Below are 56,658 nucleotides of genomic sequence, written 5' to 3' on the forward strand. Positions count from 1 at the left end.
GAACAGGATCGCCGAACGGCCGGGGGCGGCGTGGATCTCGGTCGCGGCCCGTTCGGGGGTGACGACCGGCTTGGTCACACCGCGCTTGCGGACGGTGGTGGCGAACACCTGCGCGCAGTCGGCGGTGGCGGCGGCGACGCTGTCGTAGACCTTCGCGTTTTGCAGCACGATGTCGGCACCGCTGGCGGCGGGACCGGCGGAAGGGTTGGGCCAGCCGTCTCTCGGGGAGACGAGGCGCATCTCGGTCAGGCCGAAGTTGAGCATGGCGCGCGCGGCCTTGCCGATGTTTTCGCCGAGTTGCGGGCGGACGAGGACAATGACGGGGGGCGGGGTCGATGTGCCGACCGTCGCTTCCTCGCCCATACCAGCCTGCTCGCCCTCCCCATCCCGTTCGTCCCGAGTAGAGGTCGAGCTTGTCGAGACCTCGTATCGAGGGATAGGTTCGGAATGCTCAGGCTTCCGCGCCGCCGCCGACACTGCCGCCCAGTCATCGCGGAACAGCGCTTCCTTCTTCTTCCGCGACCAATCCTTCACCTGGAACTCCGCCGCGAGCGCTTCCTGCCGTGAGGGGAATTCCTGGCTCCACATCAGCGTCACCGGGCGTCGCGTCTGCGTGTATCCCGGGATTTCTCCGAGATTGTGCTGGCCGACCCGTCGCTCCAGATCGTCGGTATGTCCGGTATAATAACTGTCGTCGGCGCAGCGCACCACATAAGCCCAGAATGTCATGGGTGGGGCTTATCCCTCGATACGCCGTCTCGACAAGCTCGACGTCTACTCGGGACGAACGGAATGGGGGGTGGCGGGCCTTATTTTATAATGGGGTGTGAGGGCACGAATGCGCCGATGAGGATGGGGCCTCACGCCGATCCACTGTCGCTCATCCACTCCCCTACCCCGTTCGTCCCGAGTAGCGATCGAGCGAAGTCGAGAGCGCGTATCGAAGGACAAATAAGGGAGCGCATCACTCAGCCCGCCCAACCTCCTCCACGCTCCCGGCAAAAGCCTCGAAGTCCTTCGCCTCGCTGAAATCCCGGTACACACTCGCAAACCGGATATACGCCACCGAATCGAGCCCCTTGAGCCCGTCCATCACCATCTCGCCGATCCGCTTAGACGTGACGTCGTTCTCGCCCAGCGTCTCCAGCCGACGCTGGATTCCACTCACCAGCTTCTCGATCCGCCCAGCTTCGATTGCCCGCTTCCTGGTCGCGATCGACAACGACCTGAGCAGCTTCTCGCGATCGAATGGCTCCCTGCGCCCCTCGCTCTTCAACACGAACAGCTCGCGCAGCTGGATTCGCTCGAACGTCGTGAAACGCGCGGCGCACCCCTCGCACTGGCGCCGCCGTCGGATCGCCGCCCCGTCTTCGGTGGGGCGGCTGTCCTTTACCTGGCTGTCTTCATGTCCGCAGAAGGGGCAGCGCATTCAGACCTTCTTCTTGCCCTTGTAGTACGCGTAGCCCGCGCCTGCGAGTGCACCGAAGATCGGGCCGATCACCGGTACCGGGATCGCGACGACCGCGCCGAGCGCGCTCCACTTGGCCATGCTCTTGCCGAGGCCGGGGGTCGCCTTGATGTCGTTCTGGACGTCGTCGAACTTCGACATGCTACTTATCCTTGATAGATCGGGAAGCGCGCGCAGAGTGCACGAACACGCGTCCGAACGTCCGCCTCGACTTCGGGGTCCCCATGCTCGCCCTTTTTCGCGAGGCCGTCCAGCACGTCGGCGACCATGTTACCGATCTCGCGGAACTCGGCCGGGCCGAAGCCACGCGTCGTACCCGCGGGTGAGCCGACGCGGATGCCGCTCGTCTTCACCGGCGGCAGCGGATCGTTGGGAATGCCGTTCTTGTTGCAGGTGATCCCCGCACGTTCCAGCGCCTCGTCCGCATCACGGCCGGTGATCCCCAGCGGCGTGAGATCGATCAGCGCGAGATGCGTGTCGGTGCCGCCCGAGACCACGTCCGAGCCGCGTTCCTTGAGCGTCGCCGCCAGAACCTTCGCGTTCTCGACGACCGCAGCGATGTAGCTCTTGAAATCGGGCTGCAGCGCCTCGCCGAACGCGACCGCCTTCGCCGCGATCACATGCATGAGCGGCCCGCCCTGAAGCCCCGGGAACACCGCCGAGTTGATCTTCTTCGCGATCGCCTCGTCATTGGTCATGATCATGCCACCGCGGGGACCCCGCAGCGTCTTGTGCGTGGTGGTCGTCACGACATGCGCATGGCCGAACGGCGTCGGGTGCAGGCCCGCTGCGACGATGCCGGCGAAATGCGCCATGTCGACCATGAAATACGCGCCGACCTTGTCCGCGATCGCGCGGAACTTGGCGAAGTCGATCGTCCGCGGATACGCCGAGCCGCCCGCGATGATCAGTTTCGGCTGATGCTCGACCGCCAGCGCCTCGACCTGGTCGTAGTCGATCAGGTGCGTGGTCGCGTCGACGCCGTACTGGACCGCGTTGAACCACTTGCCCGACATCGCCGGCTTCGCGCCATGCGTCAGGTGACCGCCCGCATCGAGGCTCATGCCGAGGATCGTGTCGCCCGGCTTGACCAGCGCGAGCATCACCGCGCCGTTCGCCTGCGCGCCCGAATGCGGCTGAACGTTGACGAACCCGCAGCCGAAGATCTGCTTGGCGCGCTCTATCGCGAGCGTCTCGACCGTGTCGGACGGCGCACAGCCCTGGTAATAGCGCTTGCCCGGATAGCCTTCCGCGTACTTGTTCGTGAACACCGAGCCCTGCGCCTCGAGCACAGCCTTCGAGACGATGTTCTCCGACGCGATCAGTTCGATCTGCGTCTGCTCGCGTTCCAGTTCGGCAGCGACGCCGGCGAATACGGCAGCGTCCGCATCGGCGAGGCCGCGCGTGAAAAAGCCGTCGGGCTGGACGTCGTGGAGTTCGCGGGGCTGAGTGCTCATGCGGGGACCTTTAACTTGTCGACACGGAGTTGATGACGGCCGCCGGCGAAATCGGCGGTCAGGAAAGCTTCGACGCACGCCTTCGCCATTTCCTCGCCGATCAGGCGTGCGCCCATCGCGATGGCGTTGGCGTCGTTATGGATGCGCGCAAGGCTCGCCGACAGCGGTTCGGAGACGAGTGCGCAGCGGCAGGCGGGATTGCGGTTGGCGGCAATCGAAATGCCGATCCCGGAGCCGCACAGCGCGATGCCGCGCTCGGCGCTACCATCGGCGATCGCTGACGCAAGCTTGAACCCATAGTCAGGATAATCGACGCTGGCGGTACCCTCAGGCCCGAGATCGAGCACGTCATGCCCCGCCTCGCGCAGCCACGTGGCGAGCACCGCTTTCAACGAAACGGCGGCGTGATCGGACGCGATGGCGATGCGCACCTGGCGTATTCCTGTGACGGGAGATCGGGTGCCCAGCCCCCTACCCCCCCGAGCCGGAATTTGCCACACCTGTTCGCGGGCGCTTTCGTCAGGATGGCGCGTTAAGGTCAGGAATGACGTCGAACGAGACCGTAAAGGAGACATTCATGAAGGCCCTCACCCTGCTTGCCGCCGCCGCGCTGACCGCATGTTCCGGCCCGGCCCCCGATACCAGCAGCGACGGCAACATGACGTCCGCCGGATCGGTCGAACGCAAGGTCGCCGCTCCCAAGCCTAAACCGGCGCCCGACTACACCGGTCGTTGGATCGGCGTCGAAGGCATGGTCCTCGACGTAGCCCCGACCGCCACCGCCGGCCACTACGCACTGACCATGCAGTGGGACCTCGACAACAAGGGCAAGTTCGACGGCATCGCGACCGGCGACACGATAGCGTTCGATCGCGGTGGCGTCCGCGAAACGCTGCGCCCGACCAACGGCGACGCGACCGGGCTCAAATATCTGTTCGGCAAAACCGACTGCCTCACCGTCAAGCCCGGCGAAGGCTATTGCCGCGACGGACTTAGCCGCTAGGTTCCGCCCGTGACCCGAGCCTATCCAGACGCCGACGCCGCCCGCGCGCACCTCTCCGAGGTGCTTCTGCGCACCGGCCAGGAGGACCGCGACGCGTTTCGCGAACTCTATACGCTGACCAGCGCGAAGCTTTTCGGGATCACCCACCGTATCTGTGGCAACGCCCAAGCCGCGGAGGATGTGCTGCACGAGGTCTATCTCACGATCTGGAAACGCGCCGGTGCCTGGGAACCCGGTCGCGCGAGCCCGATAACCTGGTTGGCGACGATCGCGCGCAACCGCGCCATCGACTGGCAGCGCGCACAGGGCGTCCGCCGTACGAGTCCGCTAGACGATGCGCCGGACATCGCCGATCCCGGCGAGGGTGCCGAGGCGGGGATGCTCGCGAGCGAGTCATCGCGCGAACTGATCGAGTGCCTGAACGGTCTCGAACCGCAGCAGCGCGACGCGATCCGCACCGCATTCTTCGACGGCATCACCTATGCCGAGCTCGCGATCAAGCGCGCCGTGCCGCTGGGCACGATGAAGAGCTGGGTCCGCCGCGGCCTCGCCCGCCTGAAGGATTGCCTCGATGGTTGATCCGACTACCGATACCGGCGTGCCTGAGGACGTGGCGGCCGCGGAACTCGCGCTTGGCCTGCTCGAAGGCGAGGAGCGCGGAGCAGCACTGCGCCGCGTGCTCGCCGAGCCCGGTTTCGCCGCGCAGGTCGAATGGTGGCGGTCGCGTCTGGCGGTCCTGTTCGACCTCTGGCCCGAGCGTGCAGCGCCGCCGCATCTCGCCGCCCGGATCGAAGCCAGTCTCGACGGAACGCCAGCCTTCGCCCCAACGAGCCGCTTCGCATGGCCGGCGCTCGCCGCCGTCACCAGCGCGATCGCCGCATCGCTATTGCTGTTCGTCATGGTCCGCCCACAACCGACCGTGCCCGTCGCCCAGCCGGTCCCCGTCGCCCACGCGTCGAGCGTGCTCGTCGCGATGCTTGGCGATGCGAAGTCGCCGGTTGCAGCAGTGTACGATCCCGCAAACGGCGCGCTCCGCGTCGCGGCCGGCCCCGGTGTTCCGGACGCGCGCGTCGCGCAACTCTGGGTGATCGGCGGCGACGGCGTGCCGCATTCGCTCGGCTTGCTCTCGGGCCGTCCGACCTCGCTCGCGCCCAAGGGCGTCGACCGCGGTCGCATAACCCCCGGCGCGACGCTGGCGATCTCGGTCGAACCGCTCGGCGGCTCGCCGACCGGCCTGCCGACTGGCCCAGTCGTCGCCACCGGCGTGGTCGCGCGCGTCTGATGCCCGTGCGACCTACCGCGACCGGCGGCATCCCGCCGATCGCGCGGCTGCTCGGGCTGAGCGGCCTCCTCCCACAACTCGCGGCAGTCGCGCTGCTGCTGAGCGGCGATCCGCAAAGCCGATTCTCCGCGCTGGCGATCGCCTACGCCTATGCCGCGATCATCCTGAGCTTCCTCGGCGGTCTCTGGTGGGGTCTCGCCGCACGCACCGACTCGCCGCCGCGCTGGCTCTGGTTCGCGAGCGTCGCTCCATCGCTGATCGCGCTGGCCACCGCATGGCCCTGGATGGTCGGCCTGCGCTGGCCCGGCCCCTCGCTGGTCGTGCTCGGCATCAGCCTGATCGCCGCGCTGCTCGTCGACCGCGCACTGGTCCGCGCCGGCATCGCGCCACCCGGCTGGATGGCCTTGCGCATACCCCTGTCGCTCGGCTTGGGCGTCCTGACGATGCTCGCCGCCGCACTTTAAGGCCACACCGCACGACTCGCGGGCTAGCTCGATTCATGGTACGAATCGGTCATGAATACATCCGCCGCGAGTCTCCGCACCGATCGGCAGGAAAAGGCGCGTTTCACCACCGCCGAGTTCCTGCGCATTGGTGAGTCCGGCGCGTTCGACGACATGAAAGTCGAACTGGTCGAAGGGGAACTCGTCCGGATGAATCCGCCCCAGTTTGCGCATGCCTCGCGCCAGGCCAAGATCACCATTCGCCTGTCGCGTCTATTTGCTGAGTCGAGAATCGTTGGCGAGGCCGGCGTCGATCTGGGTAACGATACGGTACTTGGTTGCGACGTCGCGGTTCTACGTACGTCGGTTGGAGAAAACCGCCTGTTGCTTGCCGCCGACTTCCTACTCGTCATCGAAGTCGCGGAAACGTCGGTCGCGCGCGATACCACGATGAAGCGCTTCGCCTATGCGCGCGGCGGCATTCCGCACTACTGGGTAGTCGATGGCATTCGGCGCATCGTCCATGTCTACGCCAACCCCTTGGAAGGCGATTACACGCGGTTCCATTCGGTAGGTTTCGGCGAAACGCTAGACGTGCCGGGCACCGACGGCACGATCACGATCGACTGACCAGCGCTGCCCCGCAGTGAGCGGGGCCTGCCTCAGGCCGCCTTGCGCAAGTCCAGGCGGCTCCAGATCTCCACCAGCGCATCCGTCAGTTCGCGCATCATCGCTTCGGTATGCGCCGGCCCCGGCGTAAACCGCAGCCGCTCGGTGCCGCGCGGCACGGTCGGATAGTTGATCGGCTGCACGTACACGCCGTATTCGGCAAGCAGCACGTCGCTGATCTTCTTCGCCTTGACCGGATCGCCGACCATCAGCGGCACGATATGCGTATCGCCGAGCATCACCGGCAGCCCGGCGTCCTTCAACATCGCCTTCAGCATCGCCGCGGACGCCTGTTGCCCCTCGCGCTCGACGCTCGAGCTTTTCAGATGCCGCACGCTCGCAAGCACGCCAGCGACCAGTACCGGCGACAGCGACGTCGTGAAGATGAACCCCGGCGCATACGAGCGGATCACGTCGACGATCGTACGATCGGCGGCGATATAGCCCCCCATAACGCCGAATGCCTTGCCCAGCGTCCCCTCGAGGATCGTGATCCGGTGCGCGACCTCGTCCCGCTCCGAGATGCCGCCGCCGCGCGCGCCATACATCCCGACCGCATGGACTTCGTCGCAATAGGTCAGCGCGTTGTACCGGTCGGCGAGGTCGCACACCGCGGAGATCGGCGCGATGTCGCCCTCCATCGAATACACGCTCTCGAACGCAATCAGCTTTGGTGCAGCCGGATCTTCGGCCGCAAGGAGCTCTTCGAGATGCGCGAGATCGTTATGCCGGAATACCCGCTTCTCGCAGCCTGAGTTGCGGATGCCAGCGATCATTGACGCGTGATTCAGCTCGTCGGAAAAGATGATGCAGCCCGGCAAGACCTTGGCCAAGGTCGCCAGCGTAGCCTCGTTCGAGACGTAACCGCTCGTGAACAGCAAAGCCGCTTCCTTGCCGTGCAGGTCGGCGAGTTCGCCTTCCAGGTCGACATGGTAATGCGTGTTGCCGCCGATGTTGCGCGTGCCACCCGAGCCCGCGCCGACGTCGTGCAGCGCCTCTTCCATCGCCGCGATCACCTTGGGGTGCTGGCCCATTGCGAGATAGTCGTTCGAGCACCAGACGGTGATCGGCTTCGGCCCGTTATGCCCGGCGAAACAACGCGCGTTCGGAAACGCGCCCTTGTTGCGGAGAATGTCGATGAACACGCGGTAGCGCCCTTCGGCGTGCAACCGGTCGATCGCCTGCGTGAAAACGCGCGAATAATCGACCCGCGGACCCTTGATCGAATCCGTTGCCGGAATGCCGTCGCTAATCATGGCCTTGGGCACTACGCCTCGCTTTCACTCGTTTCCAGCGCAATACCGCTCTTACGGTGATCGCTTTCCTCATCCTGGCAGCACATTGCCACGATGCGGCTGCGACGCAAGGTGGCACATTGTCCCAGGTTAACGCTTAAAGCTGCTCGATCCTGCCGAGCCCGTGCGCCGCCAACGCCGGTCCGAGCGCGCGCTCCTCGTCGCCCAACCGGGTGAAGACGGCAACGCCCTCCCCCGCTCCCGACCATGATTCGCCCTGCATGAGATGCACGATCCGCCGCGCGATCCCCGGGCCACCGTCGACGAACCGCACACCGGGAGCAGCGGCCGCAAGCTCCGCTTCCACCAGTGGAAAATGCGTGCAGGCGTTGACGATCACGTCGATCGCGTCGCCGCCGGATTGCGAAAACAAGCCGTCTAGCACCGCTGCATAGCGTTCCGGCGCGACGACTCGGCCGTGCAATTTCGCCTCGGCCATCTCGACCAGAGCCGCCGAGCCGTAGCGCAGCACCGTACAATCGCCCGCGAACTTCGCCGCCAGATCATCGACATACGCCTGCCGCACCGTCGCCTCGGTCCCCAGCACGCCGATCGTCCGAGTCTTCGAACGCACCGCGGCGGGCTTGATCGCCGGCACCGTCCCGACCACCGGCAGGTCGAGCGCCGCGCGCACCACCGGCAGCGCGATCGTCGAGGCGGTGTTGCACGCGATCACGATCAACCGCGGCCGATACCGCTCCGCCAGCCGCCCCAGCAGCACAGGCACGCGGGCGGCGATCTCCGCCTCGCTCTTGGTCCCGTACGGAAACCCGGCCGAGTCGGCGGCATAGACGAACGGTGCATCGGGCAGCGCCGCGCGCGCCGGACCGACAATCGACAACCCGCCGACACCGGAATCGAAGAACAGGATGGGGCGCGTGTCCATGCGCGGTCCTTAGGACGAATTAACCGGGTTAAACCAGAGCAACAGATCCCCCTCCCTGGAAGGGAGGGGTTAGGGGTGGGTCGGCTTCCGCATCCGCAAACCTCGCGACACGAGCCGACCTACCCACCCCCAGCCCCTCCCTTCCAGGGAGGGGAGCACGTCGGGCCCGCTTGGCGACCCCCGCTCAAACTCAGGCCATTTGCCGTCGGCGCCGTGTCGTTTATAAGCCCCTCCAGAACGGGGGACATAGTTGCAGACGGAAATTCTCTGGGTCGCGCCCACGCTATCGCTCGTGCTGAGCTATCTGCTCGGCTCGATCCCGTTCGGCGTCATCCTGACTCGGCTCGGCGGGGCGGGCGATCTCCGGACGATCGGCTCGGGCAACATCGGTGCGACCAACGTCCTGCGCACCGGGCGCAAGGGTCTCGCCGCCGCCACGCTACTGCTCGACATGGCCAAGGGTGCGGTCGCCGTGCTGCTGGTCGCACACCTGTTCCCCGGCAACGCACTGCTCGCGGCTGCCGGTGCGTTCATCGGCCATTGCTACCCCGTCTGGCTGAAGTTCAAGGGCGGCAAGGGCGTCGCAACCCTCATGGGCATCGTCGTCGCACTCCATTGGCCGCTCGGGCTGGTCTACGCGGTAGTCTGGCTCGGCCTGCTCGCGGGCCTGCGCATCTCCTCGGTCGCCGGCATGGCCGCAGCCCTCAGCGCGCCATTTGCCGCGGCCCTGTTCGGTCGCTTCGATCTCGTCCTGCTGCTGCTCGCACTCGCGCTTATTGTGCTGTGGAAGCACCGCGAAAACATCGACCGCCTGTTCTCCGGCACTGAGCCGCGCATCGGGTCCAACCGGCCAAAGAGTGGCTGACCCGACGGTCTCAAGACTTCGGCTCATCCGCACGACCGGGATCGGACCGGTCACCTATCGCCAGCTCATCGCCCGCTTCGGCAGCGCCGACGCCGCGATCGAAGCACTCCCGATGCTCGCCCAACGCGGCGGCGGACGCGCGCCCAAGATCGCCGATGCCGCCCTAGCCGAGCGCGAAATGGCCGCCACCGCCAAGTTCGGCGCACGCTACCTCTTCCTCGACGACCCGGACTATCCCCGCCTGCTCGCCGAGATCGAGACCGCCCCCCCGGCCCTGATCCTCCGCGGCGACATCGCGCACGCCAGCCGCCCCTGTATCGCGATGGTCGGTGCTCGCAACGCATCCGCCGCCGCCTGCCGCTTCGCCCGCCAGCTCGCGCTGCAACTCGCCGAAGAAGGCACCACGATCGTCTCCGGCCTCGCCCGCGGCATCGACACCGCCGCGCACATTGGCGCGCTCGGCGGAGGCTCCAGCGGGGCCACGATCGGCGTCATCGCCAGCGGCATCGACATCGCCTACCCGCCCGACAACACCGCCTTGCAGGCACGCATCGCCACCGAAGGCCTGCTGCTCGCCGAACAGCCCCCCGGCACCGAGCCCAAGGCGCGCAACTTCCCCTCGCGCAACCGCATCATTGCCGGCCTCGCGATCGGCACGGTAGTGGTCGAGGCTGTCCCCAAATCCGGCTCGCTCATCACCGCGCGCCTTGCCAACGAGTCCGGCCGCGAAGTCATGGCCGTCCCCGGCAGCCCGCTCGATCCGCGCGCGCAAGGCTGCAACCTGCTTATCCGCGAAGGCGCCACCTTGGTGCAATCCGCGGCCGACATCCTCGAACAGATCCGCCCGTTCGACCCGCGCTCGGTTCGCTCGCCGATCGATGCCTACGCCGCCTCGCTCCGGGAAGACGCGACCGATACCGAGCGCCGCAAGATCACCGACCTGCTCGGCCCCGTACCGGTGACGATCGACGAACTCATCCGCCAGTCGCACCTAAGCCCGGCGGTCGTCCAGACCGTGCTGCTCGAACTCGAACTCGGCGGCCATCTGGAACGTCATGCGGGCGGCCGAGCCAGCCTGCGCTGATCGTCCTGGTTTCAGGACGCCGCGAAGGCCACGCTACCCTCAGCCTGCGATTTCGCCACCCAGGCCGCAGCCCAGTCCTTTGCCTCATGCGTCTTCGCGATAGCCGCAAGCAGCAGGTCCAGTTCGTGCTGGTGCGAGGCGATCAGATTGAGGACATGAGGCTCCGGATCCGACTGGCGAAGGATGACGATGTTTTTGGCAAGGAACGAACACTTCCATTTCGCTATCGCGAGGTCATGTCGGGTCACGCTCTATCCTCCCGGTCCAGTGCAGAACATCGGTTCGCGCCTTCCAGCAACGATCCATCATAATTACGCCGAACTGCAAGTCCTTGGCGAAACGAGGTATCCGGTTGCGGTAGCCAGGAAGCTGGACGAAAATTGTGCGCGCGACCAGATATAGCGGGCGGTGAAAGGGATGACTGAGGACCGTCAATTGTAACGATCTCTGCGCCTGATCTGATCGGACGCAACGAAAGGGACTGGTCTACTGTCATCATACCGACACGGATATTGTGCCAGCAGCGCCGGCATAATCCGGGAAATACCCCGCCCCCAGGAACCCCTCTCGAAAAGCAGCGCCTGCGTCCTCATCTGCGTACTTCGCTCATACCCGCCCCGGGTTGACGGCACCGCCCCTTCGTCCCCACCCTCGTACGCGTACACGTAAGGACCCTGGTTTCCCCATGCAGCTTGTCATCGTCGAATCGCCTGCCAAGGCCAAAACCATCGAGAAGTATCTGGGCAGCGATTACCGCGTCCTGGCCAGCTACGGCCATGTCCGCGACCTGCCGCCCAAGGACGGTTCGGTCGATCCCGACGACGCCTTCGCGATGACGTGGGAGAATTACGCGGACAAGTCGAAGCAGCTGAAGGCGATCACCGATCTCGCCAAGCTCGCCGACCGCCTGATCCTCGCGACCGATCCGGATCGCGAGGGCGAGGCGATCTCGTGGCACGTTCGTGAGGTCCTGCGGGCGCGGAAGGCGCTGCCGAAAGAGGTCGAGCGCGTCACCTTCAACGCCATCACCAAGGCGACCGTCACTGAGGCAATGAAGAACCCGCGCGAGTTGGACGACGACCTGATCGACGCGTACCGCGCCCGCCGCGCTCTGGATTACCTGGTCGGCTTCACGCTCTCGCCGGTGCTGTGGCGCAAGCTGCCCGGCGCCAAGTCCGCCGGTCGCGTCCAGTCGGTGTCGCTCCGGCTGATCGTCCAGCGCGAGCGCGAGATCGACGTCTTCAAGCCGCAGGAATACTGGTCGGTTACGGCCGAGATGGAGCATGACGGCACCGCCTTCACGTCGCGCCTGACGCAGTTCGAGGGTAACAAGCTCGACCGCCTCTCGATCGGCAACGAAGGCGATGCCCTGCGCGCCAAGCAGGCGGTGCTCGACGGCAATTTCTCGGTCCAGTCGGTCGAGACCAAGCCCGCCACGCGCAACCCGCCGCCACCGTTCACGACCTCAACGTTGCAGCAGGAAGCTTCGCGCAAACTCGGTTTCTCGGCTGATCACACGATGCGGATCGCGCAGGGCCTCTATGAGGACGGCGCGATCACCTACATGCGTACCGACGGCGTGCAGATGGATTCGAGCGCGATCAGCGCCGCGCGTCTGGCCGTCGCGAACCGCTTCGACGCGAGCTATGTCCCCGACAAGCCACGCCAATATCAGTCGAAGGCGAAGAACGCACAGGAAGCGCACGAGGCGATCCGCCCGACCGATTTCGGCAAGGACAAGGCCGGCGGCGGCGATCATGCGCGCCTCTACGACCTGATCTTCAAGCGCGCGCTCGCCAGCCAGATGGCGTCGGCGCGGATGGAGCGCACCACGGTCGAGATGGCCGACGGCACCGGCCGCAACATCCTGCGCGCCACCGGCCAGGTCGTGCTCTTCCCCGGCTATCTCGCGCTATACGAGGAAGGGTCGGATGACTCGGCCGACGAGGACGCCCGCCGCCTGCCGCGGATGCGCGAAGGCGATGCGCCCGCGAAGAAGAAGGTCGACGCCGAGCAGCATTTCACCCAGCCGCCGCCGCGCTTTTCCGAAGCCTCGCTGGTCAAGCGGATGGAGGAGCTCGGCATCGGCCGCCCGTCCACCTACGCGTCGATCATCAAGACGCTGAAGGATCGCGCCTACGTCCGGATCGAGAAGAACCGCTTCTTCGCCGAGGAGAGCGGGCGCCTGGTGACGGCGTTCCTAGAGCGCTTCTTCGAGAAATACGTCGGCTACGACTACACCGCCGAACTGGAGGAAGAGCTCGACGACGTCTCCGGCGGCCGCGCGCAGTGGCAGTCGGTGCTCGACGCGTTCTGGCGCGATTTCAAGCCGCGCACCAACGAGGTGATGGAGCAGCAGCCGTCCGCGATCACCGCCGAACTCGACACCTTCCTCGCGCCGTACCTGTTCCCGGCCAAGGCTGACGGCGGCGATCCGCGTCTCTGCCCGAACTGCGGAGAGGGCCAGCTGGCGCTCCGCGGCGGCAAGTTTGGCGCGTTCATCGCGTGCTCGAACTACCCCGAGTGCAAATACACGCGCCGGTTCGCGCAGCCCGGCGGCGACGCCGAGGCGGACGCAGGCCCGTCGACGCTCGGGACGCATCCCGACACCGGCCAGCCGATCGAGCGCAAGTCGGGACGCTTTGGCCCGTATCTGCAGATCGGCGAAGGCGAAGACCGCAAGATGGCGTCGATCCCGAAGGACATCGGCGAGCTTAATCTGGAATGGGCGGTCAAGCTGCTGTCGCTCCCGCGGACGGTCGGCAACCACCCCGAAACCGGCGAACCGATCATCTCCACGATCGGCAAGTTCGGCCCGTATCTGAAGCATGCGGGCAAATACGCGCGGCTCCAAACAACGGCGGACGTGTTCGAGACGGGCATGAACGCGGCCGTCGTGAAGCTGGCCGAAGCGGCAGCCGGCGGCGGACGCACCGCACGCGGGGCTCAGGCGCCGCTGAAGATCCTCGGTAACCATCCGCGCACCGAAGCCGAGATCAAGCTGATGGAAGGCCGTTACGGGGCCTATGTCACCGACGGCACGACCAACGCCACACTGCCCAAGTCGATCGAGAAGGACCAGCTGACGCTTGAGGAAGCCGCGTCCTTGATCGACGCACGCGCCGCCGCGGCGCCGGCAACGAAGAAGAAGAAAGCGCCCGCCAAGAAGCCGGCGGCAAAGAAGGCACCTGCGAAGGATGCGGCTGAGGCAAAAGCTCCAGCCAAGAAGGCTCCGGCCAAAAAGGCCCCCGCCAAGAAAGCCGCCCCAAAGAAGAAAGCGGAAGCCTAATTCCCCTCCCGCTTGCGGGAGGGGCTAGGGGAGGGACCGAAATACCCCACGAACGCAACGTTCGCGGTGATTCCCTCCCCCAACCCCTCCCGCAAGCCGGAAGGGAGCCCTAGGATTAAGCCGCCCGGCGTTGCGTCAACTGCATCCAATCCCGCGCGGCGCGCTGCGCCACCGAAATCTCCCGCGCGGTCATATCCTCGGCGATTTCAGCCCGACATTCCTGCGCCGCGATGTTCCCCGACACCGCCGCCAAGTTGAACCACTTATGCGCCTCGATCAGGTCGAGGACGACACCCGAAGTCCCCGTCGAATACACCATCCCCAGTTCGTAGCACGCCCGGTCGTCGCCGCGCGCGGCATCCGCCAGACGGCGTTCGATTCCGATATTCGCGTTCTTAAGACTGCTGCCCATGGTCTTGCCCCCAATGTTCTTGAAGGCATCCTGCGGTGATCCGGGCTTCCAAATGGTTAATGGGTTAACGTCTGCTTTTTACAACTCGCCCGGACGGTCGATCGCGATGTTATCGATCAGCCGCGTCGCGCCCATCCGCGCCGCCGCCAGCAACCGCCGCGGACGGTCCGCCGCAGGGTTCTCGGCCAGCGTCTCGGCATCCGCCAGCGCGACGTAATCGATCGTGAACCCCGCCCCGACCAAGGTCGTCCGCGCATCGTCGAGCACTGACTCGACGTCCTCACCCTTCGCGATCGCCCGCGCGGCGACACCCAGTGCACGCGGCAGGGCCACCGCCTGCTTGCGCTGCTCGTCGTCGAGATAGATGTTGCGCGAGGACATCGCCAGGCCGTCGTCGTCGCGCTGCGTCGGCACCCCGACTATATCGATCGCGAAATCGAGATCGGCGACGAACCGCCGGACGACGGCGAGCTGCTGGTAATCCTTCTCGCCGAAATACGCCGCATCGGGCCCGACCTGGTTGAACAGTTTCGACACGACCGTCGCGACGCCATCGAAATGACCGGGCCGCGAGGCGCCGTCGAACCCGTCGCTGACCCCCGAGACGCGCACCGTCGTCGCGAACCCGTCGGGATACATCGTCTCGACCGACGGCAGCCAGAGCAGGTCGCACCCGGCTTCGTTCAGCATACGGATATCGGCCATCTCGCGCCGCGGATAGCGCGACAGGTCCTCGTTCGGCCCGAACTGCGTCGGGTTGACGAAGATCGACGCCACCACCTTGGTCCCCGGCCGCTTCGCAGCCTCGATCAGCGCGACATGGCCCGCGTGGAGCGCGCCCATCGTCGGGACGAGCGCGACGCGCTGCCCCGCCGCACGGAAGGCGGCGACGCTTTCGCGCAACGCATTAAGGTCCCGGACGGTGTCCACGTGAAACTCCTACTCGATAAGTGCGGTCGCGGCTTCTATGAAGGGTGACTGTTACGATCAATAAGGAAACGCGCGTTGGCCACGGGCCCGGATACACCCCAAGCTTCGACGCACGTAATCGTGTTCGCCAACGAGAAGGGCGGCACCGGCAAGTCGACGACCGCGGTGCACGTCGCGATCGCGCTGGCCGCCAAGGGTGCGCGCGTCGCCTGTCTCGATCTGGATCATCGCCAGCGCACCGTCGGCCGCTATCTCGACAACCGCGCCGAGACGATGAAGCGCAACGGCTCGATCCTGCCGATGCCGCGCCACGCCACCTTGTCGGACCAGAGCGAGGACCAGTTCGAGGACCTGTGGCACTCGCTCAGCGAAGGCTCGGACTTCCTCGTCGTCGACACCCCCGGCCGCGACGATCCGTTCGCGCGCACCGCCGCCGCGCTGGCGAACACACTGGTGACGCCGATGAACGACAGCTTCGTCGACTTCGACCTGATCGGCCAGGTCGATCCCGAGACGTATCAGGTTACCCGCCCGAGCTTCTATTCCGAACTGATCTGGGACGCGCGGAAGCAGCGCGCACGCGCCGACGGCACGACGATCGACTGGGTCGTGCTGCGCAACCGCCTCCAGCATATCGAGGCGCGCAACATGCGCCGCGTGTCGGACGCGCTCGCGCAACTCGCCAAGCGCGTGGGCTTCCGGATCATCCCGGGGCTCGGCGAGCGCGTGATCTACCGCGAGATGTTCCCCGCCGGGCTGACGATGATCGATTCGAAGGCGTTCGGCAGCATGGGCCTCGCGCATGTCGCCGCGCGCCAGGAACTGCGCGAGATGATGGCCGCGTTGCAGCTGCCCGAAGTTGTTGAGCAAGCGCCGGACGTCGCTGCGTGAAGTGGATCGTCGCCGCAGTCTTCATCTGGCTGGCCTGGCATTACCTTCGCCCCAAGCCGAAACAACGCGTGGTGACGGATGACGCGGAAGCCCGCTCGATCCTCGGCATCGACAGCAACGCAGATGCCGACGCGATCCGCAGCGCGCACCGCCGCCTGATCGCCTCGGTCCACCCCGACCGCGGCGGCTCGACCGACCTGACCCGGCGAGTGAATGCGGCGCGCGACCTGCTGCTGAAGCGAACCCGGTAAGCCGTTCTCCTGCGGACGCAGGAGCACAGGGTTACGAACGCTATCGCTCTTGGCTCCTGGGCGCCCGCTTTCGCGGGGGAACCGCAGTGAGATATAATCGTCGAGAGGCCCATGACCCACCAGTTCGACCCAACCTCGCTCCGCGAATACGACATCCGTGGGATCGTCGGCAAAGCGCTCGGCCCCGCCGATGCCACCGCGATCGGCCGAGGCTTCGCCACCCGCATCCGCGCCGCCGGCGGCACCCGCGTGGCGGTCGGCTATGACGGCCGCAACTCCTCCCCCGAACTCGAAGCCGCGCTCGTCTCGGGCCTCGTCGCGGGCGGCGTCGACGTCGTCCGCATCGGCCTCAGTACATCGCCGATGCTCTACTACGCCGAGGCCACGCTAGAAGTGGACGGCGGCATCCAGGTAACCGGCAGCCACAATCCCCCCGAGTATAACGGCTTCAAGATGGTGCACGCGCACGCGCCATTTTTCGGCGACGACATTCGGGACCTCGCCGCGCTCGCCGCATCGGGCGCCTGGAGCGAAGGCGCGGGCGAAGTCACGGAAGCCGACGTCCTTGACGCCTATACGAGCCGACTGATGGCGGGCTATGCAGGCGGCGCGTACCGGATCGGCTGGGACACGGGGAACGGCGCCGCCGGCCCGGTGATCGAGAAACTCGTGAAGCTCCTGCCGGGTGAGCATCATATGATCTTCGCCGAAGTCGACGGCAATTTTCCCAACCATCATCCCGATCCTACCGAGGAGGCGAACCTCGCCGATCTGAAACGCCTGGTCGCGGAAAAGAACCTCGATTTCGGACTGGCGTTCGACGGCGACGGCGATCGGATCGGTGCGGTCGACGGTTCGGGACGCGTGATCTGGGGCGATCAGATTCTGTCCATTCTGGTCGAACCTGCGCTGCGCGAACACCCCGGCGCGCCGATCGTCGCCGACGTGAAGTCGTCGCAGGCGCTGTTCGACCGAATCACGGCGTTGGGCGGCAAGCCGGTGATGGCCGCCACAGGCCACAGCCTGATGAAGACCGCGATGACCTGCACCGGCGCGCCGATCGGCGGTGAGTTGAGCGGTCATCTGTTCTTCGCGGGCGAATATTACGGGTTCGACGATGCGCACTACGCGGCAGTGCGGCTGATCCGCGCGGTGCATCTGTCGGGGCGTTCGCTGACCGAGTTGCGCGATGCGATGCCGGCGCTGGTGGCGACGCCCGACCTGCGGTTTCCAGTCGAGGACGGACGGAAGTTCGCGGTGGTGGACGAGGTGATCGCGCGGTTGAAGTCGGAGGGCGCGGAGATGAACCTGACCGATGGGGCGAGGGTGACGACCGCCGACGGGTGGTGGCTGCTGCGAGCCTCGAACACGCAGGCGATGCTGACGGTACGTGCCGAGGCGACGGACCAAGCAGCGCTCGATGCGCTGCTGGCCGAGGTAGACGCACAACTCGCGGCCAGCGGCGTTGTGAGATCGGTACCGTAACAAGGCCGCCACCCCGGCGGAGGCCGGGGCCCAGTTGGAAAGGTGGATGTAACGAAGTGCCGCGCTCCGTTAGCTACGTCCCCCAACTGGGCCCCGGCCTTCGCCGGGGTGGTACTGGTGGAGGGCGCTCCCAAAATTAGACGAGCACCTCGCGGCGAGCAGTGCAGTACCGCCCCCTCCCCCGTCATTCCCGCGCAGGCGGGAACCCAGACTGGCTGGCCGCGCAACAGAATCGCAACCGTTCGGAGGATATGGATCCCCGCCGTCGCGGGAATGACGACGACGTGGCGAGTGGCGGCAGTAGACGGACCGCAGCCACACATGATTGACACGCCATCCCCCCAGCCTACCGTCCCGCCACCACCCCAAGGAGTCCCCCAGTGGAGCGCCCAGTCGACGAATTCCGCTCCAGCACCCGCCGCTGGCTGCTCGGCAGCTTTGCCGGATGGGGCACCCTCCTCACTTGCCTCGCCGGCGTGGGCTTCGTCATCATCGGCGTCCGCTGGCTGAAAAACCGCAGCGCCAGCTACGAGATCACCGACCAGCGCCTCATCATCAAGCGCGGCATCCTGTTCAAGACGATCGACGAGATCGAGCTCTACCGGATCAAGGACGTCCGCCTCGGCTACTCCCTGCTCAACCAGATGACCGACATCGGCACGATCACTCTGACTTCGAGCGATCGCACGACCAACGGCGGCGAGTTCACCCTCCGCGATATCCCGATGGCACGCGACCGACGGGAGGGTCTCCGGAAACTGGTCGACCGCGCCCGCCAGCGCCGCGGCGTCCGCGAACTCGACGTGGATGACTCATACGCGCTGGATTAAGCGCGCTTTTGTCCCCACATGGCGGGCATGGCGCCCCCCTACCCCAAGCCCAAGCAGCAACCCCAGATGATCCGGGTCGTCGACCTCGAGACCACCGGCTCGGCCCCGCCCGCGCACGGCGTGTGCGAAATCGGCTGGCAGGACGTCGCGCTCGGCGAGGACGGCCGCTGGGAGATCTATGGCGAGGGCGGCAGCCTGCTCGTCAATCCCGGCCGGCTGATCCCGCCGGTGACTCAGGCGATCCACCACATCCTCGACGAGCATGTCGCCGACGCGCCATATTGGCATGACTGTGCGCGACAGGTGCTCGACCCGTGGCCACGCCGGCTCGCACTCGCCGCGCACCGCGCCGATTTCGAGCAGAAGTTCTGCACCCCTGCGCTGACCCGCGATGCCGAATGGATCTGCACCTGGAAATGCGCGCTCAGGCTTTGGCCTGATTCGCCGAGTTTCTCAAATCAGGTGCTGCGCTATTGGCGCAAACCCCACGGCATGGAGCACGAGCGCGGCCTGCCCGCGCATCGCGCCTTTCCCGATGCCTACGTCACCGCGTTCCACTTGCGCGACATGCTGAACGAAGCGAGCCTTGCGCAGCTGCTCGAATGGTCGCGTGATCCGGGGCTGATCCCCCGTGTCCGCTATGGCCCCGATCGCGGCAAGGAGTGGTCCGAACTCGATCATGAGACGCTGATGGCGTTCATGACCGACCGCGATTCCGACATCCGCTTCACCGCCAACCACGAGATGGACCGGCGCAGCGGCGGCGGTCTCGTCGGCAAGGCGAGCGCGCAGGACCTGCTGCTCTAAATCAATATCGTTACGCTGGCGGACCCGGCAGTATCGCTGGCGTAACGACATCCGCCAGCCTACACCGCCCGTCCTATGGTTCGCGTACGCCTGAAACTGCCCTCTTCGGAAGGGCGAGTCGCACGTTGGCTGGTCGCGTTCATGACGCTCGGCTTCATCGCGCTAGCCGCCGCCGCGATCGCAATCGGCTGGATCACCGTCCGCAACCGCACCTATACCGCCGAGATCCTCCACACGCAGGACGTCCGCCAGGCGATCGCCACGCTCCAGATCCAGATGGAGCAATCCGAGACGGCGCGGCGCGGCTATATCCTGGCCGGCAAACCGCTGTTCGCCACCGCCTATGCCCGGAGCGCGGGCAACCTCGTCCCGTCGATCCGCAAGCTGCGCCATCTGACCCGCGACAATCCGCGGCAGGGTGCCCGCCTCGACCTGATCGAGCCGCGCTTCGTCCAGTTGCGCGCGCTCCGGACGCAATCGATGACCTTGGTCGCCTCGGGTCGGATCGCCGAGGCGCAGCGCCGGTTCGCGGTCGACGCCAGCGTCCCCTTGATGCGTGGCATCCGCTACCGCACCCAGGCGATGGCCGCCGACGAAGTCCGCCTGCTCGCGATCCGGACCGAGCGGCAGGAACGCACCAGCGCGCTGTTCCTCTCGGTCGCCGGGCTCGCCGCAGCGCTGCTGCTGGTCGTCGCGATCCTCGCGGTCCTGCTGATCCGCCGCTACACCGCGGACCTCGCCGCCTCGCGCGACAGCCTGCGCACCCTTAACGAGACGCTTGAGGAGCAGGTCACGGAGCGCACCGCCGATCTCAGCCGCGCGAACGAGGAAATCCAGCGCTTCGCCTATATCGTCAGCCACGATCTGCGCTCGCCGCTGGTCAACGTGATGGGCTTCACCGCCGAACTCGCGACCGCCGCGGGGCCGCTCGCCGAACTCGTCGATCGCGCCGAGGCCGAAGCGCCGCACATCCTGACCGAAGACGCACGATTGGCGGCGCGCGAGGACCTGCCCGAGGCGATCGGCTTCATCCGCACCTCGACGCAGAAGATGGACCGGCTGATCAACGCGATCCTCAAGCTCGCGCGCGAAGGGCGGCGGACGATCGCCCCCGAGCATATCGACCCCGCGCAACTGGTCGACACGATCGTCGGCGCGATGCAGCACATCGTCGACGATCGCGGCGCCGTGGTGCGCGTCGAGCGGCCGATACCGGCCATCGTCACCGATCGCCTCGCGCTCGAACAGATCCTGTCGAACCTGATCGAGAACGCGACCAAGTATCTGAAACCAGGCCGCCCCGGCGAGATCGTCGTGAAGGGCCATACCGAACGCGGGCGCGTGATCCTGTCGGTGGTCGACAACGGCCGCGGCATCGATCCGCGCGATCATCAGCGCGTGTTCGACCTGTTCCGCCGCTCGGGCGCGCAGGACCAGCCGGGCGAAGGCATCGGACTCGCGCATGTCCGCGCACTCGCCTATCGTCTGGGCGGCACGATCGACGTGCAGTCGACGCTCGGCGACGGCGCGACCTTCCGGCTCAACCTGCCGACCCACATGACCATCCAGGACGCAGCATGAACGATCACAAGACCGTCGGCATCGTGATGATCGAGGATGACGAGGGCCATGCCCGCCTCATCGAGAAGAACATCCGCCGCGCCGGGATCCTGAACGATATCCGTCACTTCACCGACGGCACCACCGCGCTCGACTTCCTGTTCAATGCCGCCGATGGCCCCGCGAAAAGCGGCCCGGCGATGATCCTGCTCGACTTGAACCTGCCTGATATGAGCGGCACCGACATCCTCGCGCGAATCAAGGCCGAGGGCAGCCCGCTCAAGCGCACGCCGGTCGTCGTGCTCACCACCACCGACGACAAGGTCGAGATCGAGCGCTGCTACGATCTCGGCTGCAACGTCTACATCACCAAGCCGGTGAACTATGAGAGTTTCGCGCAGGCGATCCGCCAGCTCGGGCTGTTCCTGTCGGTGATCCAGGTCCCCGAAGCCGAGTGAGCGAAACGCGCGTCCTCTACATCGACGACGACGCCGGCATCCGGCGGCTGGCAGCGCGTGCCCTGGAACGCCGCGGCTACCGGATGACCGTCGCCGAGACGGGGGCCGAGGGTGTCGTGAAGGCCGCCGCGGAACGCTTCGACCTGATCGCGGTCGACCATTACATGCCCGGCATGGACGGCCTCGAGACCCTCGAAGCGCTCCGCCGCCTGCCCGATCCGCCCCCCGTCGTGTACGTCACCGGCTCCGAGGAAGGCCGCATCGCAGTCGCCGCGCTGAAGGCAGGGGCGGCCGATTACGTCGTGAAGACGGTCGGCGACGATTTCTTCGACCTGCTCGCCGCCTCGTTCGAACAGGTGCGCGCGCGTTCCCTGCTCGAGCAGGAAAAGGCGTCCGCCGAGGCCGATCTCCGCGCCAGCAACGCGCGACTCGAGGCCTTACTCGGCGAGGTCAACCACCGCGTCGCCAACTCGCTGCAACTCGTCTCGGCGATGGTCCGCCTCCAGGCGACCGCGCTGACCGACCCGTCCGCGCGTGAGGCGCTGGAAGATACGCAGCGCCGCATCCAGGCGATCGCGCAGGTCCACCGCCGGCTCTACACTAGCAACGACGTCGAGAGCGTCGACATGCAGGAATATCTCGGCGCGTTGGTCGACGAACTCGCCGAGACCTGGTCAACCGAGGCGCTCCCCCGCGCCTTGAGCCTCGCCGCCGAGCCGATCCGCCTGCCCACCGACCGCGCGGTGTCGCTCGGCGTCATCGTCACCGAACTCGTCACCAACGCGTGCAAATACGCCTACCCCAACAGCGGCGGCGAAGTCCGCGTCGCGCTCCGCCGGATCGACGACGACGTCTTTTTGCTCGCGGTCGAAGACGATGGCTGCGGCATCCCCGAAGACGCCGTCCCGCGCGGCACCGGTCTCGGTACGAAGCTGATCCGCGCGATGGCGCAGAGCCTGCAGTCGATCGTCGAATACGACCCGACCCACACCGGCGTCCGCGCCACCCTCCGCGCGGCGGTACGGTAGGACGCGCCGGCTACAACGACGGAATGATTCGTCTGTCGAGCCCTCCACCGTTCGTCCTGAGTAGCCATCGAGTAGCGGCATAGCCGCGTATCGAGAAGGCGTATCGAAGGACAGGTTGGCGAGCGGAACCGATGCTTCGATACGCGCCCTCGATACGCTTCTGCGAAGCTACTCGGTCGCTACTCAGCACGAACGGGGTTTTCTACGGGATTTCAGATCGCGCGCACCGCCGCCAGGATCATCCGCCCGGTCAACCGCGCCGTCTCATCCTCCGACAGCCGCGGCCGCGACAGGGTACGGTGGCCAAGCCCGAACATGAAGGCGAGGATCAGCTCCTCCGCGCCCTCCAGTTCATTCTCCTGCAAGTCCGGATTGGCGACGCAGGCGAGTTCGCGGATCATCCGGCGGAAATCGCGGCACAGGTCGGCGATCGTGTCCGCAACGTCGGCGTTGCGGTGCGCCTCCGCCATGATTTCGAACGACAGCGCTTCGTCGCCCTTCGACAGGGCACGCCGCGCCAGTTCGACGAACCCTTCCTCGATCGAGAACCGCTCCGATTTGACCGAGTCGTTCATCGTCTGCAGCTCGCCCATCTTGGCCGCCGCATCTTCCATTACGATCGCCTGGATCACCGCGTTCTTGCCGGTGAACAGGCGATAGATCTGGCCGACGGACACGCCCGCCGCCACCGCCAGTTCGGACATCGGGGTTTGATGAAACCCTTGTGTCGCAAACAGATGACGGGCCGACGAGACGATACGCTCCCGACTTCCCATTTCATGCTGCACTGCACTCAAAACCATGTTCCCGACGCGTTTTTAGGTTGACCGGCCGCTCGCACAATCCTAGCGGGCAAGCAAGCGGAATGAACGTTCATTCCGGTGAACCTAATCTGCACGGACGTCGGGATGCTTAACATGCAGCAATTGAACCTCAAGGGATCGGTGGCGCTCTTCGCGCTCTCCCTGCTGTCGGCTTGCGGCAAGGAGCAGGCTCCGCCGCCTCCGCCCACACCGACCGTCGGCGTCGTCAACGTCGGCGAGGAAGCGGTCGTGCTCACCTCCGAGCTTCCCGGTCGTATCGCCGCGGTAGAGACCTCGGAAGTTCGTCCGCAGGTCAGCGGCGTCGTTCGCGACCGCCTGTTCACCGAGGGTGCGATGGTCAGCAAGGGCCAGGTGCTCTACGCGATCGAGGACGCCCCCTATCGCGCGGCGCTCGCCAGCGCACAGGGCCAGCTCGGCGCGGCCCAGTCGCAGATCAACGCGACCCGCCTCCAGGCGCAGCGCTACGGCCAGCTCGTCCAGCTGAACGCAGTCAGCAAGCAGGAAGCGGACAACGCAAACGCATCCGCACAACAGGCTCGCGCCAATGTTGCAGCGCAGCAGGCGGCGGTTCAGTCGGCGCGCGTCAACCTCGGCTTCACGCGCATCAAGGCACCGATCTCGGGCCGCATCGGCCGGTCGCTCGTGACCGTAGGCGCGCTGGTCCAGACCGGCCAGACCGATCCGCTCGCGACGATCCAGCGCACCAACACCGTCTATGTCGACGTCGTCCAGTCGGCGGCGCAGCTGCTCGATCTGAAGCAGGCGATGGCAAGCGGCGGCGTGACCCGCGGCGACGGCAGCGCGCGCGTCCAGCTGATCCTGCCGAACGGCACGACCTATCCGATCGAGGGCCGCCTGCAGTTCGCCGAAGTCACGGTCGACCAGACCACCGGCGCGGTGACGCTGCGTGCAAGCTTCCCGAACCCCAACGGCCTGTTGCTGCCGGGCATGTATGTCCGTGCGAAGCTCGTCGAGGGCACGCGTCGCCAGGCGATCATGGCACCGACCGCTGGGATCACGCGCGATCCGCGCGGCGGTGCGACCGCCCTGGTCGTCAACGCGCAGAACAAGGTCGAGCAGCGTAATGTCACGACGGACCGCGTGATCGGCGACAAGTGGATCGTCACCAGCGGCCTGAAGCCCGGCGACAAGCTGATCGTCGAGGGCCTGCTCAACCTGCGTCCCGGCGCGACCGTCAAGCCCGCCGCCCCGCAGCAGGTCGCCAAGCCCGCCGGCGCGGCACCCGGAGGCGGCGACGCGTCCGGTGCGACCAGCAACAGTTCCGCGCAGGCCGGGAAGTAACCGCCCATGTCACGCTATTTCATCGATCGACCCATCTTCGCATGGGTCATCGCCATCATCCTGATGCTGGCCGGCATCCTCGCGATCCGGTCGCTGCCGATCGCCCAGTTCCCTGAGATCGCCGCCCCCAAGGTGACGGTCGCGACGTCCTATCCGGGCGCCGACGCACAGACGCTTGAGAACACGACGACGCAGATCATTGAGCAGCAGATGAAGGGCATCGACAACCTTCGCTACTTCGCCTCGACCTCGGACGGCTCGGGCAACCTCGCGATCACGCTCACCTTCGAGCAGGGCACCGACCCCGACATCGCGCAGGTCCAGGTGCAGAACAAGCTGCAACAGGCAACGCCGCTCCTGCCGCAGGAAGTGCAGCAGGCCGGCCTTCGCGTGACCAAGGCGACCGCCAACTTCCTGCTCATCATCGCCGCCTATTCGGAAAACGGCGACCACGACCAGGTCGATCTCGGCGACATGATCGCCTCGAAGCTCCAGGATCCGCTCAGCCGCATCAAGGGCGTCGGCGACACGCAGGTGTTCGGCGCGCAATATTCGATGCGGATCTGGGTCGACCCGTTCAAGATGTCGAACCTCGGCGTCACCGTCACCGACATCACCTCCGCACTGACCGCGCAGAACGCCCAGGTCTCGGCCGGCCAGGTCGGCAGTCTGCCTGCCGTGAAGGGCCAGTCGCTCAACGCGACCGTGACCGCACAGTCGCGCCTCCAAACGCCGGAGCAGTTCCGCGCGATCATCGTCCGCTCGGCGACCAGCGGCGCGACCGTGCGCCTGTCGGACGTCGCCCGCGTCGAGATGGGCTCGGAGAACTACAGCTTCCAGGCACGCTATAACGGCAAGCAGGCGGCAGGCTTCGGCGTGAAGCTGGCACCGGGTGCGAACGCGCTCGATACCGTCAAGCTGGTCAAGGCCGAGGTCAACCGGATCGCCAAGCAGTTCCCGCCCGACGTCAAGGTCGCGTTCCCGATCGACAATTCGACGTTCGTGCGGCTGTCGGTCGAGCAGGTCATCCACACGCTGATCGAGGCGATCGTCCTCGTCTTCCTCGTGATGTTCCTGTTCCTCCAGAATTTCCGCGCCACGCTGATCCCGACGATCGCTGTCCCGGTCGTGTTGCTCGGCTCGCTTGCCGTGCTCCAGGTCGCGGGGTTCACGATCAACACGCTGACCTTGTTCGGCATGGTGCTGGCAATCGGCCTGCTCGTCGATGACGCGATCGTCGTCGTCGAGAACGTCGAGCGCCTGATCCAGGAGGAAGGGCTATCCCCGAAGGAAGCCGCCAAGAAGTCGATGGACGAGATCAGCGGTGCGCTGGTCGGCATCGGCCTCGTGCTGTCGGCGGTGTTCCTGCCGATGGCGTTCTTCAGCGGCTCGACCGGCGTGATCTTCCGCCAGTTCTCGATCACCATCGTGTCGTCGATGGCGCTCTCGGTGCTGGTCGCGTTGATCCTCACGCCCGCGCTCTGCGCGACGATCCTGAAGCCTGCCAAGGAAGGGCATGGCGAGAAGAAGGGCTTCTTCGGCTGGTTCAACCGCACCTTCGACAAGGGCGTCGGCAAGTATGGCAACGGCCTGCGCCGCGTCGAGAAGGGCTGGGTCCGCACGATGCTGGTCTATGCCGTGATCGTCGTCGCGATGGCGTTCATCTTCGTCCGCCTGCCCTCGGGCTTCCTCCCCGAGGAAGATCAGGGCGTGATGTTCGCACAGGTCTCGATGCCGTCGGGTACGCCGATGGAGGAGACCACCCGGACGATGGACAAGGTCCGCGATCACTTCATGATCGACGAGAAGGCCAATACCGCGGGTATCTTCACGATCAGCGGCTTCGGCTTCGTCGGCCAAGGCCAGAATGTCGGCATCGCCTTCATCCAGCTCAAGCCCTGGGAAGATCGTAGCGGCAAGGAGAACAGCGTCGCCGCGGTTGCCGCCCGTGCCAACCAGGCGCTCGCCGGGATCCGTGCCGGCATGGTGATCGGCTTCGTGCCGCCCGCCGTGCAGGAACTGGGCAACGCCAACGGCTTCGACTTCATGCTGAAGGACAATGCCGGCGTCGGTCACGAGAAACTGCTCGAGGCGCGCAACATGCTGCTTGGCATGGCCAGCCAGGACAAGCGCCTGATGCAGGTCCGTCCGAACGGCCTGGAGGATGCGCCACAGCTGAAACTGAACGTCGACCAGGCGCAGGCGGGGGCACTCGGCCTCAGCCAGCAGGACATCAACACCACCGTCAGCACCGCATTCGGTGGCGCGTACATCAACGACTTCATCGACCGCGGTCGCGTGAAGAAGGTGTTTGTGCAGGCCGACGCACCGTTCCGCACGACGCCCGCCGATCTCGGCAACTTCTACGTCCGCGGCACGACCAGCAACGCGATGGCGCCGTTCTCTTCCTTCTCGACGACAAGCTGGAACTACGGCCCGTCACGCCTCGAACGCTATAACGGCGTAGCCTCGTTCGAGATCATGGGCTCGCCGGCGCCGGGCGTCAGCAGCGGCACCGCGATCAAGGCGATGGAGGAGATGGCGGCCAAGCTGCCCCCCGGCATCGGCTATGAGTGGACCGGGCTCAGCTATGAGGAAAACCTATCGGGCGGCCAGTCGACCACGGTCTACGCACTCTCGCTGCTGATCGTGTTCCTCTGCCTGGCCGCACTGTACGAGAGCTGGTCGATCCCGATCGCCGTCCTGCTGGTGGTGCCGCTCGGCGTCCTCGGCGCGGTCGGCGCGGCGATGCTCTTCGGGCTGAACAACGACATCTACCTCCAGGTCGGGCTGATCACGACAATCGGCGTGGCGGCGAAGAACGCGATCCTGATCGTGGAGTTCGCCGAGGAGAAGATGGGCGACGGGATGAACGCGGCCGATGCCGCGGTCGAGGCGGCCAAACTCCGCCTTCGCCCGATCCTGATGACGTCGTTCGCGTTCATCTTCGGCGTGTTGCCGCTCGCCTTGTCGAGCGGTGCCGGCGCCGGCGGCCAGAACGCGATCGGCTGGGCGGTGGTTGGCGGCATGCTGTCCGCGACCGTCCTCGCGATCTTCTTCGTGCCGCTGTTCTTCCTGCTCGTGAAGCGCGTCTTCAAGCAGGACAAGGCCGGCTCGGGGCAGGACCGCGACCAGGTGCCCGACCGCGACGGCAACCGTGACGACAACCGTGACGGCGGCACCAAGCCCCCCCACGACCAGCGGCCGCAGGAGGCCTGATCCAGATGTTCTCGACCAAGATCTCCAGCCGCACCGCGCTCACGTTCGCCGCCGGGCTCACGCTCGCCGGATGCAACCTCGCCCCCAAATACGTCCGTCCGGAGCTTCCCGTGGCACCAAGCGGACCGACCGGGCCAGCCTATGCGGCCGGCAACGCCGCGAACGCGATCGTACCGGCGGACACCGCGTGGGAGGCGTTCTTTACCGACGACCGCCTGCGCGGCGTGATCCGCCTCGCGCTCGACAATAACCGCGACGTCCGCATCGCGGTCGCCAACGTCGCACAGGCGCGCGCGCAATACCGCGTCCAGCGCGCGGACCTGTTCCCGACGATCGGCGCAACCGGCAGCGCGACCTACCAGAAGTCGCCGTTCGGTGCGGTTGGCGGCGGCGTAGGCGGTGTCGGCGGCGGCACGGGCGGCGGCACTGGTGGTGGCACGGGCGGCGTCGGTGGCGGTACCGGAACGGGTGGCGGCACCGGTGGTGGTACCGGCGGCGCTGGCACGGCCGTCACGGGCAGCGGGCGCGCCGACATCTATTCGGCCAATGTTGGCATCTCGGCATGGGAAATCGACCTCTTCGGCCGCATCCGCAACCTGACGCAGGCGCAGCAGGAAGCGTATTTCGCGGCGGAAGAAAACCGCAACGCCGCCCAGGTGTCGCTCATCTCGGAGACCGCGACCGCGTGGCTGACGATGGCCGCCGACCAGGACCGCCTCAAGATCGCGCAGGATACCGAGCGCGCGTTCGGCCAGACGCTGAAGCTCACGCAGGACCGCTTCCGGATCGGCATCGCCTCCGAGCTCGAAGTGCGTCAGGCGCGCACCACCTATGACCAGGCGCGCTCGGACATTGCCGACGCGACCACGCTGATCGCGCAGGACCAGAACGCGCTCAACCTGCTCGCCGGGACGACCGTGACGCAGGATCTGCTTCCCGCGCGGATGCCGGACAAGACGCCGACGCTGGAGAATCTGCCCGCCAACCTGTCATCGGAGGTGCTGTTACGCCGCCCGGACGTCGCCGCGGCCGAGCACAACTTGATCGCCGCCAACGCGAATATCGGCGCGGCGCGCGCGGCGTTCTTCCCGAACATTTCGCTGACCGCGGCATTCGGCACGCTCAGCCTTGGCTTGTCCAACCTGTTCGGCAGCGGCAGCCAGCAATGGTCGGTCGCCCCGTCGATCACGCAGCCGATCTTCGATTTCGGTCGCAACAAGGGCAACCTGCAATACGCCAAGGCGACGCGCGACGCGATGCTGGCCACGTATGAACGGAGCATCCAGACCGGCTTCCGCGAGGTCGCCGATGCGCTGGCACGTCGCGGCACGATCAACAGCCAGCTCGAGGCTCAGACGTCGCTGCGTGACAACGCGGCCGGCGCGTATAACCTGTCGCAGCTCCGCTTCCGCGCCGGTATCGACCCGTTCCTCAACACGCTCGATTCGCAGCGCGCGCTCTACACCGCCCAGCAGAGCCTGCTCGCGACACGCCTCGTCCGCGACAGCAACGCGGTCGAACTCTACCGCTCGCTCGGTGGTGGCCTGAAGTAAGGCCTGCTTCCAACAACATGACCTGCCCCCCTCCCTGGAAGGGAGGGGCTGGGGGTGGGTAGGCCCGCTCGTGTCGCGGCGTCTGGACAGATCGAAACCGACCCACCCCCGAACCCCTCCCTTTCAGGGAGGGGCGAGAAGGTTCTAGTTCGCCGGCTCCGACAACGGCGCGAACCGTGCCACCTGCCGCCCGACCAGCCGCAACTGCTCGAGCACCGCAGGATCGCTCGCCCCGCCCTCATCGTCGAACTTCGTCACCTGCGTATTGATCGCGGCGGCAAACGGCGTCGGCCACCCGCGCAACGCATGGACGATCGACCGCAACGCCGCGATCGTGCTCCCCGTCGCCTGCCACCCATACGCCGTCGCGATCAGCCCGACCGGCATGTCCGCCAGATACGGCCGCTCCGGATCGCGCGCGGTTTCCTCCAGCAGGTCGAGCGCGTTCTTCACGACGCCTGAAATGCTGCCGTGATAGCCGGGACTTGCGATGATCACCGCCGACGCCTCGCGCACCGCCGCGACGAACGCCTGTTCGTCGGGCGTCCGCGTCGTCGCCTTCGGATCGTAGAGCGGCAGCCGCGCCATGTCGGCGCCGCCGAACATCTGCGTGCGATAGCCCTGTTTCTCGACCGCATCGAGCGCGATCCGCAGCGCACGCTCGGTCGACGAGACGCCGCCGATCGTGCCGCCGATGCCGACGACCAGCGGCAGGACGGCGGGAGGAGTGTCGGAAGCGGCCACGGTTTTATCCTGTTCGAACGTCATGCGATGCTCTTTCCCGTTTCGTCGCGCGATGACAACAGCGCTTCGGTCGGTTCTCGTCCGGCGAACGTAGTGCCGCTGTCGCTAAGCCCCTGTACACGTTAAGCATGCGCAGGAACGGACGGCGCAAGCACAGACTTGCCCGAGCTGTCATAGAACGATAATACACCTGACGTCCGCCGCTTGGCCGACCCGCTGGAACGACCGATGCGCCCCGATCCCTTCGACCCCAACCGTTCCAGCTCCAGCGGCGACCGCGAGCCCTACGCCTATGAGCGCGAGCGGCTGATCACTGAGCGCGAACGCCTGCGCCAGAAATACGAGGCCGAGCGGGACGGTGAAGATCCCGCCCCGTATGATCGCGACTTCGGCGCGGCCTACGCCACCCCCAGCACGCCACGACGCAAGCGTCCGATCGGTCGCTGGATCCTGCGCGGAGCGGGGATCGGCATCGTCCTGCTGGTGATCGCGATCATCTGGCTGGCGATCACCGCACCGCTGTCGAAGTCGCTCCAGCCACCGACCCCGCCCTCCATCACGCTGACCGCGGACGACGGCACGCCAATCGCGCGACGCGGTGCGATCATCGGCAAGTCGGTCGATGCCTCGAAGCTTCCGGCGCACGTCACGCAGGCGTTCCTAGCAATCGAGGACCGGCGCTTCTATTCGCACTGGGGCGTCGACCCGCGCGGCATCGCGCGCGCAGCCTGGGCGAACATGGGCTCGGGCGGCGTGCGCCAGGGCGGCTCGACGATCACGCAGCAGCTCGCGAAGAACGCGTTCCTCGATTCGGACCGCACCGCGACGCGGAAGATTCGCGAGGCGATGATCGCGTTCTGGCTCGAGGCATGGCTGTCGAAGAACGAAATCCTCTCGCGCTATGTCTCCAACGTCTATTTCGGCGACAACACCTACGGGATCAGCGCGGCCGCCAAGCACTATTTCGGTCGGACCCCCGACAAGCTCAACGTCGGCCAGGCGGCAATGCTCGCCGGCCTCGTCAAGGCACCGTCGCGTCTCGCCCCCACCTCCAACCTCGAAGGCGCGCGCAAGCGAGAGGCCGTCGTGGTCGGCGCGATGGTCGACGCGGGCTTCCTTACCAAGGCGGAGGGCGAGGCGGTCCAACCGCAGCGCGTACTCGGCAGCCGCCCGTCGCAGCTCCCCAACGGCACCTATTTCGCCGATTGGATACTCCCCGAAGCGCGCGACCAGGCCGGTGAGATCAAGACCGAGGCGACCGTCCAGACGACACTAGACCCGCGGCTACAGCGCGCGGCAGAACGCACCATAGCGCGCGCGGGTCTGCGTCAGGCGCAGGTCGCGCTGGTGGCGATGCGACCCGATGGCCGCGTCGTCGCGATGATCGGCGGCAAGAACTACGCGAAAAGCCCGTTCAACCGCGCGACGCAGGCGCGGCGCCAGCCCGGCTCGACCTTCAAGCTGTTCGTCTACCTCGCCGCGATGCGCCAGGGCCTCACCCCCGATTCGACGATCGAGGACCGCCCGGTGACGATAGGCGACTGGACCCCGAAGAACAGCGACGGCCGCTATCAGGGGACGATCACGCTGCGCCAGGCATTCGCACGCTCGTCCAACGTGGCGGCTGCGCGGCTCACACAACAGGTCGGCGTGAAGGCGGTGATCAAGGCGGCGCGCGATCTCGGCATCTCGACGCCTATCCCGAGCGAGGCGACGATCGGCCTCGGCACCTCGACCGTGTCGCTGCTCGAACTGACCGCCGCCTATGCCGCGATCGCGCGCGAGCAATATCCGGTCCAGCCGCGCGGGCTCGCCGACGTCCGCGAGAAGGGCTGGTACCAGTCGCTGACCGGCGGCGCGACCGAGATGCCGAGCAATATCCACGACGAGATGCTCGACCTGCTGGCGGCCTCGATCCGCACCGGCACCGGGCGCGGCGCGAACCTCACGGTCGACGCGTTCGGCAAGACCGGCACGACGTCGGACAACAAGGACGCGCTGTTCGTCGGCTTCGCGCGCGATCTGGTGGTCGGCGTGTGGGTCGGCAACGACGACAATTCGTCGAACCCCGGCCTGTCGGGCGGCGGCATCCCCGCACGGATCTGGCGCGACTTCATGCAGAGCGCGCTGGGGATCGCACCGATCGCGGCGCCTGCGCCCGCGGTGGAAGAGGTCGATCCGGACTCACTGCCAGCGGAAGACCAAGAGAATTCCATTCTGCCGCTAGGCGGGGAGATCGAAGGAATGGGCTTCAACCTGAAGATGGGCGAGGACGGCACTATCTCCGTCGGCCCCTCCCGCCGCGACCGCCAGGAAGGCCCGCCTCCCCGCGACGATCGCCGGCCGCCGGAAGAAGAACCGGGACCCGACGAGGGGCAATAGGGCTCCAGCCGTAGAGCAGCTTGTTTCCCCGCGAAGGCGGGGACCCAGACTGGGCTCCCGCCTTCGCGGGAGAACAAGAAAGCGGTCGCCAACGTCCGAGCGGCGACACTCCCGTTGACGCCAACACCGCATCGCAGCATGTCTCCCCCATGCGCTTCTTCTCCGACAACGCCGCCACGATCCACCCTCAGGTCATGGCCGCGATCGCCGCCGCCGACACGCTCGACACCGCCTATGCCGGCGACGCGTGGAGCCAGCAGCTCGACGGCCGCCTGTCCGCGCTGTTCGAGACCGACGTCGCCGTCCTCTGGGTCCCCACCGGCACCGCCGCCAACTGCCTCGCGCTCGCCGCACTCTGCCCCCCGCACGGCGGCATCGTCTGCCACCGCGACGCGCATATCCAGAACGATGAGGGCGGCGCGCCCGAATTCTACACGCACGGCGCCAAGCTGTTCCTCGCCGACGGCGATGGCGCAAAGCTGACCCCCGACACCATCCGCACCGTCCTCGACGCGATCCCCGACGACGTCCACCGCGTCCAGCCGCACGCGATCTCGATCACCAACGCCACCGAATATGGCCGCGTCTACCAGCCGCATGAAGTCGCTGCGATTGGCGCGCTGGCAAAGGACCGCGGGCTCGGCTTCCACATGGACGGGGCGCGCTTTGCCAACGCGATGGCGCGTGTCGGCTGCTCGCCCGCCGAGATGACGTGGCGCGCGGGCGTCGACGCGCTGAGCTTCGGCTTCGTCAAGAACGGCGCGATGAGCGCGGAAGCCTTGGTCTTCTTCAAGCCCGACCTTGCCGCCGTCACGCAATACCGCCGCAAACGCGCAGGCCTGCTGCTGTCGAAGGGGCGCTATCTCGCCGCGCAGATCCTCGCCATGCTGGACAACGACCTCTGGCTCGCCAATGCGAAAACAGCGAACGACTCCGCCGCCAAGCTCGCCACCGCCGCCGGCGACCGCCTCGTCCACCCGGTCGAGGCGAACGAAGTGTTCCTCCGCGCCACGCCGGAAGAAGCCGCAGCGCTGCGAGCGAAAGGCTTCGACTTCTACGACTGGGCCGCGGGCGAGGTTCGCCTCGTCACCGCCTGGGACAGTCCGGCGGACGCGGTCGGCCTGCTCGCCGATGCGATCCGGGAGTTATGACCCCCGGCCCGACCGACCCACCACAGTCGACCCGCGCGGCCGTACTGATCCCGTTCGGCATCGTCACGCTGATCTGGGGCTCGACCTGGCTCGTCATCCGCGACCAGATCGCGGTGGTGCCGCCGAGCTGGTCGATCAGCTACCGCTTCCTCGTCGCCGGCATCGCAATGGCGATCTACGCAGGCATCAAGCGCGAAAGCTTCAAGTTCGACGCGCGCGGCTATACGTTCGCGGCCGTGATCGGCATCGCGCTGTTCACGTTCAACTTCAACTTCGTCTACCGCGCCGAGCATTACGTGACCTCGGGCCTCGTCGCGGTCGTGTTCGCGCTCCTGCTCGTCCCCAACGCGATCTTCGGCCGAATCTTCCTCAAGCAACGGCTCGGACGGCAGCTGATGGTCGGGTGCGCGGTCGCGATGGCGGGGGTCGCGTTGCTGTTCGTCAACGAGGCGCGGGTCGATCCGCACGGGCCGCGCTCGGCGACGATCGGCATCGTCCTGACGCTGTGCGGCGTGATGGCCGCGTCGGTCGCCAACGTCATCCAGGGCAGCGCGTTCGCCAAACGCTATCCGATGGCACCGACGCTCGCGATGGCAATGCTGATCGGCGCGAGCCTCGACGCGGCGTTCGCCTGGATCACCACCGGGCCGCCGGTGTTCGAGCCGCGCTTCGGCTATGTCGCGGGCATCCTCTATCTCGGCGTGTTCGCCTCCGCGCTCGCTTTCCCGCTCTATTTCAACGTCATCCGCGCGATCGGCCCAGCCAAGGCGGCCTATTCGGGCGTCATCGTGCCGGTGATCGCGATGCTGCTATCTACGATCTTCGAACGCTATCACTGGTCGACGCTGGCCGTCGCCGGCGCGGTGTTGTCGGGAATCGGCCTCGTCATCGCACTCAGCGCACGCAGGCCGGCGCGGTAGTTGGGCCAGGCGGGCGTCCAGCCAAGCACGCGCTTAGCCTTACCGTTCGCCACCCGCCGGTTCTCGTTATAAAATCCGCGCCCCATCGCCGAGAGTTCCTCGAGCGTCACGAACGGCGGCGCGGGCATCCCAAGCAACATCGCCGCGAACGCCACCACGTCGTTCTGCGACGCAGGCACGTCGTCCGCAAGATTATACGCCCCTGCCGGCGCATCGAACCCGGCGATCACACCCGAGACGATATCGTCGACATGCGCGCGACTGAACACCTGGCCGGGTTGCTCGATCCTGTGCGCCTTGCCCTGCCGCACCCTGTCGAGCGGCGAGCGCCCGGGACCATAGATACCCGGCAACCGAAACGTCCGCGCACCAATGGCCAGCCAGTCCGCATCCGCCGCCGCGCGCGCGCTCCGACGACCGCCACCGATCGGTGCCGTCTCGTCCACCCACGCACCCTGCGCATCGCCGTACACCCCCGTCGACGACAGATAGCCGATCCAAGCGCGTGTCCGCAGCAACAACGAACCGTAGCGCCCGAGCACCGGGTCCGCCTCATGCTCGGGCGGCACCGACGACAGGATATGCGTCGCCGCCGCGATCTCCGCCGTCACCGCATCCGTATCGTCAAACCTGAGCGTATCGCCGCGACCGTCGCGCGTGGTGCCGACGACATGCCAGCCATCTGCCGCAAGCCGCTCGGCAAGCCGCGACGCGGTGTAGCCGAGACCGAAGACCAGCAGCCGGCTCATTTGCCCACCGCCGCGCCAGCCATCGGCCCCTTGTACAACGTCCCGAAATAGTCGCCCGAATTCCACACCGGCCGCTGCGCCCCGTCGGCGATCTCGCGCGCGATCCGGTAGTTCGCATCGACGAACCGCACGCCCTGATCCCACAGGATCGGCTGCGTCAGGTCGTCCGACGGCTTGTGATAATTGTTCGCCATGAAATACGCGACCGCGGCCTTGCCCGGCCCCTTCTGGCCCGGCCACAGGAATACCGACGGGATCCCCTTCTGGACGAAGCGGAAATGATCCGAGCGGACGAAGATGCCCTCCTCCGGCATCGGGTCGGGCGACAGGCCGACGCCGATCGCCGCCACCGCCTTCTGGACGATCGGGCCGATCGTCGAGCGCTCGGCGCCGAACACCACCATGTCCTCGAACTTGTAGGTGAGGATCGGCATGTCGAGGTTCACGTCCGCGACGATCGAGGTCAGCGGCACGGTCGGGTGATTGGTGAAGTAATCGCTGCCGACCAGCCCCTTCTCCTCGCCGGTGACGGCCAGGAACATGATCGTCCGCTTTGGCGCCTGGCCGCTGGCGGTGAAGCGCTTGGCCTCCTCGATCAGGCTGGCGATGCCGATCGCATTGTCGAGCGCGCCGTTGTTGAGCGCATCGCCCTTCACTGGCTTGGTGATGCCGATATGATCGAGATGGGCGGAGAGCACGACGACCTCCTTGCCGACCACAGGATCGTTGCCGGGGATAATGCCGACGACGTTGCTGCTGGCAGCGGGCACAAAGTTCGTCTTGGTCGCGACGGTGACCATGCCGACCAGCGGCACCGCCTTGAACTTCGCGTTGTCGCTGTTCGCCTGCTTGACGACCTTGCTCCAAGGCGTCTTCGCACCCGCGAACAGCTTGGCCGCACCGACCATGCTGACCGTGCCGAGCGACGGCGCGCCGGGCGCATCGACCTTGCCGGTGCCGTCGGGATTCGCCCACGTCATCCGCGGCGTCGCATAAAACTCCGCCATCTTGCCGAACGTCCGCACCTTGGCCGAGCGCGGGCTTTCCAGCGTGATCACGCCGACCGCGCCCTTGGCCTGTGCGATCGCAGCCTTGGTGCCGCCCGAGCCGAAGAACGCACGCTCCTCGCCACCGAACCGCGCGGGCGAGCCGCCGAAATACGCGACGATCTTGCCGCGCACGTCGACGCCCTTGTAATCGTCCTGGCCATATTGCGGCGCGTCGATCCCGTAACCGACGAACACGACGGGCGCCGACACGCTGGTCTCCGCCTTCGCGCCGTTCGCGGCGGGCACGTAATCCTCACCGAACACGAACGGCTGCGCAGGCCCGCGACCGGTCCAGATGAAATCGCCCTTGCTCGCCGCCTTGTACGACACGAGCGGCACGGTCTGGAGATACCCGCCCTGATCGCCACCCGGCCGCAGACCCGCCGCATAAAATTGCGCGGCGACATATTGCGCGGCGATATCGAACTCGGGGCTGCCAGCCTCGCGACCCTTCATCGCGTCCGACGCGAGAAACAGCACGTGCGCCTTCATCGCCGCCTGATCCGCCGGCAGCGGTGCGGCGAGCTTCGCGTTCAGCTCGACCGTATTTGGCGCGGTCACCGGAGCCGGCGCGGGAGCAGCTTGGGGCGCAGTCTGAGCAAGGGCAGAGGTAGAAAGCGCGAGCACCGCGAGCGCGCCGATAGGACGATACATCCGAAAATCCTTGCAAAGGGAACGTGTTGCAGCGGCGTAGCATCCACCGTCACCCGCGCAAGCTTTGGGGCATGGAGCAAAGACCTTCTCCGCAGAGAAGTACCACCCCGGCGGAGGCCGGGGTCCAGTTGGGAAACGGTGCTGACGCAGGCTGCGCTCCGTTACTGCAACCTCTCCAACTGGACCCCGGCCTCCGCCGGGGAGGTGCAAGTAATCGAACCGCACGCCCCCAAGCTTTGGCTGGCGGTAGGACGCCACAGCCCTATATTCGCAAACATATGCTCGATATCCAGAACAGTCTCGCCCACCCGCTCGTCATTCGCCGCGAGGACTATACCCCGCCCGAGTGGCTGGTCCCCGAGACGAAACTGGAGTTCGACCTCGATCCCTCCACCACCCGCGTAACGGCAACATTGTCGGTCATGCGCAACGGCGATCACGCCGCACCGCTGCGGCTCGACGGCGCGGGCCAGAAGCCGCTCTCGGTCACGGTCGATGGCGTCGCGATCAACGACTGGCGGATCGACGGCGAACAGCTCGTCATTCCCCTCGCCGGCGCCGCACATGTCGTCGAGACTCAGGTCGAGATCGCCCCCGATCGCAACACGCAGTTGATGGGGCTCTATGCCTCGGGCGGTAATCTCTGCACCCAGTGCGAGGCCGAGGGCTTTCGCCGCATCACCTATTTTCCCGACCGCCCCGACGTGCTCAGCATTTATTCGGTCTGCATGACCGCCGACAAAAAGCACTTCCCCGTGCTGCTCGCGAACGGCGACCCGGTCGCGCAGGGCGATCTCGACGATGGCCGCCACTGGGCGACGTGGCACGACCCCTTCCCGAAACCCTCCTATCTGTTCGCACTGGTCGCCGGCGATCTCGCGGTAAACCGCAGCAGCTTCACCACGATGTCGGGGCGCGAGGTATCGCTCGGCATATGGGTGCGCGAGGCTGACCTGCCCAAGACCGACCACGCGTTGAAAGCGCTCGAACTCGCGATGGCGTGGGACGAGACGACCTATGGTCGCGAGTACGATCTGGACGTGTTCAACATTGTCGCGGTCGACGACTTCAATTTCGGCGCGATGGAGAACAAGGGCCTAAATATCTTCAACTCGCGCTACATCCTCGCCGACCCGGATACCGCGACCGATTACGACTATGACGCGATCGCCGCGGTCGTCGCGCACGAATATTTCCACAATTGGTCGGGCAACCGGATCACCTGCCGAGACTGGTTCCAGCTGTCGTTGAAGGAGGGCTTTACAGTCTACCGCGACCAGGGCTTCTCCGCCGACCAGGGCTCCCGCGCGGTCAAGCGGATCGAGGACGTCCGCGGCCTGCGTGCGTCGCAATTCCCCGAGGATTCGGGCCCGCTCGCGCACCCCGTGCGGCCTGAATCCTACCAGGAGATCTCGAACTTCTACACAGCGACGATCTACAACAAGGGCGCCGAGCTGATCCGGATGATGGCCGCGATCCTCGGACCGAAGGGCTTCCGCGCGGGCACCGACCTGTATTTCGACCGGTACGACGGCACCGCCGCCACCTGCGAGGATTTCGTCACGTCGATGGAGGAAGGCGGCAACGTCGACCTCACCCAGTTCCGCCTCTGGTATTCGCAGGCAGGCACGCCGCGCGTCTCGGCAAGCCTGTCGCACGACGGCGACCGCGCGACGCTGCAGCTCGCGCAGCAGGTACCCGCGACGCCCGGCCAGCCATTGAAGTCGCCGATGGTGCTGCCGCTGCGTGTGAAGCTGTTCGGTGCCGAATCGGGTGCGGCGCTAACCGACGAACGCCTCGTGCTGTTCGACGACACGCTCGACACGATCGAATTCGAAGGCCTTGCCGAACGCCCGGTGCTGTCGATCAACCGCGGCTTCTCCGCGCCGGTGGTCATCGAAAGTGACCGCACCGCCGCCGACCTCGCTTTCCTCAGCGCGCACGACGACGATCCGTTCGCGCGCTACGAGGCGATGCAGCAGCTGATGCTCGATACGCTGGTCGCCTCGACCGGCGGTCATGCGGATCACGAGGCCGTGATCGCCGCGGTCGCGAACACGCTTGCCAACGCCGATCTCGATCTGGCGTTCGTCGCGGAGGCGGTGTTGCTTCCGTCGGAAAGCTTCATCGGCGACCAGATGGCCGTCGTCGACCCCGACGCGATCTTCCGCGCCCGCGAGGCACTGCGTCGCGATCTCGGGACGCGGCTGGAGACGCAGTGGCGGCAGGCGTATGCGCGGGGTGAGGGTCAGCCCTATGCCTACACCCCCGAGGGCAAGGGCCTGCGTCGACTGCGGTCGGTCGCGCTCGGCTATATAGCGGCGAGCGGCGCGGACGATGCGGCGGACCTCGCCTTCGCGCAGTTCGATTCGGCCGACAACATGACCGACCGAATGGGCGCGCTGACGACGCTGGTGAGTAGCGCGTCAGAGATCCGCTCCACCGCGCTCGACATCTTCTACAGCCAATATTGCGACAACCCGCTGGTGCTCGACAAGTGGTTCCAGGCGCAGGCGCAGTCGTCGCGCGACGATACCGGTGCGATCGTGGCGGGGCTGGCCGAGCATGCCGACTTCACGCTGACCAACCCCAACCGCGCCCGATCGCTGATCGGCGCGTTCGGCGCGAACCAGCGTGCGTTCAACACTGTCGACGGGAGTGGGTATCGATTCCTCGCGGACCAGCTGATCGCGCTGGACCGCCTCAACCCGCAGACCGCGGCGAAACTCCTGCCGCCGCTCGGCCGCTGGCGCCGATTCGACGCGGCGCGCGCGGGGTTGATGCGCGCGGAACTGGAACGGATCGTGCGGACGCCGGGGCTGTCCAAGGACCTGTTCGAGCAGGCTTCTAAGAGCCTCGAAGGCTGAACCTAATCCTCCCCTGCAAGGGGAGGTGGCAGCGCATTGCGCTGACGGAGGGGTGACGCGCCGTCGATAGGGTGTCACCCCTCCGTCGCTTCGCGCCACCTCCCCTTGCAGGGGAGGATCATGGACAATGCTCTACCGGCGACTCGCAAAGAACCCGCGCAAAATCCCCGCAGCCTCAGTCTCCGCAATCCCCGCATAAACCTCAGGCCGATGATGACACGTCGGCTGCCCGAAAAACCGAGGTCCATGCTCGACCGCCCCGCCCTTCGCATCCGCCGCCCCATAATAGAGCCGCGCGATCCGGGCATGCGCGATTGCCCCGGCACACATCGCACACGGCTCCAGCGTCACCCAGAGATCGCACCCCTCGAGCCGATCACTCCCTAAAACCAAAGCAGCAGTGCGAATCGCCTGGATCTCGGCATGCGCAGTCGGATCGCACAACGCCCGCGGCGCATTCGCCCCCGTCGCGATAATAACGCCATCCTTAACGACAACGGCGCCAACCGGGACTTCCCCAGCCAGCGCCGCATCGCGCGCCGCGTCGAGCGCGCGGCGCATAGGTTCGGGGACAGGGAACATGGCCTCAGGCCCTGCCCCGCCGCCCGCCCCACGTAAACACCCGCGTAAAGATCAGTTCGGTGCCTGGCTGTTGCCCGGCTTCTCGACGTTGATCGTCGGCACCGCCACCGTCTTGTTCTCGGTGCCGAGCGTGACCTTGGCGACGTCGGCCTGGAACTTCGGCGCCTGAACGACGCCCTGGCGGGTCTGGTCGATGTTGATGATCCCGAAATACATCAGGCCGACCACGACCAGCACGACGATCGCGACGAGAGACAAGAGCGTACGCATGGGACATCCCCTTTTATTGAACAGTTCGATAGCGTAACAACGTCGTCGATCGCCGTGGGTTGCACAATGCTCATTGCGGACGACCGAGGACACGTTTGACGTGAATCGGTTGACGAAAGCCGGCGTGCCAGCTATCCGCGCGCCTTTCCGGGGTTCCTCCCGACACTTGAATAGGTAATCACATGTCGCGCATCTGCGAACTGACCGGCAAGGGCCGGATGGTCGGGAACAACGTCTCCCACGCCAACAACAAGACCAAGCGCACGTTCCTCCCGAACCTGCAGAATGTCACGCTGCTTTCCGATTCGCTCGAGAAGGGCGTCAAGCTGCGCGTCTCGACGCACGGCCTGCGTACCGTCGAGCATAATGGTGGCCTCGACAACTGGCTGGTGAAGGTCTCGGACGACAAGCTGTCGCTCCGCGTTCGTCGCCTGAAGCGCGAAGTCGTCAAGAAGATCGCAGCCTCGGCGGTCGCCGCTTAAAAGCGACGTCGTATTGCGATCACCGCGGCCCGCCCTGCACCTAGCAGGGCGGGCCGTCGGCGTTTGTGGGTTTAGCGATCCAGCCTGAACTTCAGCAGCAGCGTGCGCTGGAGAAACATCTGGTTGTCGTCCGACACGATCCACACGATCGTCGCGCCGTTCTCGACCGTCGTGTCGATCCCCTCGAAATTGTCGTGGATTAGCGGCGCATCGATCGTCGCGATCAGGCGGCCGCGTGCGATTCGCCCCGCCGCGACGTCGCGCGCGGCGACCCGTGATATCCGCGCCGAGAACGTGAACGGCAGTCGGAAACCACGATCGAGCACCAGCAGGTCGCCATTCGGCAACGCGGTGACGTCAGACGGGTCGTATCGCCCGAACGGTTCGTACGCGAATCGCTCCGGTTCCCCCGCCCCGGTCGGATCACCCGCGAAGATCAGCGCCTGCCGCGTGTGCAACCGTTCCTCGTCCGACCCGGCCCAGTCCGGCCGACGCACATGCGCCTCCTCGCTGATCACGACGAATCGCCCATCGGGCAGCCGCGCCATCGATTCGGGTCCGCCATTCGACGGCCATTTTCGCATCGCCTCGGGCATCACTCGCGCCTCGTACCGCGCAAACCCCGCAGCATAGCGCCAGATTGAATTGTCATCCTCGAAGCCGACCCAGATCTTTCCCGTGACCGGATCGATCGCCATCGATTCGCTGTCGCGGTCGCGTTTCTCCCAGCCGATGCCGGGGCCCGCGGGCAGGTTCTCGAATGCCACCCGGTGCGGAAGCCAGTCGGTGCCCATGTCGAACTGGACGATATTACCGCCGTCGCTCAGCAGCGTGAAGCGGTTGCCGGTCGCGGCCGGCGCGACGTCGAGCGACGAGAATCCCCCGAACGCCGGATCGCGACTGTCGAGCGCCACCCCGCCCAGATAGGTAAGCCCACCGACGCGCACATGCCGCGGGTTGGTCCGGTCGAGCATCACGCGGGTCGCGGTCAGCTGCGCCCGCTTGCCGAGCAGGTCGAGCCGCGCTTCGCCCGACCAGGTCGGCACGATCGCGCAGACGCTCGCGGCGACGAACAGGACAGTGATCAGGCGCCGCATCGCGTCCCTCATAGGGTGTCCGGCGATCCGCGGAAGCATGAACAGCGGATAACGGAGGCATTCAGGCTTAGCTCAATGCGAATCACTCATAAGCGTCTCATCGAGGATGGAAGCACGGCCCCCGCCGCCGCCGAAATCCCCAACGGGAGACGCACGATGTTCAAGACTTTTACTCTCGCCGCCAGTGCCCTCGCATTGGGTGCGACCGCCCTCGTTCCCGCTGCCGCCGATGCGCAGCGCTGGGGCTCGCGCTACGAGCGTGGCTACGATGGCTACCAGGGTGGCGGCTATCGCGATGGTGGCTACGACCGCGGCTACCGCGGCGACTACCGCGAGTATCGCGGCAACGATCGCCGCTACAACTACCGCAGCCGTCGCGGCTGCGACAACACCGGCGGCACGATCATCGGCGCGCTCGCCGGCGGCCTGCTCGGTCACACCATCGCCGGTCGTGGTGACCGGACGCTCGGCGCAGTCCTCGGTGCAGCCGGTGGTGGTCTTGCCGGCAACGCGATCGATAAGTCGGATAACCCAGGGTACTGCCGGCGCTAGGCCCGGCAAGCCCGGGCCGGTGCTCGCGAAAGCGAGCAACCGCCGGCACGGACGGCGGGCAGGCTAAGCCTGACCCGACCGACGACGGCTTCGCCGACGTCGCGCCCGTTCGAGCCACACCAGTTTCCCAGTTCCCTCGCGTAGCGTATCGAGGGCGAGGGCCGGCTTCCCGTACGGGAGCCGGCCCTTTGTTCGTCTATCGTTTTCCTGCGAACGCAGGAATCCAGGGTTACTCAGCCCAGCCCCCGCAACCCTTGGCTCCTGCATTCGCAGGAGAACAAGAAGTTACGCGATCCGGTCCGGGACCTCGGCCGCATCCTCGGCGATCGCCGCATCGGGCGCCACCGCCTCCCAGGGAAACACGAACCAGTCCTTCGTCACAGCCCGGTCGATCGTCCGCGCACAATACTCGATCCGCTCCGCCGAACTTACGTTATCGATCAACATCGCAAACCGCACCGCGCCCTCGACAGCACCCGCCGCCGCCAGCGCACGCCGCAGATGCGTGATCGTCCGCCCCGAATCATTGATGTCGTCGACAAACAGCAGTCGCTCGCCCCCTCGCGTCCGCGCGGCAAGCTTCACCAGCGGTTCGTCGGCAAAGTCCTTCACCTGGCTCGAATAATCCACCGACAGTGTCGGCAACCCGATCGCATGGCTGAGGAAAACCGCCGGCACGAGCCCGCCACGGCCGATGCCGATAATGTAGTCGGGTTTCCACGCGGTATCCTCGACGAGCTTGGCGGCGAGGATGTGCACGGCAGCGACGAACTCGTGCTGTCGAATAGGGGTAAAGATCGGCATCGGTCGGATGCTAGCGGGTCAGGGCGAAGACTTCACCCAAAACCCGCCGCATCGCTCTCTTGTTTCCCCGCGAAGGCGGGGACCCAGTCTGGGCTCCCGCCTTCGCGGGAGAACAAGAAGCGGGCATTATCCTCGCGGCTCAGATCGTATCCAGCGCCTGCTCGAAATCAGCGATCAGATCGTCCGGATCCTCCACCCCGATCGAGATCCGGACGAGGTTGTCCGTAATCCCCAGAGCCTGCTTCCGCGCATCCGGCACCGACAGATGCGTCATCCCCGCAGGATGGCTAGCCAGCGTTTCGGTCCCCCCCAGCGACACCGCCAGCTTGGCGATCTTCAGCGCATCGAGGAATGCGAAGCTCTCGCGCTCGCCGCCCTTCAGATACAGCGAGAAGGTCGAGCCCCCGCCGGTGCAATGCCGACGATAGATATCCGCCTGCCGCTCCATACCTGGCTCGTCCTCGAGGAAGCCCAGATACGCGACCCGCTCCACCTTCGGATGGTGACGGAGAAAAGCGCAGACCTTCGCGGCATTCTCACCCGCACGGCTCATCCGCAGCTCGAGAGTCTCCAGCGACCGCAGCAACATCCACGCGGTGTTCGGATCGGTGATCGTCCCGATCGTGTTCCGCATCGTCCGGATCGTGTTGATGTGCTCCTTCGACCCCAGCACGCCGCCCGCGACGAGATCCGAATGCCCGCCGACATATTTGGTTAGCGAGTAGACGACGATGTCGGCGCCATGCTTGAGCGGCTGGAACCACAGCGGCCCGAGGAACGTGTTGTCGATCGCGATCGGCGGCTTTTCACCCTTGAAGATGGCGTCGCGGCTGGCCGCGACCGCCTCGACGTCGACCAGCGCATTGGTGGGGTTCGCCGGGCTTTCCAGATAGATCAGCGCGACGTTGCCGGTCGCCGCCTCGGTCATCACCGCATCGATCTCTTCACGAGTCGCACCCGCCGGGAAGTCGAGCCACTTCACGCCGAACTTGCCGAGCACGCGGCCGATCAGCGTCTCGGTCGCCGCGTACAACGGCCCCGAATGGACGATCGTGTCGCCCGGCTTGACCATCGCCAGGAACAGCGTGGCGATCGCCGACATCCCCGACGAGAAGGCGAGCGCGTCCTCCGCCTCTTCCCAGACGCCGAGGCGATCCTCGAGGATCTCCTGGTTCGGCCCGTTGAAGCGCGAATAGACGAGGCCCTCGGCCCCGCCCGGACGCTTGCCGGTAACGCCTTCGAAGTGGCGCTTGCCCGCCGCCGCGTTGGGAAACACGAACGTCGAGGTGAGGAAGATCGGCGGCTTCAGCGAGCCTTCCGATAGCGCGGGATCGTAACCATGCCCCATCATCAAGGTCGACGGCTTCAGCTTGCGCCCGCCGATCTTCTCGACCTCGGGCTTCGGCGCGACGCGCGCGGCGACGCCGGTCAGGTCCGCTTCGGTTTCGGCGGGGACTGCGCCGGCGTTTTCGGGGGTATCGGACATCAATATGCTCCTGCGTGGCCCGTCTTATGCGAACCGATGTGCGGAGCCTAAACGACCGGCGCAGGTTTTGGGAACCGTTACGGCCTCCCGCTACAGCCCAATGATGCTGATCTGGCGCCCATAGGAGGGCTCGCTGCGATGGGTCGCGCGCCGATAGCTGAAGAAGCGATCGTCACCCTCGTCTTTGGCGGTGTACGTGTCGAGCCCGAGCGCCTCGATCCGCCCGATCCCGGCGACCGCGAGCCGGCTGACGACATAGGCCTCCAGGTCGAACTGGTAATGATCGCCCCTGTTCTCGACGGCGCGACCGTCCGCGAAAAAGCGCTCGTTCTCCGGGTCCGCTTCGCAGAACCGTCGGATGAAGCCGTCGTCGACCTCGTAGCTCGCGCGCGCGATGCACGGCCCGACCGCGGCGACGATCCGGTCGCGGTGCGCACCGATCGCCTCCATCGCGAGGATCGTGGAATCGGTGACGCCGCCGAGCGCGCCCTTCCAGCCGGCGTGGGCTGCCGCAACGACGCCGGCGTGCGCGTCGGCGAACAATACGGGCGCGCAGTCCGCGGTAAGAATACCGAGCGCGAGGCCGGGACGGTTGGTGACCAGCGCATCGGCATGCGGACGGATCGCGTCGTCGAACGGCTCGATCACGGTGACCGCGTCGGCGGAATGGACCTGGTACAGACCGACGAGTTTCGCACCGGGGAGAACGGCTTCGGTCGCGCGGCGGCGGTTCTCAGCGATGGCGGCGGGGTCGTCGTCGGACCCGATGCCGACGTTGAGACTCGCATACGCGCCAGTCGAGACGCCGCCACGCCGGCCGAGAAAGCCATGCGGGATGTCGCCAAGCGCCTTCGCGCGGATGAGGTCGATGGTCATTTTAGGTCACCCAACATCAAACACTGCCCCCACCCCGGCGCAGGCCGGGGCCCAGTTGGGGGACGGTGCTGACGACGGGCAACGCGCCGTTACCAAGACCTTTCCAACTGGGCCCCGGCCTCCGCCGGGGTGGCGGCCTTTCGCTACGATATCTCTGGAGGCATCAAGCATCACAACACGAGCCGCATGATTCGGTCATCGTCAGGCTGCTCCCCAACCATGAACACATACCGCCCGATCTCGACAAAGCCGTAACGCTGGTAGAACCGGTGAGCCCGGTGGTTATCCACATACACGCTCAGAATCATTTCCGTCCGCCCATCGGCGCGCGCGACATCGATCGCCCAATCCATCAACGCCGGGCCGACACCTGCACCATGCTGGTCACCCCGCACGTAAAGCTGATGAAGTTCGATCGCGGACGCAGGCCAATCGCCAGGAAACGCCACCGGGCCGATCTTCGCAAACCCGACGATCGCGCCCGCCGCGTCTACCGCGACGCGCACCGTGAAGGCAGGGTCGGACAGTTGAGCCGGCAACCCCGTCTCGCCGAACGCCTGGTCGAGGAAGGCGGCAAGATCTTCAGGGCGATACAGCGTACCGAACGTGTCGGTAAACGACCGCTTCGCCATTGCAGCGAGTTCTGCACCGTCGGCAGGCACGGCATCGCGATAGGCGATCATGCAAACGCCGCCGGCGTCGGCCAAGTCGGCGCGGTGATCGCGAGCGCTTTGAAGAGCGTGCCCATATCGTCCATCAACCGCCTACGATCCGCCGCCAGTGCTTCCGCCCGCGCAGGCGACGCCTTGGCGAGTGCCGACGTCCGCGAATCGATGCCGAGCGCACCGAGCAGGTCGCGCTGCGTCACCGGCCCCCACGCGACCGCGCCCTCCGTTTGGGCGGCCGCAGCGAGCGTGGTGAAGTCGACATGCGCGGTCAGGTCATGCTCGCCGGGCGCCTCGAACGGATTGGCGAACGCATGCCCGCGCACCGCCTGCAACGTGTCGCCGAGCGCCGGCCCCTCATAGCCATAGTCGACCGCGATCAGCGCACCGCCCTGCGCGGCGATCCGCTTGGCGAGACCGCGAATGATCGTCACGGCGGCGGGCGAGGTTTCGAGGATCGAGCCCGCGGGCGCGTCGCGGAACGGCTCAGGGATGACGGCATCCGGGAGCGGTTTCCCGGCGATCGGGAGGAACAGCAGGTCCTGCGCCGCGACGAGCCGTTCATGCCACTGCTCGCGCTTCACCAACTGCCGGATCGGCAGCGCGTCGAAGAGCTCGTTGGCGACGACGATCAGCGGGCGATCGGTCGGCAACGTGTCGACCGCGTCGTGCCACGTGGCAGCGGGCAAGCGCTCGGCCTGCGCGGCACGCAGCGCGGGGCTGGTCTCGACGAAATGCACCGGCGGCGTGAGTCCCGCCTTCGTCATTGCGCGCGCAGCATCGGCAGCAAGCGTCCCGCGGCCCGGTCCAAGTTCGACCCAAGCCACCTCGGGGCAACCAGCGCGGTCCCAAAGATCGGCACACCACAAACCGACAAGCTCGCCGAACATCTGGCTGATCTCGGGCGCCGTTGTGAAGTCGCCCCCCGCCCCCAGCGGATCGCGCGTCGCATAATAGTGCGCGTTCGCCGCCGCCATATACTGCGCAACGGGGATCGGACCTGCGAGCGCAATCGCTCGGGCGAGGCGTTCCGGGAGGGCGGTGTCAGTCACGGGGGTGTCGGGCATGTCGACCATCTCAAAAATCTCTACCACCCCGGCGGAGGCCGGGGCCCAGTCGGAACGTCAGTAGTGACGTGCGTTGCGCGTCGTTACATCAACCTTCCCAACTGGGCCCCGGCCTCCGCCGGGGTGGTGCTTCTATTCGAAAGGAAGGGTCAGGCGACGCTCGCCGTCCCCGCGATCGACTCCACGCGCACGCGCCGCTTGGCCGACGTCGCCACGAGATACGCCCCACCGACGATCATCGGCACGCACAGCCACTGCCCCATGTGCAGCCCGGTATGCTCGGCAAACGCCCGCAGCTGCGAATCCGGCTCGCGGAAGAATTCGACGGTAAACCGCGCGAGGCCATACCCCAGCACGAACAACCCGACGAGCTTGCCCGGATCATAGCGCGCCTTGGTCTTCCAGAACGCGAACCAGAGGAGCGCGAACAGCAGCACGCCTTCCAGCCCCGCCTCGTACAGCTGGCTCGGATGCCGCGCCGGCTCGACCATGCCGAACGGCACCGTGCGCTCGAAGATGATCCCCCACGCAACATCGGTCGGCTTGCCCCACAGTTCGCCATTCACGAAGTTCGCCAGCCGCCCGAAGAACAGCCCGAACGGTACGCAGCACGCTATATAATCGTGCACGCGCAGCCAGTTGAGCTGATGCTTTCGCGCAAACAAGATCAGCCCGATCGACGTGCCGATGACGCCACCGTGGAACGACATACCGCCGTCCCAGAGCCGGAAGATCCGCAAGGGATGCAGGAACATCTCGGGCGCGTAGAAGATCACATACCCGAGCCGCCCGCCGAGAATGATGCCGAGCGTCGCGTAGAACACCAGGTCGTCGGCATGCCGCCGCGCCATCGGTGCACCGGGCTGGGCAAGCAGCTTCAGCAGATACCACCAGCCGAGCAGGATCCCGCCGATATAGGCGAGGCTGTACCAGCGCAGCGTGAAAAACCCGATCGAGAAGACGTCGGGGTGCAGCCCCAGATCCTCGAAGCGGATGTGACTGCCGACGGCAGGCGCTACGGCACCCGCAGCGGCGGTGATGGTCCACAGGATCAAAGGCTTTTCCCCACGCGTTCGCCCCTGCATAAAGGCCGATAACGATAAGACCAAGTAGGAGAGCGATATGCGGACCGAGCTGGACCTGGCTATGGATTCGACGATGGCCGCGCTGACCGCGCCCGACGGGATGCTCGCGCTCGGATCGGTCGAGCGGTTCGGCGTCACGCTGCCGACGATCGCCGCCGCGCCGCCCGCGCTCAGTTACTATTTCGCACACTATGCCAACGAGCACCGCGACGCCGTCTTCCTCGTCTCCGGCGCCGAACGGCTGACCTTCGGCGAGGTCTACGCCGCCGCCGAGCGCACCGCCCGCGCCCTTGTCGGCGGCTACGCCATCGCCAAGGGCGACCGAATCGGCATCGCGATGCGCAACTCGCCGTCTTGGATCGTGCTGTACATGGGCATCATCATGGCCGGCGGCGTCGCGACCCTGCTCAACGGCTGGTGGCAGTCGGAGGAACTGGAGACAGCGATCGGCGAGGTCGATTGCGCACTCGTGTTCGCCGATCCGGCCCGCGTGAAGCGCCTCGCGCAGATCGCAGGCCTACGGTCGCCAGTGGTCGAGATCGACGATTCGCGCGAGCTCGACGCCGCGCTCGGAGCCGTGTTCGCAAAGGACGATCACACCGCCGACCTGCCGCTGCTCGGACCCGAGGATCACGCAACGATCCTGTTCACGAGCGGTTCGACCGGCCAATCGAAGGGCGCGCTGTCCGAACACCGCGCGGTCGTGCAGGGCATCTTCAACTATCTCGGCCAGGCGATGATGATGGTCGGCATCGCCACCGCGCAAGGCAATCCGCCGGTCGGCCAGCCGGTCACGCTGCTGACGATCCCGCTGTTCCACATTACCGGTGAGGTCCCCGTCTTCCTCCAGAGCTTCGCGATGGGGCGCAAGCTGGTGCTGATGCCGAAATGGGATGCAGGCGAGGCGATGCGGCTGATCGAGGCGGAGGGCGTCACCTATTTCGTCGGGGTGCCGCTGATGAGCTTCGAAATCCTAAACCACCCCGACCGCGCGAAGTACGACCTTTCGACCGTCACCGATTTCGCCGCGGGGGGCGCACCCCGCCCGGTCGATCACGTCCGCCGCATCGATGAGGAAATGGGCGGAAGCGCACCGCTGATCGGCTACGGCCTGACCGAGACCAACGCGGTCGGCACCGGCAACTGGCGCGGCAATTATCTCGCCAAGCCCAATTCCGCCGGCCGCCCCGGCGCACCTTTGGTCGATCTCGCGATCTTCGACGATGCCGGCCACCCGGTCGACCAGGGCCAGCGCGGCGAGGTCTGCATCCGCACGATCTGCAACTTCAAGGAATATTGGAACCGTCCGGATGCGACCGCCGCGGCGTTCACGTCGGACGGCTATTTCCGGACCGGCGACATCGGCTACCTCGACGAGGACGGCTATCTGTTCATCGTCGATCGCAAGAAGGACATCATCATCCGCGGCGGCGAGAACATCTCGTGCCAGGAGGTGGAAGCGGCGTTGTACGAACACCCAGCCGTCGCGGAGGCGGCGGTCTTCGGGTTGGCTGACGAGCGCTTCGGCGAGGTCCCCGGCGCAGTGGTAGTGCCGCAGGACGGCGAGACGCTGACCCCGGACGACCTGACCGCGTTCCTCCACCAGCACATCGCCGCGTTCAAGATACCGCAGCGGATCTGGATTTCGGAAGAGCCGCTCCCAAGACTGGGGACGGAGAAGATCGATAAGGTCTCACTAAAAGCTACTTACAGAGCGCTAGCCTAAATTCCCTCGCCCCTACGGGGAGAGGGAGGGAGGAGCCACTTGGCGACGGAAGGGAGAGGGGAGTGGGACTCCCGGCGCAGTCCCGGAGACCCCACTCCCCCTCATCCGACGCTTCGCGCCACCTTCTCCCCGTGGGGGAGAAGGATTAGAGCCACCCCATGATCAGCAGGCGTGAGATTTTAGTCGGCGGCGGCGCAGGGATCGGGCTCGTCGTCGCCTGGGGTCTCTGGCCACGAACCTACGCCCCCAACCTCGTCGCCAACCCCGGCGAAACCCCGTTCGGCGCATGGCTCAAGATCGGCACCGACGGCCACGTCACCGTCGCCGTCCCGCAGGTCGAGCACGGCCAGGGCGTCTACACGACGCTCCCCCAGATCGTCGCGGACGAGCTCGGCGCGGACTGGCGCACGATCGGCGTCGAGCCCGCCCCGCTCAACCCGCTCTACGCCAACCCGATCGGCACGCACGACCTGTTCGAAGGCCTGTTCGATCGCCTCCCGCAAGGCACCCCGCAACCACCGATGCTGACCGGCGGATCAAGCTCGATCCGGATGTTCGAGCAAGCCTGTCGCGAGGCCGGCGCAGGCGCCCGCGCGCTGCTCTGCATGGCGGCGGCCAAGCGCTGGGACGCCGACTGGACCCAGGTCAACGTCGACGCGGGCTTCTGCACCTACCAAAACAAGCGCATCCGCTTCGCCGAACTCGCGGAGGAAGCCGCCAAGTTCACCCTCCCCGATCCCCTCCCACTCGGCATCCAGGGTGCAGGCAAGCTTGTCGGCAAATCCGTCCCCCGCCTCGACACCCCCTCGAAAGTCGACGGCTCGGCCAACTTCGCCGGAGATGTCCGCCTCGCCGACATGGTCCACGCTGCAATCCGCCAGGGCCCGGTCGGCGGGCGCCTGGCAAAGGTCGACCGCGCCGCCGCCGACCGGATCCGCGGCGTGCTGTCGGTGGTCGAAAACCCGCGCTGGGTCGCGGCCGTCGCGACGACAGGGTGGGCTGCGCAAAAGGCGCTCGACGCACTCGCACCGCGATTCGAGAACGACGCCCCGCTCCCCGATACCAGGTCGATCGACGCAGCACTCGACGCCGCGCTAGCCCATCCCGGCAAGCAGATGGCGTCCGCAGGCGACGTCGCCGCAACCTTCCAGGGCGCCAAGCTCGTCACCGCAACCTACCGCGCGGGTCTAGGCCTGCACGCAGCGATCGAAACCCGCAGCGCGACCGCCTCCTTCTCCAACGGCCGCCTCGAACTTTGGCTAGCAACGCAAGCGCCAGGGCTTGCACGATCGGCAGCGGCACGCGCGGCGAACCTCAACGAGGACGGCGTTGACATCCATCCGATGCTGATCGGCGGATCGTTCGGCGCCGCGCTCGAGCACGACGTCGCCGAGCAGGCCGCAGTGCTGGCGGTAAAGCTAAGACGCCCGGTCAGCCTCGTCTGGTCGCGTGGCGAGGATTCGCTCCACGATCACTACCGCCCACCCGCCGTCGCGAAGATGGCCGCACGGCTCGCCCCCAACGGCGCGATCATGGGCTGGTCGGCCAACATCGCCGCGCCCTCGACCGGCGCCGAGATGGCACGCCGGATGATGCCAGGCCTCGCAACCGAAGCGGCGCTGATCGGCGTCAAAGGCGACCGCTATGCCGTCGCGGGCGCGGCGCCCGTCTATCGCATCCCCGCCTACGCGATCGAGCATCACCCTGCCGAGATCGGCATCCCCACCGGCCACCTCCGCGGCGGCGCACACGGCTACACCGCGTTCTTCACCGAATGCTTTCTCGACGAACTAGCACGCACCGCGCAGTCCGAACCGATGTCGTTTCGTATCGCCATGCTCGGCGGCGAACCGCGACTCGCGCGCTGTCTCTCGACCGCCGCAGCGCTCGGCGGCTGGGACGGCGGCGTCGCCGGCAGCGGCCAGGGCATCGCAGCCCACGCCTTCCGCAGCAGCTACATCGCCGTCATGGCAGAGGCGCACATGGGGCCCGACCGGCGCCCGGTGGTCGACCGCCTCGTCGCCGCGGTCGATTGCGGTGCGCAGATCAATCCCGACATCGTCCGCCAGCAGATCGAGGGCGGGCTGATCTTCGGCATGGCCGCCGCGCTCGGCGCATCGACCGGCTTCACCCGCGGCCTTGCCGACGCGCGCGGGTTCGACACGATCGCCCTGCCCCACCTTGCCAACACGCCCGACATCACCGTCGAGGTGATCCGCAGCGACGAAGCCCCCGGCGGCGTCGGCGAGCTCGGCGTCCCCGCGGTCGCGCCGGCGATCGTCAACGCGCTCTATGCGTCAACGGGCTTCCGCATCCGCAATTTGCCTTTAAGACCAGCGCCATGACCCTGCCCCCCGATCATCCCCCGATTCCGAAGCCCAAGGTCGGCGTGTTGCTGATGAACCTCGGCACGCCCGATGGCCCCGATGCGAAATCGGTGAAGCGCTACCTCGGCGAGTTCCTGTCCGATTCGCGCGTCGTCGAAATCCCGCAAATCGCGTGGCAGCCGATCCTGCGCGGCATCATCCTCAACACCCGCCCTAAGAAGTCCGCGCACGCCTATTCGCAGGTCTGGCGCGAGGACGGCTCGCCGCTCGCCGCGATCACCCGGTTGCAGGCCGCCGCGCTGAAGGATTCGTTCGGGCCGGAAGTACTAGTCGATTGGGCGATGCGCTATGGCAATCCATCGATCTCGGACCGGCTGACCGCGATGAAGGCGGCGGGTTGCGAACGCATCCTGCTCGCGCCGCTCTACCCGCAATATTGCGCAGCAACGACCGCGACCGCGAACGACAAGGCGTTCAAGCATCTCGCCGGTCTGCGCTGGCAGCCGGCGATCCGCACGTTGCCGCCTTACTATGACGACACGCTCTATATCGACGCGCTGAAGGACTCTCTCGAAGAGGGGCTATCCGCGCTCGATTTCACGCCCGATGCGATCGTCGCCAGTTTCCACGGGATGCCGAAGCGCACGTTGCAGCAGGGCGATCCGTATCACTGCCACTGCCAGAAGACCGCGCGGTTGCTCGGCGAGCGCATGGGGCGCGAGCTGACGATCGCGTTCCAGTCGCGGTTCGGGCCGCAGAAGTGGCTGGGGCCGGCGACCGACGAGACGCTCGTCGCGCTCGCCAAGGCGGGCAAGACCAAGGTCGCGATCTTCGCGCCGGGCTTCTCCGCCGATTGCCTGGAGACGCTGGAGGAACTGTCGATCCGCGGTCGCGAGAGCTTCGAAGAGGCTGGCGGCACGCACTTCGCCTATCTGCCCTGCCTCAACGACAGCCCGGTCGGCGTGGAAATGTTGCGCAGCATTTTAGCGCGCGAGCTTGAAGGATGGGTGCGGGCTGGTTAGCCTCCCACAAAATACTGAGGAGAGAGACTGATGGCACGCGTCGCAATTGTAACCGGTGGTACGCGCGGAATCGGCGAAGCGATCAGTCTCGCATTGCAGGACATGGGCCTGACCGTCGCGGCCACCTATGCCGGCAACGATGACCGCGCGCGCGAGTTCACCGAGCGCACCGGGATCAAGGCGTACAAGTGGGACGTCGCCGATTACGACGCGTGCCAGATCGGCTGCGCGCAGGTCGCCGCCGATCTGGGCGACGTCGATATCGTCGTGAACAACGCCGGCATCACCCGCGACGGCACCATCCTGAAGATGACCTACCAGGATTGGAAAGAAGTGATGGACACCAATCTCGGCGGGTGTTTCAACATGGCGAAGGCCGTCTTCCCCGGCATGCGCACGCGCAAATGGGGGCGGATCGTCAACATCGGCTCGATCAATGGGCAGGCCGGGCAGTATGGCCAGGTGAACTATGCTGCGGCCAAGTCCGGCATCCACGGGTTCACGAAAGCCTTGGCGCAGGAGGGCGCGCGCGCGGGCGTAACGGTCAACGCGATCGCGCCTGGGTATATCGATACCGACATGGTCGCGGCTGTTCCGGCCGACGTGCTGGAGAAGATCGTCGCGAAGATCCCGGTCGGGCGCCTTGGCCAAGCTACCGAGATCGCCCGCGGGGTCGCGTTCCTGTGTTCGGAGGAGGGCGGATTCGTCACTGGCTCGACGTTGAGCATCAATGGCGGTCAGCACATGTACTGACGGACGCAGGCGCGGCAACGTCCGCGCCATTGACCGCGAGCAAAGCGAAGCGGGCAGCGCCCGGCACGGCCGGCGGGTCGGTTTACCGAACCCGTCCGACGGCGGCTTTGCCGGCGGCGCTGAGTCGATGTCTACCGGATTACTAAGGACGGTATTGCTAGATCCTGGGCCCCCGCCTTCGCGGGGGAACTAGGAAGGTAGCGCCGCCTAGACCGAACCCCACAGCGTCCGCGGCGAACAAGGATGCCACCGCAAAAGCTTGGCATCCTACTCCCTCTCCCCTCCGGGGAGAGGGTCGGGGTGAGGGGCAGCTCCAAACACTGTCGCCTGGAACAGCCCCTCACCCAACCCTCTCCCCGGAGGGGAGAGGGCTACCCAGCCATAATCATCCGTCGCTAGCACGCTCGATATCCGCACCAACCGCGCTCAGCTTCTCTTCCAACCGCTCATACCCACGATCGAGGTGATACACCCGCCCCACCGACGTCTCGCCATCCGCTGCCAACCCCGCCAAGATCAAGCTCATCGAAGCCCGCAGATCCGTCGCCATGACCTGCGCCCCGACCAGCTTGTCGACGCCGCGGACCACGGCCGTCCGCCCGCGCACCTGGATATCCGCGCCCATCCGCGTCAGCTCCGGCACGTGCATGTAGCGGTTCTCGAAGATCGTCTCGGTCAGCACGCTGGCGCCGTCCGCCTTACACAGCATCGCCATGAACTGCGCCTGCATGTCCGTCGCGAAACCGGGATACGGCGCGGTCGACAGCGTCAGCGGCTTCAGCACGCCATCCGACGCGACACGCACGCCGTCCTTGGTCGGCGTCACCGACACGCCGGCCTCGACCAGCGCGTCGATCGTCGCGCCCATGTCCGGGATCGCCACGCCGACCAGCTCCAGGTCGCCGCCGGTGATCGCCGCCGCGCACGCGTAACTGCCCGCCTCGATCCGGTCAGGCATCACCGCATAGGTCGCGCCGTGCAGCCGATCGCGGCCCTCGATCGTCAGCGTCTCGGTGCCGATCCCGTCAATCGACGCGCCCATCGCGACCAAGCAGTTGCACAGGTCGACGATCTCGGGCTCACGCGCCGCGTTCTCGATCACGCTCGTGCCCTTGGCGAGCACCGCCGCCATCACGACGTTCTCGGTCGCGCCGACCGACACGATCGGGAAGCGGAAGCGTCCGCCCGGCAGGCGTCCTCCCGGCGCGATCGCCTTCACATAGCCCGCCGCCATCTCGAGCTCGGCGCCGATCGCTTCCAAAGCGCGCAGATGCAGATCGATCGGGCGATTGCCAATCGCGCAGCCACCCGGCAGCGACACCGTCGCCTCGCCGCCACGCCCGAGCAACGGCCCGAGCACCAGGATCGACGCACGCATCTTCCGCACGATGTCGTACGGCGCCTCGGTCGAGGTGAGGTTACCCGCGCGGATCGTCATTACCCGGCCAAAATCCTCCGGCCGCGTCCCCTGGATCGCGGTCGACGCGCCGAGCTGGTTGAGCAGGTGGCCGAAGCCGTCGACATCCGCCAGCCGCGGTAAATTGCGCAGCGTCAGCGGCTCTTCGGTCAGCAACGCGCACGGCATCAGCGTGAGCGCGGCGTTCTTCGCGCCGGAGATGGGCAAGCGCCCGGACAGGCGATTGCCGCCGCGAATGAGAATACGGTCCATCCCGGGTGTCTATCGCGGCTGGCGTTCTGCGCAAGGGCCGCGCATCGATCGGGCGACGGGCGGATGCTGGCCGGGGGTCGAGTCCCGCGTCGGGACCGGGGGCGCCATCCGAAGCGCTAACACACCCCGCTTGATCGACTTTAATGCGCGGAAATCCTAGCTTTGCTCTGTGGTTCTCGAACATTGGGGACCATTACAGAGTGCCGGACAGCTGCTTCGCCGACCGCGTCGGCGATCTCATCGACCTGTCGATGAACGAGAAGGCTGCGTTAGCGCGGTTGGAGGAGCGCCCGCGAGACTTGCGTCGCGGTGCCGTCCTCGTGCGCGAGAATGATCCGCAGGCCGAACTCTTCATCCTGCAGCGCGGCATGGCAATGAGCTATGTGCT

54 protein-coding genes (2 of these 54 only partly in view) are annotated in these 56,658 nt (G+C 66.4%); 30 read left to right on the forward strand and 24 right to left on the reverse strand.

Going from position 1 to position 56,658, the window contains the following annotated elements:
• From ASE69_RS12945 to rpiB, 5 genes are all read right to left on the reverse strand, one after another.
• Positions 1-729: the 5' portion of a TrmH family RNA methyltransferase gene (locus ASE69_RS12945; RefSeq protein WP_082453114.1), read on the reverse strand. It extends 396 nt beyond the left edge of the window; 729 of the gene's 1,125 nt are visible here — the first part of the coding sequence; it begins with the start codon at positions 727-729; the stop codon falls past the left edge of the window.
• 235 nt (positions 730-964) lie between these two features.
• The gene (gene nrdR / locus ASE69_RS12950) at positions 965-1,429 is read right to left on the reverse strand and encodes a transcriptional regulator NrdR (RefSeq protein ID WP_056487307.1); all 465 of its coding nucleotides are present in this window, start codon (positions 1,427-1,429) and stop codon (positions 965-967) included.
• Entirely contained in the window at positions 1,430-1,609 is a 180-nt protein-coding gene (locus ASE69_RS12955) for a hypothetical protein (protein ID WP_056053298.1), read from the reverse strand.
• A 5-nt stretch (positions 1,610-1,614) separates the two neighbouring features.
• Positions 1,615-2,925 carry a serine hydroxymethyltransferase gene (locus ASE69_RS12960; RefSeq protein ID WP_056487310.1) on the reverse strand — a complete coding sequence of 437 codons (1,311 nt, stop codon included), beginning with the start codon at positions 2,923-2,925 and terminating at the stop codon, positions 1,615-1,617.
• Positions 2,922-3,356: a ribose 5-phosphate isomerase B gene (gene rpiB, locus ASE69_RS12965; protein WP_056487313.1), complete on the reverse strand. Its 435-nt coding sequence runs from the start codon at positions 3,354-3,356 to the stop codon at positions 2,922-2,924. Before rpiB ends, ASE69_RS12960 begins: the two co-directional genes overlap by 4 nt.
• Positions 3,357-3,502: 146 nt before the next feature.
• Between rpiB and ASE69_RS12970 the strand changes: the two genes are divergently transcribed.
• The 5 genes from ASE69_RS12970 to ASE69_RS12990 are packed head-to-tail and all read left to right on the forward strand — an operon-like array spanning position 3,503 to position 6,283.
• Positions 3,503-3,928 carry a hypothetical protein gene (locus tag ASE69_RS12970; RefSeq protein WP_156362336.1) on the forward strand — a complete coding sequence of 142 codons (426 nt, stop codon included), beginning with the start codon at positions 3,503-3,505 and terminating at the stop codon, positions 3,926-3,928.
• Positions 3,929-3,937: 9 nt separating this feature from the next.
• Complete coding sequence (locus tag ASE69_RS12975) at positions 3,938-4,507, forward strand: sigma-70 family RNA polymerase sigma factor (protein ID WP_056487321.1); 570 nt, start codon at positions 3,938-3,940, stop codon at positions 4,505-4,507.
• The gene (locus ASE69_RS12980; RefSeq protein ID WP_056487322.1) at positions 4,500-5,210 is read left to right on the forward strand and encodes an anti-sigma factor domain-containing protein; all 711 of its coding nucleotides are present in this window, start codon (positions 4,500-4,502) and stop codon (positions 5,208-5,210) included. The genes ASE69_RS12975 and ASE69_RS12980 overlap by 8 nt, the downstream gene beginning before the upstream one ends.
• On the forward strand, positions 5,210-5,674 hold the full coding sequence (locus ASE69_RS12985; protein ID WP_056487323.1) for a DUF3429 domain-containing protein: 465 nt from the start codon (positions 5,210-5,212) through the stop codon (positions 5,672-5,674). The genes ASE69_RS12980 and ASE69_RS12985 overlap by 1 nt, the downstream gene beginning before the upstream one ends.
• A 51-nt stretch (positions 5,675-5,725) precedes the next feature.
• A complete protein-coding gene (locus tag ASE69_RS12990; RefSeq protein WP_056487327.1) occupies positions 5,726-6,283 on the forward strand; it encodes a Uma2 family endonuclease in 558 nt (185 codons plus the stop codon).
• Positions 6,284-6,315: 32 nt separating this feature from the next.
• Here ASE69_RS12990 and hemA read toward each other — a convergent pair whose 3' ends face one another.
• Together hemA and murI are read right to left on the reverse strand one after the other, a co-directional pair.
• Positions 6,316-7,578: a 5-aminolevulinate synthase gene (gene hemA, locus ASE69_RS12995; RefSeq protein WP_056488260.1), complete on the reverse strand. Its 1,263-nt coding sequence runs from the start codon at positions 7,576-7,578 to the stop codon at positions 6,316-6,318.
• Positions 7,579-7,714: 136 nt separating this feature from the next.
• On the reverse strand, positions 7,715-8,503 hold the full coding sequence (murI, locus tag ASE69_RS13000) for a glutamate racemase (protein WP_056487331.1): 789 nt from the start codon (positions 8,501-8,503) through the stop codon (positions 7,715-7,717).
• Between the two features lie 250 nt (positions 8,504-8,753).
• On the opposite strand from murI, the gene plsY reads away from it, so the two are divergent.
• The gene (plsY, locus tag ASE69_RS13005) at positions 8,754-9,368 is read left to right on the forward strand and encodes a glycerol-3-phosphate 1-O-acyltransferase PlsY (RefSeq protein WP_056487332.1); all 615 of its coding nucleotides are present in this window, start codon (positions 8,754-8,756) and stop codon (positions 9,366-9,368) included.
• Entirely contained in the window at positions 9,361-10,452 is a 1,092-nt protein-coding gene (gene dprA / locus ASE69_RS13010; RefSeq protein WP_056487333.1) for a DNA-processing protein DprA, read from the forward strand. Before plsY ends, dprA begins: the two co-directional genes overlap by 8 nt.
• 11 nt (positions 10,453-10,463) lie before the next feature.
• Here dprA and ASE69_RS13015 read toward each other — a convergent pair whose 3' ends face one another.
• The gene (locus ASE69_RS13015; protein ID WP_056487334.1) at positions 10,464-10,700 is read right to left on the reverse strand and encodes a hypothetical protein; all 237 of its coding nucleotides are present in this window, start codon (positions 10,698-10,700) and stop codon (positions 10,464-10,466) included.
• A gap of 437 nt (positions 10,701-11,137) precedes the next feature.
• Between ASE69_RS13015 and topA the strand changes: the two genes are divergently transcribed.
• Positions 11,138-13,741, forward strand: a complete 2,604-nt coding sequence (gene topA, locus ASE69_RS13020) for a type I DNA topoisomerase (protein WP_056487335.1) — start codon at positions 11,138-11,140, stop codon at positions 13,739-13,741.
• A gap of 115 nt (positions 13,742-13,856) precedes the next feature.
• On the opposite strand, the gene ASE69_RS13025 is transcribed toward topA, so the two are convergent.
• Together ASE69_RS13025 and panC are read right to left on the reverse strand one after the other, a co-directional pair.
• Entirely contained in the window at positions 13,857-14,153 is a 297-nt protein-coding gene (locus tag ASE69_RS13025) for a sel1 repeat family protein (protein WP_056487338.1), read from the reverse strand.
• A gap of 78 nt (positions 14,154-14,231) precedes the next feature.
• Entirely contained in the window at positions 14,232-15,083 is an 852-nt protein-coding gene (gene panC, locus ASE69_RS13030; protein ID WP_056487340.1) for a pantoate--beta-alanine ligase, read from the reverse strand.
• 75 nt (positions 15,084-15,158) lie between these two features.
• On the opposite strand from panC, the gene ASE69_RS13035 reads away from it, so the two are divergent.
• The 8 genes from ASE69_RS13035 (at position 15,159) to ASE69_RS13070 (ending at position 22,393) form a co-directional block, all read left to right on the forward strand.
• Entirely contained in the window at positions 15,159-15,974 is an 816-nt protein-coding gene (locus tag ASE69_RS13035; protein WP_056487344.1) for a division plane positioning ATPase MipZ, read from the forward strand.
• Positions 15,971-16,225, forward strand: coding sequence for a DnaJ domain-containing protein (locus ASE69_RS13040; protein ID WP_056487347.1), 255 nt, complete (start codon positions 15,971-15,973; stop codon positions 16,223-16,225). The genes ASE69_RS13035 and ASE69_RS13040 overlap by 4 nt, the downstream gene beginning before the upstream one ends.
• 111 nt (positions 16,226-16,336) lie before the next feature.
• Complete coding sequence (gene pgmG, locus ASE69_RS13045; protein ID WP_056487351.1) at positions 16,337-17,710, forward strand: phosphoglucomutase/phosphomannomutase PgmG; 1,374 nt, start codon at positions 16,337-16,339, stop codon at positions 17,708-17,710.
• Between the two features lie 380 nt (positions 17,711-18,090).
• Positions 18,091-18,540, forward strand: a complete 450-nt coding sequence (locus ASE69_RS13050) for a PH domain-containing protein (protein WP_056487355.1) — start codon at positions 18,091-18,093, stop codon at positions 18,538-18,540.
• Between the two features lie 27 nt (positions 18,541-18,567).
• On the forward strand, positions 18,568-19,347 hold the full coding sequence (locus ASE69_RS13055) for an exonuclease domain-containing protein (RefSeq protein ID WP_056488263.1): 780 nt from the start codon (positions 18,568-18,570) through the stop codon (positions 19,345-19,347).
• 75 nt (positions 19,348-19,422) lie between these two features.
• Positions 19,423-20,928, forward strand: a complete 1,506-nt coding sequence (locus ASE69_RS13060) for a sensor histidine kinase (RefSeq protein ID WP_056487359.1) — start codon at positions 19,423-19,425, stop codon at positions 20,926-20,928.
• The gene (locus ASE69_RS13065) at positions 20,925-21,365 is read left to right on the forward strand and encodes a response regulator (protein ID WP_056053360.1); all 441 of its coding nucleotides are present in this window, start codon (positions 20,925-20,927) and stop codon (positions 21,363-21,365) included. The genes ASE69_RS13060 and ASE69_RS13065 overlap by 4 nt, the downstream gene beginning before the upstream one ends.
• Positions 21,362-22,393, forward strand: coding sequence for a sensor histidine kinase (locus ASE69_RS13070; protein ID WP_056487361.1), 1,032 nt, complete (start codon positions 21,362-21,364; stop codon positions 22,391-22,393). The genes ASE69_RS13065 and ASE69_RS13070 overlap by 4 nt, the downstream gene beginning before the upstream one ends.
• A 212-nt stretch (positions 22,394-22,605) precedes the next feature.
• On the opposite strand, the gene ASE69_RS13075 is transcribed toward ASE69_RS13070, so the two are convergent.
• The gene (locus tag ASE69_RS13075) at positions 22,606-23,097 is read right to left on the reverse strand and encodes a TetR family transcriptional regulator (RefSeq protein WP_235518722.1); all 492 of its coding nucleotides are present in this window, start codon (positions 23,095-23,097) and stop codon (positions 22,606-22,608) included.
• A 213-nt stretch (positions 23,098-23,310) separates the two neighbouring features.
• Between ASE69_RS13075 and ASE69_RS13080 the strand changes: the two genes are divergently transcribed.
• The 3 genes from ASE69_RS13080 to ASE69_RS13090 are packed head-to-tail and all read left to right on the forward strand — an operon-like array spanning position 23,311 to position 29,291.
• Positions 23,311-24,519 carry an efflux RND transporter periplasmic adaptor subunit gene (locus ASE69_RS13080; protein WP_056488266.1) on the forward strand — a complete coding sequence of 403 codons (1,209 nt, stop codon included), beginning with the start codon at positions 23,311-23,313 and terminating at the stop codon, positions 24,517-24,519.
• Between the two features lie 6 nt (positions 24,520-24,525).
• Positions 24,526-27,738 (forward strand): efflux RND transporter permease subunit, encoded by a 3,213-nt coding sequence (locus ASE69_RS13085; RefSeq protein ID WP_056487364.1) that lies wholly within the window; start codon positions 24,526-24,528, stop codon positions 27,736-27,738.
• A gap of 5 nt (positions 27,739-27,743) precedes the next feature.
• Positions 27,744-29,291: an efflux transporter outer membrane subunit gene (locus tag ASE69_RS13090; protein ID WP_056487367.1), complete on the forward strand. Its 1,548-nt coding sequence runs from the start codon at positions 27,744-27,746 to the stop codon at positions 29,289-29,291.
• Positions 29,292-29,435: 144 nt separating this feature from the next.
• Here the strand turns inward: ASE69_RS13090 and ASE69_RS13095 are convergent, their stop codons facing one another.
• The gene (locus tag ASE69_RS13095; protein WP_235518724.1) at positions 29,436-30,035 is read right to left on the reverse strand and encodes an NADPH-dependent FMN reductase; all 600 of its coding nucleotides are present in this window, start codon (positions 30,033-30,035) and stop codon (positions 29,436-29,438) included.
• A 228-nt stretch (positions 30,036-30,263) separates the two neighbouring features.
• Here ASE69_RS13095 and ASE69_RS13100 point away from each other — a divergent pair, with 228 nt between their 5' ends.
• From ASE69_RS13100 to ASE69_RS13110, 3 genes are all read left to right on the forward strand, one after another.
• A complete protein-coding gene (locus ASE69_RS13100) occupies positions 30,264-32,417 on the forward strand; it encodes a transglycosylase domain-containing protein (RefSeq protein WP_082453144.1) in 2,154 nt (717 codons plus the stop codon).
• Positions 32,418-32,566: 149 nt separating this feature from the next.
• Positions 32,567-33,568, forward strand: a complete 1,002-nt coding sequence (locus ASE69_RS13105) for a threonine aldolase family protein (RefSeq protein ID WP_056487371.1) — start codon at positions 32,567-32,569, stop codon at positions 33,566-33,568.
• Positions 33,565-34,488 (forward strand): DMT family transporter, encoded by a 924-nt coding sequence (locus tag ASE69_RS13110; RefSeq protein WP_056487374.1) that lies wholly within the window; start codon positions 33,565-33,567, stop codon positions 34,486-34,488. The genes ASE69_RS13105 and ASE69_RS13110 overlap by 4 nt, the downstream gene beginning before the upstream one ends.
• Here ASE69_RS13110 and ASE69_RS13115 read toward each other — a convergent pair.
• Together ASE69_RS13115 and ASE69_RS13120 are read right to left on the reverse strand one after the other, a co-directional pair.
• Entirely contained in the window at positions 34,401-35,237 is an 837-nt protein-coding gene (locus tag ASE69_RS13115; RefSeq protein WP_056487377.1) for an NAD(P)-dependent oxidoreductase, read from the reverse strand. The genes ASE69_RS13110 and ASE69_RS13115 overlap by 88 nt on opposite strands.
• Positions 35,234-36,940, reverse strand: a complete 1,707-nt coding sequence (locus ASE69_RS13120; protein WP_056487379.1) for a M28 family metallopeptidase — start codon at positions 36,938-36,940, stop codon at positions 35,234-35,236. The genes ASE69_RS13115 and ASE69_RS13120 overlap by 4 nt, the downstream gene beginning before the upstream one ends.
• A gap of 278 nt (positions 36,941-37,218) precedes the next feature.
• Here ASE69_RS13120 and pepN point away from each other — a divergent pair, with 278 nt between their 5' ends.
• Positions 37,219-39,807, forward strand: a complete 2,589-nt coding sequence (gene pepN / locus ASE69_RS13125; RefSeq protein ID WP_056487381.1) for an aminopeptidase N — start codon at positions 37,219-37,221, stop codon at positions 39,805-39,807.
• 132 nt (positions 39,808-39,939) lie between these two features.
• Here the strand turns inward: pepN and ASE69_RS13130 are convergent, their stop codons facing one another.
• Together ASE69_RS13130 and ASE69_RS13135 are read right to left on the reverse strand one after the other, a co-directional pair.
• Entirely contained in the window at positions 39,940-40,389 is a 450-nt protein-coding gene (locus ASE69_RS13130) for a nucleoside deaminase (RefSeq protein ID WP_235518726.1), read from the reverse strand.
• A 51-nt stretch (positions 40,390-40,440) separates the two neighbouring features.
• Positions 40,441-40,659 (reverse strand): hypothetical protein, encoded by a 219-nt coding sequence (locus ASE69_RS13135; protein WP_056487387.1) that lies wholly within the window; start codon positions 40,657-40,659, stop codon positions 40,441-40,443.
• A 182-nt stretch (positions 40,660-40,841) separates the two neighbouring features.
• Here ASE69_RS13135 and rpmB point away from each other — a divergent pair, with 182 nt between their 5' ends.
• Positions 40,842-41,141: a 50S ribosomal protein L28 gene (gene rpmB, locus ASE69_RS13140; protein ID WP_056053386.1), complete on the forward strand. Its 300-nt coding sequence runs from the start codon at positions 40,842-40,844 to the stop codon at positions 41,139-41,141.
• A 71-nt stretch (positions 41,142-41,212) separates the two neighbouring features.
• Here the strand turns inward: rpmB and ASE69_RS13145 are convergent, their stop codons facing one another.
• Positions 41,213-42,238 (reverse strand): esterase-like activity of phytase family protein, encoded by a 1,026-nt coding sequence (locus ASE69_RS13145; RefSeq protein ID WP_235518737.1) that lies wholly within the window; start codon positions 42,236-42,238, stop codon positions 41,213-41,215.
• Between the two features lie 156 nt (positions 42,239-42,394).
• Here ASE69_RS13145 and ASE69_RS13150 point away from each other — a divergent pair, with 156 nt between their 5' ends.
• Positions 42,395-42,790: a glycine zipper 2TM domain-containing protein gene (locus ASE69_RS13150; protein ID WP_056487390.1), complete on the forward strand. Its 396-nt coding sequence runs from the start codon at positions 42,395-42,397 to the stop codon at positions 42,788-42,790.
• Positions 42,791-43,075: 285 nt separating this feature from the next.
• Here the strand turns inward: ASE69_RS13150 and ASE69_RS13155 are convergent, their stop codons facing one another.
• From ASE69_RS13155 to lgt, 6 genes are all read right to left on the reverse strand, one after another.
• Positions 43,076-43,594 (reverse strand): phosphoribosyltransferase, encoded by a 519-nt coding sequence (locus ASE69_RS13155; RefSeq protein ID WP_056487391.1) that lies wholly within the window; start codon positions 43,592-43,594, stop codon positions 43,076-43,078.
• Positions 43,595-43,733: 139 nt separating this feature from the next.
• Positions 43,734-45,080 carry a cystathionine gamma-synthase family protein gene (locus tag ASE69_RS13160; RefSeq protein WP_056487393.1) on the reverse strand — a complete coding sequence of 449 codons (1,347 nt, stop codon included), beginning with the start codon at positions 45,078-45,080 and terminating at the stop codon, positions 43,734-43,736.
• A gap of 90 nt (positions 45,081-45,170) precedes the next feature.
• Positions 45,171-45,956, reverse strand: coding sequence for a peptidoglycan editing factor PgeF (pgeF, locus tag ASE69_RS13165; protein ID WP_056487396.1), 786 nt, complete (start codon positions 45,954-45,956; stop codon positions 45,171-45,173).
• Positions 45,957-46,126: 170 nt separating this feature from the next.
• Positions 46,127-46,663: a GNAT family N-acetyltransferase gene (locus tag ASE69_RS13170; protein ID WP_321163576.1), complete on the reverse strand. Its 537-nt coding sequence runs from the start codon at positions 46,661-46,663 to the stop codon at positions 46,127-46,129.
• Positions 46,636-47,697, reverse strand: a complete 1,062-nt coding sequence (locus tag ASE69_RS13175; RefSeq protein ID WP_056487401.1) for a class I SAM-dependent methyltransferase — start codon at positions 47,695-47,697, stop codon at positions 46,636-46,638. Before ASE69_RS13175 ends, ASE69_RS13170 begins: the two co-directional genes overlap by 28 nt.
• A gap of 140 nt (positions 47,698-47,837) precedes the next feature.
• A complete protein-coding gene (gene lgt, locus ASE69_RS13180) occupies positions 47,838-48,773 on the reverse strand; it encodes a prolipoprotein diacylglyceryl transferase (protein WP_082453115.1) in 936 nt (311 codons plus the stop codon).
• 37 nt (positions 48,774-48,810) lie between these two features.
• Between lgt and ASE69_RS13185 the strand changes: the two genes are divergently transcribed.
• The 4 genes from ASE69_RS13185 (at position 48,811) to phbB (ending at position 54,601) form a co-directional block, all read left to right on the forward strand.
• Complete coding sequence (locus tag ASE69_RS13185; RefSeq protein ID WP_200924172.1) at positions 48,811-50,499, forward strand: class I adenylate-forming enzyme family protein; 1,689 nt, start codon at positions 48,811-48,813, stop codon at positions 50,497-50,499.
• 158 nt (positions 50,500-50,657) lie between these two features.
• Positions 50,658-52,844 carry a xanthine dehydrogenase family protein molybdopterin-binding subunit gene (locus ASE69_RS13190; RefSeq protein WP_056487404.1) on the forward strand — a complete coding sequence of 729 codons (2,187 nt, stop codon included), beginning with the start codon at positions 50,658-50,660 and terminating at the stop codon, positions 52,842-52,844.
• Entirely contained in the window at positions 52,841-53,848 is a 1,008-nt protein-coding gene (gene hemH, locus ASE69_RS13195) for a ferrochelatase (protein ID WP_056487407.1), read from the forward strand. Before ASE69_RS13190 ends, hemH begins: the two co-directional genes overlap by 4 nt.
• A 30-nt stretch (positions 53,849-53,878) precedes the next feature.
• Positions 53,879-54,601 carry an acetoacetyl-CoA reductase gene (gene phbB, locus ASE69_RS13200; protein ID WP_056487410.1) on the forward strand — a complete coding sequence of 241 codons (723 nt, stop codon included), beginning with the start codon at positions 53,879-53,881 and terminating at the stop codon, positions 54,599-54,601.
• A 385-nt stretch (positions 54,602-54,986) separates the two neighbouring features.
• Here phbB and murA read toward each other — a convergent pair whose 3' ends face one another.
• Positions 54,987-56,270, reverse strand: coding sequence for a UDP-N-acetylglucosamine 1-carboxyvinyltransferase (murA, locus tag ASE69_RS13205; protein WP_056487413.1), 1,284 nt, complete (start codon positions 56,268-56,270; stop codon positions 54,987-54,989).
• A 251-nt stretch (positions 56,271-56,521) separates the two neighbouring features.
• Here murA and ASE69_RS13210 point away from each other — a divergent pair, with 251 nt between their 5' ends.
• Positions 56,522-56,658, forward strand: partial view of a Crp/Fnr family transcriptional regulator gene (locus ASE69_RS13210; RefSeq protein ID WP_056488277.1) — the 5' portion only. It continues 547 nt past the right edge of the window; only the first 137 of its 684 coding nucleotides appear in the window; the start codon lies at positions 56,522-56,524; its stop codon lies beyond the right edge, outside the window.

This window comes from Sphingomonas sp. Leaf208 (assembly GCF_001421415.1).
Lineage (GTDB): Bacteria > Pseudomonadota > Alphaproteobacteria > Sphingomonadales > Sphingomonadaceae > Sphingomonas.

What these genes read in the sequence shown, in the direction of transcription:
- ASE69_RS13025 (WP_056487338.1), bottom strand. Translation starts at nt 14,153, where the DNA reads ATGGGCAGCAGTCTTAAGAACGCGAATATCGGAATCGAACGCCGTCTG.
- ASE69_RS13065 (WP_056053360.1), top strand. Translation starts at nt 20,925, where the DNA reads ATGAACGATCACAAGACCGTCGGCATCGTGATGATCGAGGATGACGAG.
- ASE69_RS13185 (WP_200924172.1), top strand. Translation starts at nt 48,811, where the DNA reads ATGCGGACCGAGCTGGACCTGGCTATGGATTCGACGATGGCCGCGCTG.
- rpmB (WP_056053386.1), top strand. Translation starts at nt 40,842, where the DNA reads ATGTCGCGCATCTGCGAACTGACCGGCAAGGGCCGGATGGTCGGGAAC.
- ASE69_RS13085 (WP_056487364.1), top strand. Translation starts at nt 24,526, where the DNA reads ATGTCACGCTATTTCATCGATCGACCCATCTTCGCATGGGTCATCGCC.
- ASE69_RS13160 (WP_056487393.1), bottom strand. Translation starts at nt 45,080, where the DNA reads ATGTCCGATACCCCCGAAAACGCCGGCGCAGTCCCCGCCGAAACCGAA.
- ASE69_RS13090 (WP_056487367.1), top strand. Translation starts at nt 27,744, where the DNA reads ATGTTCTCGACCAAGATCTCCAGCCGCACCGCGCTCACGTTCGCCGCC.
- ASE69_RS12955 (WP_056053298.1), bottom strand. Translation starts at nt 1,609, where the DNA reads ATGTCGAAGTTCGACGACGTCCAGAACGACATCAAGGCGACCCCCGGC.
- ASE69_RS13150 (WP_056487390.1), top strand. Translation starts at nt 42,395, where the DNA reads ATGTTCAAGACTTTTACTCTCGCCGCCAGTGCCCTCGCATTGGGTGCG.
- ASE69_RS12980 (WP_056487322.1), top strand. Translation starts at nt 4,500, where the DNA reads ATGGTTGATCCGACTACCGATACCGGCGTGCCTGAGGACGTGGCGGCC.
- hemH (WP_056487407.1), top strand. Translation starts at nt 52,841, where the DNA reads ATGACCCTGCCCCCCGATCATCCCCCGATTCCGAAGCCCAAGGTCGGC.
- ASE69_RS13105 (WP_056487371.1), top strand. Translation starts at nt 32,567, where the DNA reads ATGCGCTTCTTCTCCGACAACGCCGCCACGATCCACCCTCAGGTCATG.
- ASE69_RS13155 (WP_056487391.1), bottom strand. Translation starts at nt 43,594, where the DNA reads ATGCCGATCTTTACCCCTATTCGACAGCACGAGTTCGTCGCTGCCGTG.
- ASE69_RS13120 (WP_056487379.1), bottom strand. Translation starts at nt 36,940, where the DNA reads ATGTATCGTCCTATCGGCGCGCTCGCGGTGCTCGCGCTTTCTACCTCT.
- ASE69_RS12990 (WP_056487327.1), top strand. Translation starts at nt 5,726, where the DNA reads ATGAATACATCCGCCGCGAGTCTCCGCACCGATCGGCAGGAAAAGGCG.
- ASE69_RS13190 (WP_056487404.1), top strand. Translation starts at nt 50,658, where the DNA reads ATGATCAGCAGGCGTGAGATTTTAGTCGGCGGCGGCGCAGGGATCGGG.
- ASE69_RS13055 (WP_056488263.1), top strand. Translation starts at nt 18,568, where the DNA reads ATGGCGCCCCCCTACCCCAAGCCCAAGCAGCAACCCCAGATGATCCGG.
- lgt (WP_082453115.1), bottom strand. Translation starts at nt 48,773, where the DNA reads ATGCAGGGGCGAACGCGTGGGGAAAAGCCTTTGATCCTGTGGACCATC.
- ASE69_RS13060 (WP_056487359.1), top strand. Translation starts at nt 19,423, where the DNA reads ATGGTTCGCGTACGCCTGAAACTGCCCTCTTCGGAAGGGCGAGTCGCA.
- ASE69_RS13135 (WP_056487387.1), bottom strand. Translation starts at nt 40,659, where the DNA reads ATGCGTACGCTCTTGTCTCTCGTCGCGATCGTCGTGCTGGTCGTGGTC.
- nrdR (WP_056487307.1), bottom strand. Translation starts at nt 1,429, where the DNA reads ATGCGCTGCCCCTTCTGCGGACATGAAGACAGCCAGGTAAAGGACAGC.
- murI (WP_056487331.1), bottom strand. Translation starts at nt 8,503, where the DNA reads ATGGACACGCGCCCCATCCTGTTCTTCGATTCCGGTGTCGGCGGGTTG.
- pgmG (WP_056487351.1), top strand. Translation starts at nt 16,337, where the DNA reads ATGACCCACCAGTTCGACCCAACCTCGCTCCGCGAATACGACATCCGT.
- pgeF (WP_056487396.1), bottom strand. Translation starts at nt 45,956, where the DNA reads ATGACCATCGACCTCATCCGCGCGAAGGCGCTTGGCGACATCCCGCAT.
- ASE69_RS13115 (WP_056487377.1), bottom strand. Translation starts at nt 35,237, where the DNA reads ATGAGCCGGCTGCTGGTCTTCGGTCTCGGCTACACCGCGTCGCGGCTT.
- ASE69_RS13175 (WP_056487401.1), bottom strand. Translation starts at nt 47,697, where the DNA reads ATGGTCGACATGCCCGACACCCCCGTGACTGACACCGCCCTCCCGGAA.
- ASE69_RS13100 (WP_082453144.1), top strand. Translation starts at nt 30,264, where the DNA reads ATGCGCCCCGATCCCTTCGACCCCAACCGTTCCAGCTCCAGCGGCGAC.
- phbB (WP_056487410.1), top strand. Translation starts at nt 53,879, where the DNA reads ATGGCACGCGTCGCAATTGTAACCGGTGGTACGCGCGGAATCGGCGAA.
- ASE69_RS12960 (WP_056487310.1), bottom strand. Translation starts at nt 2,925, where the DNA reads ATGAGCACTCAGCCCCGCGAACTCCACGACGTCCAGCCCGACGGCTTT.
- ASE69_RS13110 (WP_056487374.1), top strand. Translation starts at nt 33,565, where the DNA reads ATGACCCCCGGCCCGACCGACCCACCACAGTCGACCCGCGCGGCCGTA.
- ASE69_RS13145 (WP_235518737.1), bottom strand. Translation starts at nt 42,238, where the DNA reads ATGCGGCGCCTGATCACTGTCCTGTTCGTCGCCGCGAGCGTCTGCGCG.
- ASE69_RS13130 (WP_235518726.1), bottom strand. Translation starts at nt 40,389, where the DNA reads ATGTTCCCTGTCCCCGAACCTATGCGCCGCGCGCTCGACGCGGCGCGC.
- ASE69_RS13075 (WP_235518722.1), bottom strand. Translation starts at nt 23,097, where the DNA reads ATGTCCGAACTGGCGGTGGCGGCGGGCGTGTCCGTCGGCCAGATCTAT.
- topA (WP_056487335.1), top strand. Translation starts at nt 11,138, where the DNA reads ATGCAGCTTGTCATCGTCGAATCGCCTGCCAAGGCCAAAACCATCGAG.
- pepN (WP_056487381.1), top strand. Translation starts at nt 37,219, where the DNA reads ATGCTCGATATCCAGAACAGTCTCGCCCACCCGCTCGTCATTCGCCGC.
- ASE69_RS12985 (WP_056487323.1), top strand. Translation starts at nt 5,210, where the DNA reads ATGCCCGTGCGACCTACCGCGACCGGCGGCATCCCGCCGATCGCGCGG.
- ASE69_RS13080 (WP_056488266.1), top strand. Translation starts at nt 23,311, where the DNA reads ATGCAGCAATTGAACCTCAAGGGATCGGTGGCGCTCTTCGCGCTCTCC.
- hemA (WP_056488260.1), bottom strand. Translation starts at nt 7,578, where the DNA reads ATGATTAGCGACGGCATTCCGGCAACGGATTCGATCAAGGGTCCGCGG.
- murA (WP_056487413.1), bottom strand. Translation starts at nt 56,270, where the DNA reads ATGGACCGTATTCTCATTCGCGGCGGCAATCGCCTGTCCGGGCGCTTG.
- ASE69_RS12970 (WP_156362336.1), top strand. Translation starts at nt 3,503, where the DNA reads ATGAAGGCCCTCACCCTGCTTGCCGCCGCCGCGCTGACCGCATGTTCC.